Origin of the sequence: Sinosporangium album, from assembly GCF_900100605.1 — a bacterium.
Lineage (GTDB): Bacteria > Actinomycetota > Actinomycetes > Streptosporangiales > Streptosporangiaceae > Sinosporangium > Sinosporangium album.
Window position 1 is genome coordinate 1 of the sequence record NZ_FNCN01000007.1, and the last position, 57,488, is coordinate 57,488.

The window sequence follows — 57,488 nt, forward strand, 5'->3', positions numbered from 1 at the left end:
GGCCGGGTGTGGAAGCATTGTAAGGTGTGGAGCTGACCGGTACTAATAGGCCGAGGACTTGACCGCAAGGTTTTGTGCAGTCTGTGTGCTGTGCGTTTTTGCTCGCGTCCACTGTGTGATTCTGAGGCGGCAATCTTTTGGTTGTTGTCGTTGGGGTTACGGCGGTTTTTGCGGAGGGGAAACACCCGGTTACTTTCCGAACCCGGAAGTTAAGGTCTCCAGCGCCGATGGTACTGCACTCGGGAGGGTGTGGGAGAGTAGGTCGCCGCCGGACAATTTTATATGAGAGGGGCCATCCTGTGTGGGGTGGCCCTTTTCTTGTTTTGGGGGGTTGCCTGGGGTGGGGCGGCCCCTCTTTTTTTGTTGTTTTGGTGTTGTCGGTGGGGTGGTGGGGTTGCCGGCGGGGTGGTGGGGTTTCTGGTTTTGTTTTGTGGGGGCCGGGTGGCCCCCTTTTTTGTTTGTGCGGTGGTTGGTTTCCGGGGTTTCTTGTTGTTGGCTGATAGTGCAGCAGTATTGGTGGCCGCTCCCAAGAGTATGCTCCGAGGAGAATTTCTGATCTCTCGAGGCGCCTGCTGCCGGTGTGCCGGGCCGCTCGGAGGCATCCACGGCGGCTGGGGTTGAGTGAAGGAGTGCCGGTGGAGGAGTGCCGCTTGGGGCTTCGCCGTACCGGGGGCGGCGTGGCGCTGGTGGAACATTGGGATTTGCTGGGCGGGGCCCGGGGAAGTGTGGGGGCTTGCTAGGCTGGGGGGAGCCGGGCCACCCCTCCAGGGTGGCCTTCATCGCGTAGGGCCGGACGCGGTGCAGCGAGACGAACGTGGGCATGGCCCGTGGCCGGACGGCGTCCGACGTGGCGAGTGCCTGATCCGTGGCGGCTGTAGAGCCGAAGGTGTGCTCGCCGAGTGAGGCAACGAAATGGACAGAAGTGAACAGAGATAACGGACGTGACGGCGCGGGCCGACGCGAAGAGGGCGGATACCGCGGTTCTGGCGGAGACCGCCGAGGTGGCTTCCAGGGGGGCAGAGAGAGGCGCAGCCTTCCCGGCGAGGGGCCGCGTTATGGCGAGCGGCGGTCATACGGTTCGCGTGATCAAGGAGAGCGCCCGCCTTTCCGGCGTGATGAGCGCGACGGCAGAGAATGGCGCGACAATCGTGAGGGCGGGTCCGGCGGTGGTGACGCCGGCTCTGGAGACGACCGTCGGCCTCGTGGGGATCGTCCGTTCCGGGATTCGCGCGATCGTGATTCCCGTGATCGTGATTCGCGTGGTGGTTTCCGTGGTGGTGATCGTCCGTTCCGGTCGGGTGATCGGGATCGCGGTGGCCGGTTCGGTGATCGTCAGGGTTATGGCGATTCGCGGGGGGAGGGTCGTCCGTATCGGGATCGGTCTGGTGGGGACCGGCCGTACCGCGACCGCGACTCCTCGGGAGAGCGGCCCTATCGTGATCGGGACTCCGGTGGCGATCGGCCGTACCGCTCGGGTGAGCGTTCGTCGTTCGGTGGTTCCCGCGGAGGCGATCGAGGCTATGGCGGCCCTCCGCGGGGCGGAGACCGGCCTTATCGGTCCGATGATCGCGGAGGTAGGGGCGGCGATCGTCCCTATCGGGATCGTGATTCGTTCGGTGGCGGGCGCTCCTTCCGTTCCGACGACCGAGGCGAGAGGCCCAATCGTTCGGGCGACCGTCCTTCTTACGGCGGTTCACGTGGTGGTGACCGTCCGCGCCGTTTCGAGGACCGAGGATACGAACGCCGTGGCGATCGTCCTTACGGGCGCGGGGGCGATCGCGACGGGCGGGGCTTCGGTGACAGGGGCGATCGTCCGTATCGCTCCGATGATCGTGGGGATCGTCCGTTCCGTGATTCGCGCGATCGTGATTCGCGCGATCGTGATTCGCGCGATCGTGATTCGCGCGATCGTGATTCCCGTGATCGTGATTCCCGTGATCGTGATTCCCGTGATCGTGATTCGCGTGGTGGTTTCCGTGGTGGCGATCGTCCGTTCCGGTCGGGTGATCGGGATCGCGGTGGCCGGTTCGGTGATCGTCAGGGTTATGGCGATTCGCGGGGGGAGGGTCGTCCGTATCGGGATCGGTCTGGTGGGGACCGGCCGTACCGCGACCGCGACTCCTCGGGAGAGCGGCCCTATCGTGATCGGGACTCCGGTGGCGATCGGCCGTACCGCTCGGGTGACCGCGACGGTGGGTCGTTCCGGCAGGAGCAGGGCGGTTCGCGGAGCAGGTATGGCAAGCCGGAGCGTTCGGAGGAACGTACGGATGCCCCTCGCGAGCGGCTGCCCGAGCTTGAGCCCGACATCACCCCGGACGAACTCGACCGCGAGGTGCTCGACGGGCTGCGTTCCCTTCCGCTGGAGCTTGCGGAACTGGTGGCTAAGCACATGGTCGCGGCGGAACGGGCTCTTTCCCGCGACGACATCGAAACCGCGTACGAGCATGCCAAGGTCGCACGTCGTTTCGCGGCCCGCATCGGGGTCGTCCGCGAGGTTTCGGGCGTCACGGCATATCGGGCGGGGCAGTACGCCGAGGCTCTGAGCGACTTGCGTGCGGCGCGGCGCATGACGGGCTCCGATGCGTATCTGCCGATCATGGCGGATTGTGAGCGTGGCCTCGGCCGTCCGGAGCGGGCTCTCGATCTGGTTCGGTCGCGTGAGGCGGAACGGCTCGATCGCGAAGGCCGGATCGAGCTGACGATCGTCGAATCGGGCGCTCGCCGGGATCTGGGGCAGCTCGACGCCGCTGTGATCACGTTGCAGCGTCTTCCCGAACTGCGTGACACACGTCCTCAGCCGTGGTCCGCGCGGTTGGCCTTCGCCTACGCCGACGCTCTCGCTCACGCCGGCCACCAGGCCGCCGCGATCGAGTGGTTTGAGCGGGCCGTCGACTTCGACGAAGAAGGCGAGACCGATGCGGCCGAGCGCTACGCGGAGCTTACCGGCACCGCGGTCGACCACATCGAAGACATCGAAGATGCCGAGGATGCCGAGGAAGAAGTCAGCGCGGAGGGGGACGCGTCGCACTCCGGGCTGGTTGCGAACGGTGAGGACGTCGAGCTCGACGACTTGGCCGATCTGAACGCTCAGCTTGAGGAGGACGACACCCTGGAGGCCGGTCAAGAGCCGGTCGCAGGGGAGAAGACTTCGAGCGAGGAGGCTTCGGATGACGAGGTCCCGGCTGCTGACGCGGTGATCGAAGCGGCGAGCGAATCGACCGATGGCGACGAGGCTCGATCTGCTGAGGTCGGGGAAGCCGCTGAAGGCCAGGCCCCCGGGGCGGAACCGGCACCTGCGGACCAGTCTGCACCGGAGTCGGAGTCTGAGCCGGCATCGGAGACCGATGTGGTGAAGCCTGGCGTCGGTCCGGCGTTCATCGAACCGGATTATGGCGACGTGCTGGATGAGGCGGCCCCGCAAACGAAGCGCGAGGAGTGATCTCGGCTGGTTCCGATGGAGGGCGCCGAACGCGGTGACGTTCGGCGCCCTTCTGGCGTTGCCGGCTTGTACGGCGTATGCCGTACAAGCCGGTGAGTCATGTGGTGCGGACGCCTTGGGTGGCCGTGTGAACGGTCACGGGGCGACGCGGTCGAGCCAGTGCAGGATGCCCGCGACATTGGATGGGGCGCCGCTGAGGAGTTCGAACTGTTCAGCGGTTTCGTCGTCGGCTTGCAGAGCGGTGTAGCGCCCTCGCGTGCGGTCGCGCACCATCGCCACGGCGTGGTCGAGGTCCATGCCCTCGGACTTGGCCTGGCGCGTGAGGTCTACCCAGATTTTTAGTTCTTCCGCAGAACGCTCAAGGATGTCTTCAACCTCTTGAACCGGCCCGTAGTGGCTGAACAACAGCCTTTCCGGTGCAAGGGCCTGGAACAGTGCGATGGAGTTCAACGCGGTGTCGAGGTCGAAGTCCGGGGGTGGAGTGACCGGGCGCAGATCGCCGGTTTGGGGGAGGTATACACCCGCCGCATCTCCGACGTAGAGGTCGCCGGTGCTTGAGTCGATGAGTCCGACGTGATGCTTTGCATGCCCTGGGGAGTAGTGGCTGGCGAGGGTGCGCCCGTTGCCCAGATCGACGGCGCCTGTGTCGCCGAGGGCGCGGATGCGCGATGCCTCGGTGGGCGACAGTTCCCCAAAAAGTGTATCGAGGCGGTCGCCCCACACCATGCGTGCACTGGCCATCAGTCTGGACGGATCGGCGAGGTGCCGCGCGCCCTTCTCATGCACGACGATGTCGGCGGACGGGAAATAGCGTGCGATGTCGCCGACGCCGCCGGCGTGGTCCAGATGGATGTGGGTGACGACGACGGTCGCCAGATCATCGGGGCCTACGCCCAAGTGGTGGAGGGCGTCCCGGACGACGGGGGCAGAGGTTGACGTGCCCGTCTCGACCAGGCACGGTCGGTCACTAAGGATCAAGTAGCCGGCGGTGATGCCGGAGAATCCCGCCATACGGGTGTCGATCTCGTAAACGTCCCCGCCGAGTGCGGTGATGTTTTCCACAGGTCACCTCGGAGCTTGAAGTAATCCACAGAACGGCGCTCGGCCCATTCTGGGGATGCTCACATCGTAGAGAGTGGTCCTCGCCAAGGAGCACCCCCATTGGGAGGATCACGATGGACCGCAACGAAGTCATCCTGGTCGGCCGTCTGTCTGCGCGGCCTGAGCGGAAGTCTCTGCATGCGGAAGACTCGCTCGTGACATGGCGTGTGATCGTCCGGCGGCAGCGGCGCCAGCCGTCCACCAGGGTGGACAGCATCAGGTGCGTGACCTACGACCGGCAGGTGGCCTCAGGTCTGGACGACTGCGGTCCGGGTGACGTGATCGAGGTCATCGGTTCGCTGCGTCGGAGGTTCCTCGCCGATCGGAACACCTACATGGAGGTGGAGGCGACCGCGGTGAGGAATCTTCCGCCGCCTCTGCCTGCAGAGGAGCTCGGCCCCGCAGCCGCGACGCCGCGTTCCGTCGATGCCTTGATGGCGGCGGTGCCGTCGACAGCAGCGGCGTTGTCGACGACGGCAGGGGTGTCGACGACGGCAGGGGGAAACGCGTCCACTGTGGAAGAGGCCTCTGCGGCGGCACCGGCGTCCGCCACGGCATCGGCCTCCACTGCGGCCCGGGTGTTCGCTGCGGAGAAGGGGAAGGGCGGGGTGATGTCGGACGCGTTGATGTTGCCTCCGTCGCTCCTCGGGGATCGGAGTGAGCGTGCGGCCGCGTCGCCGGAACGGGGTGGTGACGGTTCGATGTGGGGGAGTGGGAGGCGGTTGAAGGGACGGAGCCCCGAGGGACGGGTTCTCCTGGGGATGTCCGGCGGCGGTCCTGGACCGCTGAGCAGCGCTGGGAAAGCACGAGGCGGCGGCGGAGGGAGCGCAGGCCCGAGCGGGCGGACCGAGGGGCGCGGAGGCGGGCCCGTCAGACCGGGGGCAGGCCGTGAAGGGGCGCATGCCATTCGGGAGAGGGCAGACGCCGCACGGGGAGGTCCGGATGGGGAGACCGAGCTCATGCACCGCTGCCCGGCGTCGTGTGGATCTGCTCCCAACTCGCTTATGCGCGGGGGTGGCCGAGGTGGCGGGTCCGCGCCTGTCTGTGACCAGGCGGTAGGCGGGCCGTTGCCGGGAGAAAGGAGCAAGGCCGCGGTCTGTGCTGATCGGTGCGATGCGATGTCACTTGGGCCCTGCGGTCGTGATGGATGTGGCTCATGCGGCCGGAGCCGCACGCTCCCTCCTGCTCTCGACGGCGGCGAATCAGATCTTGGTGGGCGGGCGGACGGCGGGCCGGCCACGGGGCATTCCGAGAGCGGTGCCCGGGTCAGCGGACGGCGATCAACGGCGATGCCAGGGGAGGCGGGCGGGAGGCCTGTCGCCGACAGCGGCGTTCTCGCCGTCGGCGGAGCGGCTGCTGCAGACGGCCCCTCTGGAGAAGGGGCGAGCTCGCCTTCCGTGGCCGGTGGGCCGCCGGGCGGCGGCAGGGCACGTGCGGCTCAGGTGCCACGCCCGAAGGCCACGCCTCCTGACGGACGAGTGGGAGAGGACGGCGGAGCCGAGCCGGTGCCGTCCCTCGACCGGGGTCTGCCCCCGCTCTGCCCCTCCGGACGGGAGGACGGGAACGCCGAGAAGGGCACACGAAGTCGCCGCCTTGGCGGGTTGATCAATCTGTGGCGAAGGTGCGCATGACGAGCCCGGTGCGCGGCTTCGGGCCGAAGGATGTGGACTTCCTGGGCACCCGCTCGCCCTCGGCGGCCACGGCCGACACGGCGTCCACGGCCAGTGGCTGCAGCACCACGGCGGTGCCGCCGGCCTGGCGCGCGAGATCCTCGGCCGCGTAAGGGTCGTGGTGGACGATGCGGACGGATTCCTCGTCGTCCCGTATCCCCCACACCTTGGGGAACACGAACTCCGCCAGGATGGACGTGTTGAGAGATCTCCAGCGTTCCGAGCGGTCGTCGGGCATGGCGCGCTCAAGTTGGAGAGCGTCCGGATCGGTGAGCAGGTGGCTGCTGCCGTCCCCGGCGAGCAGGAAGGCGATGCCGTGGCATGACGCGAGTGCGGTCAGCCCTTCGTGAAGCGTGGGATATTCATGCACCTGCCAGGCGCCCTTGGCCTTGGCCACGGCCTCAGCGAGTGGCAGTGCCGGGATGACTCGGTGGATGGGTTTGAGGTCGGGGGCGTAGACGGCGGAGTCGACCAGCAAGGCGAGACCGCTGTCCCAAGGGCCGTTTCCGTGTCCCGACGCGTGGTACTCCTGCTGGAGCGCCCTGTAGGTCGCATATCTGTGATGGCCGTCCGCGATCAATGCCTGCCGGTCGTGGAGGTCGGCGGCGATCAGATCGAGCTTGGGTTGTTCGGTGACGGCCCACAGGCGGTGGCGAATGCCGTCGTCGGTGACGGCCTCGATCAAAGGAGGTCGAGTGGTCGCGATCTCATCGACGAGGTGGCTGGCAGGGCCGCCTCCGTCGTAGAGGAGGAAGATGGGTTCGAGGTTGGCCTCCGCGGCGCGCATCAAGGCCAATCGGTCGGCGACCGGCCCCGGCATCACGTTCTCGTGAGGCAGCACGATGCCCTGTCGAGGGTCCGTCAGGGCGACCGCGCCGATGAGACCGCGCTGAAGAACTCGCCGTTCCGATGCGGCCTCCGATGCTGCCTCGGACGTGGACGGCGCGCCGGGTCGGCCCTCGGTCTGAAAAGCGTGTCCAGAGCGGAGTGGACGACTGCCTTCCGGAGAAGCGGGAGGTGCGGCGTGGTGCTCCGGCAGAGTTCCGTGACCGTCCATGGGGCGGTGGCGGTGCGTCTTATGGAGGGAAAGGTCGGCCAGGGGGATGTCGCTCGTGGAGGCGTGCTGTGCCGTTGGGCGGACAGCGCTGTGCGTGTCGGTTGCGGTGCACTGCTCATAAACGTAGATCGCCGGTTGATCGTCCGCTGCCAGGAGGCCGGATGCCAGCCAAGACCTCAGTGTGTCCCGGGCCTCGGCATACCTGTGGTGATCCGGACCGGGAAGGATGAGCCGAACGACATTGGCGGGGTGGAGGGCGAGAAGGTCGAGGATGTCGCTGTCCGACACCAGGTCATATGGTGGTGAGGTCACCTGAGCCAGGTTGTCAAGGACGTAGCGCACGCCGCGAAACGGCTGTAGCACCAGCCCGTCTTGTACCGGTAGTTCAGAGCTCGCCATACCGGGAATGCTCCCATAAAGGCTTGAATCGCCCGAGAAGTGCTCTGCCGGTGTCCCTGAACACGGCTCCGGCGGCGGTTGGTCAGATCCCATGTCGGCCCACGTCCCAGAAGGAGGTCTCCCACCTGACATCCTCCCCCGTCTGAAGCAGCCCTCGAACCAACGAAACCCTGCGGTTATCCCAGGGGGATCCCCGCCTCCCTGTCCGACCGTCCGATCGAGAGGAGGACGCCCACTGAGCTCGTGCATCCGCTGCCCCCGCGTTCCGCCTCTCATTCCGCCAAGCGGCGAGGGCACCGCAAAGCTCGCATGTGACGGCCTGATCTACACCGCCACACGTCGGTTCGGCGAATCACGCGGTGGTGCCGCGTTCCCTCCCCAGGCTGACGCCCGGGTCTGCACGCTCTAGGAGTTGCGATGATTCAAGGACGGGACGGCTCGTCTGACTTCTCAGCGAATGAATCCGGCAAGCCTGACGGAGATGTCTACGACTGGTTTCAACGCGGATCCCGCCTGCTGAAGGAGGGGAGCCCGGCTGCCGCAGCGGCTCTGCTGGAGCGTGCCGCCGAGGCGGAGCCGGAGTCTCGGAGCATTCGCGAAGCACTCGCACGGGCCCAGTTCAACTCACGTCAATATGCACAAGCCGTTGACAGCTTCCGGCAGATCGTGGCCGCCAATCCGGCGGAGGACTACGCCTACTACGGTCTCGGCCTCGCCCTGTGGCGCACCGGCGACATGGAGGCGGCCCAGGAACCGCTGGCCATCGCCGTCGCCATGCGGCCCGATCAACGCCACTACGTGACCGCCCTGAACAGCGTGCGGGCCACCCTGCGCGCTAGACGGGCGGCATCGTGAGACAGCGCCTGGAACCGGGTCCGCATGTCTAATCAGCGGACTCCGGCTCCCGTGGCGTCCGGCCTCTGGGCATCCGCCGACCGACGAGGCCGGTTTCGCAACTTCGCTGATCTTGTAGCCGGGGATGGACGGCCGGCGCACTGTCAAGACGACGGACTCTTCTTCGGCATACTCAGGAGTGATCGACGCCCTTGCCCCACACGACGTAGTCACCCTGCCTGGTCAGGACCACATCGTGCCCGGGAAGGTCAACGCGGAAGCGGCCGCTGATGAGCACCAGGAGGGCGGTGCGCTCCCCTCCTGCCGCTGTGAACGGTGGACCTGCCCGGTGATCGGTCGGCACGGCGCCGTCGGCGCGTTGCGCCGACGGCGGGGTCGGGGCCGGCTGTGAGGTCAGGGGGAGAGCAGTTCCAGAGCCGAGGTGACGGCTGCTGGGGCGGCGGAGTGGTGTCCTACTGAGGCCCAGGTGGCGGCAGAGGCGGCCCGGAGGGCGTTGACCGGGTCTCCGTGGCCTTCGAGCGAAAGGGAGTTGTCCTTCCACGTGGCGGTCCACGCGGCGCAGGTCCATTGGCCCGCTTCGACGGTGATGTCGGGATAGGGCTGGTGGAGCTCCGAGAGGTCGGCGGCGATGTAGGTCGGCCTGTGGCGCGGTCCCGCGGTGAGGATGTCGAGGGGGGTGGCGACGCCGGTGAGGACGAGGAGGCTGTCCACCGAGGCGGCGGTGGCGCCTTCGATGTCGGTATCGAGCCGGTCGCCGACGACCAAGGGGCGTTGGGAGCCGGTCCGGAGGATCGACTCGCGATGCATCGGGCGTTCGGGCTTGCCGGCGACGATGGGGGTGGCTCCGGTGGCGTGGGCGATGACCTGGGTGAGGGAGCCGTTGCCGGGCACCTCGCCCCGGCTGGTGGGCATGGTGCTGTCGGCGTTGGCGGCGACGAACAGGGCGCCTTGCCGCACGGCCAGCGCGCCCTCTCTCAGCAGGCTGTAGGAGAGGTCGGGGGTGAATCCTTCGACGACGGCGACAGGGTGGTCGAGGGCCGTGGTGACGGGCCGCAGGCCCTGCTGGCGGACGGCCGTACGCAGGCCCATGCCGCCGACGACGAGGACGGGGGAACCGGCCGGCACGCGTTCGGCGATGAGCCGGGCGGCGGCTTGAGCGGAGGTGACGACATCTTCGACGGAGGCGGGGGCGCCTAGGGCGGTGAGGTGTTCGGCGATAGCGCGGGGGGTGCGTGATGCGTTGTTGGTGCAGTAGGCGAGGCGTATGCCTGAGCGCGCCGCCTCCTTCAGCGACTCGGTGGCGGCGGGTATCGGATGCGGGCCCAAATAGACCACCCCATCCAAGTCAAGCAGGAGGGTGTCATATCCATCGATCAGCATCTTGGCGCCCAAGGCACACCTCACTCCGTTCAGTGCTGTTCCCGAATCCTCAATTTTCCCTCCAGGCGGAGAAGAGCTTTAAAGGAGCTTGCGAAGGCGCATGAGGTCGCCGAAGCTGGCCTCCAGCTTGACCCTGCCACTGAACAGCGCGCGGGCGGTGTCGAGTGTCCCGTCGACCAGTGCGATCAGGTCGTCACTGGTGATGATGAGGCGCACATCGGCGGGGGGCGCATCGGCGCTCGGAGACTCGGTGAACGGCCCGAGACCGCCGTGATGAAGGCGGCCGTGGAACGTGACGGCCAGGTCTGAGACGGTGCAGTTGATGGTCCGTTCGACGACATGCTTCGCACGCGTCTCGTGGTCGAGCCCGTCGAACTGCTCGCCAAGTTTCAGCAGTGCCACGCGGCACTCCTCGACGGTCGCCATGGGTCAGAATCCCTTTCCTTCCGGACCGGTCCGTACCTCTCTACATACGGAAGGTAGCGTTCCGCATAGGCACAACGTGAAATCCGGCACGCGGGGGCGTGCCGGAAAAGGAGGCGTCTGCCATGGTGTTCGAAGCTTTGCGTGGATACACGCAAGAGCCAGATCGCACCAATGGGACAACGAACAGAGCCCACGCTGTAGTTCGCGATCTCTTGTCCTCTGGTGAAAACGGGGTGAGCCAGATGTCCAATCAAGTCGATTCGTTCACTGATGAGCTTGTTAGTGCCGGGAGGTCTATCAGGCATAAGTTCGATGAGATCGTACGGGGGGAGGTCGATCGCTTGATGCGTGCTCTCGACCTGCCACGTGGCGAGGATATCGACCGTCTGCACGAGCGTGTCACCGAGCTGGAGTCCCGCATCGAGGGGGGCCCTACGCGCGCTGCCACGACGGCCAGGCGCACCACCACCGCGCGGGGCACGACCCGTCGCGCGGCCGGTGGCGCCGCGGCGACCAAACGGGCGACGGTTACGGCGGGAGCCAAGCGCGCCACGACCCGGACCACCGCGGCCGCGAAGAGGACCGCGGGAACGGCGACGACGGCGGCCAAGCGTGCCACGGGGGCGGGCACGGCGGCCACGAAGCGCGCTGCGACCACGAGAAGGGGCACCACGACCCGGCGCACCGCCGGCGCGGCCACGACCGGGCGCACTACGGCTGGACGCGCCACGACTGGGCGGGCCGCGGGTGCGGCCGGACGCACGACGACCGGGCGTACCACGACTCGGCGGGCCACTGCTGCGGCCGGGCGTGCGACGACTCGCGGAACCCGTACCGCGGGCGCGGCCGGCGGCCGTACGGCCGGAGCCGGGAGACGCGCGGCCGGGACCGGCAGCCGGGCTGCGGGGACGACGGCCAGGCGTGCGGCCGGGACGACCGGACGCGTTGTCGGGGCCGCCGCCGGTCGGGCCACCGGGACGGCGGCTCAGGCTGCGGGCGCGACTCGGCGCGCGGTGGGTACGGCGGCGAATCGCCTGGCCGGAACGGCCGGCCGCGCCACCGGGACGACCAGGCGTGCGGTCGGCGCGACGGCCTCGGCGACCCGGCGTGCCGCGGGCACCGCTCAAACGGCCGCCCGGCGCGCGACCGGCGGCGGGACGACGGGTGCGGCAGGCCGTACAACCGCTGGCACGTCGCGGCGCGCCACGGGCACCGCCGCCGCGAGCCGTCGGACTCGGAGCACCGCGGGCACCACGGCCGCGAGCCGCCGGGGCCGTGGCACAGCGGATACGGCGGGCACAGCGGCCAGGGGTCGGCAGAGCCGGAGCGCTGCCGGGGCCGCGGGCGCCTCGCGTTCGACCCGTGGTGCGGCGGGAGCGACGAGGCGGGCGCGGGGCGTCTTAAAGAGCACCGGCGCCGCGAGCGCTTCGCAGAGCACGTCGTCCAGGTCCGCACCGGCCGGGAAGTCCTCACCAGGGTGGTCCGCCGCGGCGCGGCGTTCCACTTCGGTGGCGGCCACCCGGCACGCCGTCTCCGGCACGGCGCGGAGTTCTCGTGCGGCGGCCGGGAGCGCACGGCCGAGAGGAACCGCGGCGGCGCGATGCCGCGGTCCGCGGTGAGAGCCATGGCGAGGACCATGCCGAGGATCGTGTCGCGGACCGTGTAGAGAGCCCTGCCCGCGATGAGCGCGGGCACGGCGATGACGGCAACGGTTCGGACGGGTTCCGGTACCGTCAGGTCAGCCGCCGGCAGGGCGAGCGCCTCCCGGATCGGCCGGAGCGCGGCCTCCCGCTCGGCGGGTGTGCCGAGAGGCGCAAGAGGCACTGGGGCGAGTACGAGAGGCACGGGGACCGTCAGGTCCGCGCCGCAGGCGTCGCGATCGGCGTCGGCGCGGTCGGGTTCCGCGATGAGCCGCACTGGAGGGGGCGCATGACAGAGCCGCTGGACGCGACCGGCAACGCACGGGTCGACGACGCCCTCGGGGCGTTGACCCGGCTGCCGGACCTCCCCGTGTCGGGGCACGTGGCGGTGTTCGAGGAGGTGTTCACGGAGCTGGAGGGCGCTCTGGCCTCCGCAGACGACTCCGTCGCGCGACCCGCGGGCCACGAAGGGTGAGTCCGCTGCCGGAAGGGTTCAGATGTCCCGTAGCGACTCCGGGACGGAGGGCCGGGCGAGTCGAGGCATCAGGCTTCTTGTCGGGCCTGTAGGTCGGCGGCTCGCCCGGTCCCCCACATGGGCCGAGAGACGAGAGGGCGTCCAGCGGAGGTTTTGAGGCATGGGCGCCTTCTGCCGCTGGGTCGTCTGAAGCTGCGTTGGGGACAGTCGAAAGGGGACGCCGTGATCCACCAGGTCGAGGTTGTGCCATAGCCCACTCGATCGGCCTGCGCGCGGTGGGTGTTCTTGCCGCCCTATGAGGGTGACGGGGCAGCGTGGGGAGAGGTGGGATGCCGTGATCTGCCAAGTTGAGGTCGTGGTTGTCTCCTACCGGATCGGCGGGGCTGAAGGGGTGTGGTCTGAGGACTTCGTTGCCCTATGAAGGTGTTGACACACCATAGGACTTCTCTGTCGGCTGGGATGTCGTGAGCTGTATTGGGGTTGCCGGATCGGCGGGGCTCGCGATGGGGTGGGCGGTGAGGGCTCTCGTTGTCCTAGGAGGGCGATGGGGTGGGGCAGCATGGTGCCTTCGGATCGGGAACCGGGTGATCGGGCTGCGAGAGGCGTCGGTGAGCTTGTGCAGGGTTGTCCTCCGCGGCGGCGCAAGCCGGACAGAGTGAGCGAAATGGGGCTGGTTTGGGCGTGAGTCCGTGGTTGGGGCTTGTCGAAGGGCCGCAGGGCCGACGGCAGGCTCGATTGGGCGTCTGCTCCGTGGCGGCCGGGGGGCCGGTGGCCCGCGGCCGTATCGGTCGGGTGGGCGTATGAGCCGGCGGGTGAGGCTTGACAGTGAGCTGGTGCGCCGAGGGCTGGCGCGGTCGAGAGAGCAGGCGGGGCAGCTCATCGACGCGGGGCGGGTGTCCGTCGGCGGGAGGGTCGCGGGAAAGGCGGCCACGCAGGTGGACACGGCGTCGGCCATCGTGGTGGCCGACGTCGAGAACGGACCGGATTATGTGTCCCGTGGGGCTCACAAGCTGCTCGGGGCCCTTGAGGCGTTCGGGCCGCACGGGCTTGTGGTGAAGGGGCGGCGCTGCCTCGACGCGGGGGCGTCGACGGGCGGCTTCACGGACGTGCTGCTGCGCAGCGGCGCGGCGCACGTGTTGGCCGTCGACGTGGGATACGGCCAGCTCGCGTGGTCGATCCGCACGGACGAACGGGTTACGGTGATGGAACGGGTCAATGTCAGAGACCTGACCTCCGAGATGGTCGGAGAGCCTCCATCGCTGATGGTGGGGGATCTGTCGTTCATCTCGCTGCGTCTGGTTCTGCCGGCGCTGGCTGGATGCGCGGCGGATCAGGCGGATTTCGTGATGCTGGTGAAGCCGCAGTTCGAGGTGGGCAAGGACCGCGTGGGGGCCGGCGGCGTCGTGCGGGATCCCGGGCTTCGGGTCGGTGCCGTACGCGAGGTGGCGGAGGCCGCCACGAAGCTCGGGCTGACGGTAAGGGGCGTAACGGCCAGTCCGCTGCCAGGACCATCGGGCAACGTGGAATATCTTTTGTGGCTGGGAAAGGGAGAGGGCGCGCCGCCCGTCGCGGATCTCTCCTCGGAGATAGAACGGGCGGTGGCGGAGGGGCCCCGGTGACAAGCGGGCAGCGTGCCTTCCTGGTGACCGCCCATGTCGGGCGGGACGCGGCCGTGGACAGCGCCAGGAGGGTCATTCATCAGTTGCTGGCGGCGGGCATCAGCGTGCGCGTGCTCAAGAGCGAGGCGGACGCGGTGGCGTGCCGGGGCGTCGAGGTGGTCGCCGAGGGCGACGCGGCCGTCGAGGGCACCGAGATGATGATCGTGCTGGGCGGAGACGGCACGCTGCTGCGCGCCGCCGAGATCGCCAGGCCGGCGGGCACGCCGCTGCTCGGGGTGAACCTCGGCCATGTCGGGTTCCTCGCCGAGGCCGAGGTGGCGGACCTCACGGAGGCCGTCGACCAGGTCGTACGGCGGCGCTACGACGTCGAGGAGCGCATGACCGTCGAGGTGACGGCGCGGCTCAACGGCGAGGTCATCGCCGACACATGGGCGCTGAACGAGGCTACGGTCGAAAAGAGCGACCGCATGCTGGAGGTCGTCACGGAGATCGACGGTCGCCCGCTGTCGCGGTGGGGCTGCGACGGGGTGATCTGCGCGACGCCGACGGGTTCGACGGCGTACGCGTTCTCCGCCGGCGGCCCGGTCGTGTGGCCGGAGGTGGAGGCACTGCTGATGGTGCCGATCAGCGCGCACGCATTGTTCGCCCGACCGATGGTGGTGTCGCCGCGCTCGGTGCTCGCCGTGGAGATTGTGCCTGACACGCCCAACGGCGTGCTCTGGTGTGACGGCAGGCGCAGGTTCGACCTCCCGTCCGGATCCCGCGTCGAGGTCCGCCGCGCCCGGATCCCGGTACGGCTGGCGCGACTCCACGGCGTGGAGGACACCGGGGCACCGTTCACCGACCGGCTGGTGGCGAAGTTCGAGCTGCCCGTGCAGGGCTGGCGGGGCAGGGTCCGCCACTGAAGGCGCAGGCGGGCGCCACCCGCGTGGCTTCTGTGGCCATCCGAGTTGATGAAAGCTGAAGCGCGTAGGATCGTGGCGCGCACCGTACTGGTGTTCGATGGCTTATTCGATGGCTTGGACGGAGGGACCAGTGCGACCAAGGGTCGATGAGGTCCGCATCCAGGGGCTCGGCGTGATCGACGAGGCCGTTCTGGAGCTCTCGCCGGGGTTCACCGTCGTGACAGGCGAGACCGGCGCCGGCAAGACCATGGTGGTCACCGGACTCGGGCTGCTCTTCGGCGGCCGGGCCGACCCCTCTCGCGTCCGGCCGGGCTCGGGCCGCGCCGTCATCGAGGGCACCCTTGTCGTCGATCCCCGGGGCCGCGTCGCGCAACAGGTCGAGGACGCCGGAGGCGGCGTCGAGGACGGCGAGCTGATCATCTCGCGCACCGTGTCGGCGGAGGGCCGCTCCCGGGCCTGGCTCGGAGGCCGCACGGTGCCGGTGGGCACGCTCACCTATCTGGCCGACGAGCTGGTCGCCGTACACGGGCAGATGGACCAGCAGCGGCTGCTCCAGTCGGCCCGCCAGCGCGGGGCCCTCGACAGATATGCCGGGGAAGATCTGGTCAAGCCGCTGCGCGACTACGAACAGACCTACCGCCGCCACCGCGAAGCCGCCGCCCTGCTGGACGAGCTGACCACCCGCGCCAGGGAGCGCGCGCAGGAGGCCGACATGCTCAGGTTCGGGCTCGGTGAGATCGAGGCCGCCGAGCCGCGCCCGGGCGAGGACGTCGAATTGCGGGAGGAGGAGGAACGGCTGGCGCACGCCGACGCCCTGCGCCTCGCCGCCACCGCCGCGCACACGGCGCTCCTCGGCGATCCCATGTCGGTCGCCGATACGCAGACCGACGCGGTGTCCCTGGTCGGCCAGGCCCGTTCCGCCGTGGACTCGGCCCGGGAGTTCGACCCCGTGCTCGGGGGGCTCGCCGACCGGCTGGCGGAGGCGGGTTACCTGCTCTCCGACATCGCCATGGACCTCGCGTCCTACGCCGAGTCCGTCGAGGCCGACCCGGTGCGGCTCGCCAACGTCCAGGAACGCCGATCGGTGCTCGCCGGACTGGTCAGGAAATACGGGGTCGACGTCGACACGGTCCTCGAATGGGGGCGGGCCGCGGCGGCCCGGCTCACCGAGCTCGACGGCGACGACGACCGCGTCGGCGAGCTCCACCAGGAGCTCGCCGACCTCCACGCCCTGCTGGGCGAGCGGGCCGCCCGCCTCACCGAGATCCGTACGGCTGCCGCCGAGCGCTTCGGCCGCGCCGTCACCGAGGAGCTGGCCGCGCTGGCCATGCCCCACGCCCGGGTGGTGGTGCAGTTGAACGCCGCCCCCGACTTCGGCCCCCACGGCGCGGACGAGACGGAGATCCGCCTGGCCGCCCACCCCTCGGCACCCGCTCTACCCCTCGGCAAGGGCGCGTCCGGCGGTGAACTGAGCCGGGTGATGCTGGCCATCGAGGTCGTGTTCGCCGGAGCCGACCCCGTCCCGACCTTCGTCTTCGACGAGGTCGACGCGGGGGTCGGAGGAAAGGCGGCCGTCGAGATCGGGCGCCGTCTGGCGAAGTTGGCCCGCACCTCCCAGGTGATCGTGGTGACCCATCTTCCGCAGGTCGCGGCCTTCGCCGACCAGCACCTGGTGGTGGAGAAGGCGAGTGACGGCAGCGTGGTGCGCAGCGGCGTCGTCACGCTGGACCGCGAAGGCCGGGTGCGCGAGCTCTCCCGCATGCTCGCCGGCTTGGAGGATTCGGAGCTCGGCAGAGCCCACGCGGAGGAGCTTCTGGAGCTGGGACGGGCGACGGGGCCGTGACCGTGCGGTGACCGTGCGGTGACCGTGCCGGGTGCGTTCGGTCGGGCACGGGATCGGGCACGGGATCGGGCACAGGGTCGGGCACGGGATCGGGGACGGGGCGGGGCGGTCGGAGCAGTGGCTCGGGGAAGTGGCTCGGAGCAGTGGCCGGGCGGGCGGCGGGTGCCCGGTGGGCAGGCATTTGGCCTCTCCGGCGTGGTGTGTGGGCGGTTGATGGGGTTGATGTGATGAGCTGCGGAAAACGGTTCGCCGACCTTGATTGGCAGGGGTATAGGCGCTCTACCTGCGGAAACCTCGTAGATCTTTCTGTGACAAAGGCGACACGCTGGGTGAGCATGGGTCTGTGAGGTCTGGGGCTCTGGCAGGATGGTCGTGATGAAGGTGCCGACCTTGAGGGTTCCGGGCCTCCGCCGCAGGAAGGCAGATGACCTTCCCGGGGTGACGGCAGTGGCGAGGATCGATCGGCGGACCAAGAGGCTGACCAAGCGCCTCAAGGCCGGGGAAATAGCGATCATCGACCATGTCGACGTCGACCGGGTGAGCGCGGAGGCTCTTGTCGCGTGCGGAGCCGCCGCAGTGGTCAACGTGGCGGCGGGCATCAGCGGCCGATATCCCAACCTGGGCCCGCAGATCCTGATCGAGGCCGGGGTGGTGTTCGTCGACGGCGCCACGCCCGAGCTGTTCGAGCGTGTGAAGGACGGCGACGAGGTCCGTCTCTGCGACGGCGTGGTCTACATCGGCGACGAGCCGGTCGGCAAGGGCGACGTGCAGTCGGCGGAGAGTGTCGCCGCCGCCATGTCGGAGGCCCGGGCCGGGCTCTCGGTGCAGATCGAGGCGTTCGCCGCCAACACCATGGAATATGTCCGCCGTGAGCGCGACCTGCTCATCGACGGGGTCGGGGTGCCCGACATCCGCACCTCGCTCGAAGGGCGGCACGTGCTGATCGTGGTGCGCGGCTACCACTACAAGGAAGACCTCGCCACGCTCCGGCCGTACATCAGGGAATACCGTCCGGTGATGATCGGGGTGGACGGCGGGGCGGACGCGCTGCTGGAGGCGGGCTACCTGCCCGACCTCATCGTGGGCGACTTCGACTCGGTGTCGACCAAGGCGCTGACCTGCGGTGCGGAGCTGGTCGTCCACGGCTACCGCGACGGCCGGGCGCCGGGGCTCGAACGGGTGCGTCAGCTCGGCCGCAGCGCGGTGGTGTTTCCCGCGACCGGCACGAGCGAGGACATCGCGATGCTGCTGGCCGACGACAAGGGCGCCGAGCTGATCGTGGCGGTCGGCACACACGCGACGCTGGTCGAGTTCCTCGACAAGGGGCGGGCCGGGATGGCGAGCACCTTCCTCACCCGCCTGCGCGTCGGGGGCAAGCTCATCGACGCGAAGGGCGTCAGCAGGCTCTACCGCAGCCGCATCTCCACGCCGTCGCTGATGCTGCTGGTGGCGGTCGCGATGGTGACGATGGGCGCGGCGCTGCTGGTCTCCCCGGTGGGCCAGATCTGGATCGCCGGACTGCGCGATCTGTGGAACGGTTTCATTTTCTGGATGGTCGGACTCTTCTCGTGATCGATTTCCGGTATCACCTCGTGTCGATCGTGGCCATCTTCCTGGCGCTGACGGTCGGGATCTTCCTCGGCAGCACGGTCCTGACCGACGAGCTGAAGCAGACCACCGAAGAGGTGAGCAGTCTGCTCGGCCAGAACAACCAGGAGCTCCGGGGCGAGCGTGACACGCTGCAGCGGCGCGAGGAGGGCAACAACTCCTTCGTGACCGCCTCGACCGGCCAGCTGGTCCGCGACGAGCTCGCGGGCGAGTCGGTGGTGGTGTTCGAGGCTCCCGGCGCGACCGCCTCCATGCGCGAAGCCGTACAGAAGGTGCTGGTCCAGGCGGGGGCGGCGGTGAGTGGGCGCGTCGCGCTGACCGAGCGCTTCGTCGACCCCAAGGAGGTCGGCTTCGTCGAGCGGACCGCCGACACCGCCAAGCCGGTCGGGATGACGTTCGCCGACGAGGCGACGCCGCACGCCAAGGCGGGCGCGGTGCTCGCCTCCGCGGTGGTGACGCCGGACCGGGCGCAGGCGGGCAAGAGCGCCTCGGACGCCTCCCAGGTGCTGGACACCTTCGAGAAGGGCGGTCTGATCTCGGTGACCGGCGAGCCTTCGAAGCGGGCGACGCTGGCCGTGGTCATCAGCGGCGATCCGTTCGAAGGGGAGAGCGCCGAGGCCCAGAACATGGCGATCGTCTCGACGGTGGGCGCGCTCGACGCGGGCGGCCAGGGCACGGTCGTGATCGGTACGGCTGACGCCGCCGCCTCAGGCGGGATGATCACCGCGCTGCGCGACACCAGCGAGGTCGCGCAGCGGGTGTCGAGCGTGGACACCGCCGATCTGCCTGCGGGGCGCGTCGTCGTGGTCTACGCTCTTCGGGAGCAATTGTCAGGTGCGGCCGGGCAGTACGGGCTGGGCAGCGATTCTTCGGGATTCCAGCCCGTCAGGGAGCCGGAGCCCACACCGACGCCCTCCTCGACGTCGACCTCTGAGGGAAGCTGATGATGTCCCGTGCTCTGATCGGTGCCCTGGCGGGCGCGGCGCTCGGTGCCGTGGCCGCCCGCGCCGCCTACTCCGCCTTCCGCCGCCGCCCGCCCGTCGGCGACGCGGAGACCTGGGCGCGCACCAACCACCGCGGCGAGCCGATCACCCTGCTCGAAGGGCCCGCGTTCGTCGCGGGCGCAGGGGCCGCGGCGGCGCTGGTGCCGGGCCTGTCCTTGCGGCAGCGCGCGGCGGCGCTTCTGGCGGGTGCCGGAAGCGGCGCGCTCGGAGCCTACGACGACCTGTACGGCACGACCTCCTCCAAGGGCTTCAAAGGACACCTGTCCGCGCTGCGCAAGGGCGAGGTGACGAGCGGAGCGGTCAAGATCCTCGGCATCGGGGCCGCCGGGCTAGCGTCGGCCGCCCTGGTCTCGCGCGGCCCGGTCGACACCCTGATCAACGGCGCGACCGTCGCGGGCAGCGCCAACCTCGCCAACCTGTTCGACCTGCGGCCGGGCCGGGCCGTCAAGGTGGGCCTGCTCACCGGCGGCCCGCTGCTCGCCGCGGCCCTCGCCAAGCGCGCCCCCGCGGCGGCGGCGCTGGCCGCCGTGCCGGTGGGGGCGGCTGCCGTACTGCTCCCCGAGGACCTGGGGGAGCGCGCGATGCTGGGCGACGCCGGGGCCAACGCGCTCGGCGCGCTCGTCGGGCTCGCCGCGGCCACGACCCTTGGCCGCCCCGGCCGCCTCGCGGTGCTCGGCACGGTCGTGGCGCTCACGGCGGCCTCCGAGAAGGTCAGCTTCACCAAGGTCATCGCCGGCAACGCCGTGCTCAACCGGCTCGACATGCTGGGCCGCCGGCCCGCGCCCGCGCCGACGGAGTGATGGCCGCCCCGCCGGTGAGACGGCTGGGCCAGGGCATCGCGGGCGCCGCCGTCCTGGTCGGGGTGCTGACCGTTCTCGCACGGATCACGGGGTTCGGCAAACAACTGGCCTTCGCCCAGACGGTCGGCACCGACTGCCTGTCGACGGCCTACTTCACCGCCAACGCGATCCCCAACCTGGTCTTCGAGATCGTGGTGGGCGGAGCGCTCGCCGGCATGGTGGTGCCGCTGCTGGCCGGGCCGGCGTCCCGCCCCGGGGATCCGGAGGCGAAGGCGGAGATCGGTGAGACGACGTCGGCGCTGCTGACGTGGGTTCTGGTCCTCCTGGTGCCGCTCGCCGTGCTCACCGCGCTGGTCGCCGGGCCGATCGCCGGACTGTTCCTCGGAGGGGACGCCTCCACCTGCGACCCGGAGGCGCTGGCGCAGGTCACGGCCCGGATGCTGGTGGTGTTCGCGCCGCAGATCCCGCTGTACGGCCTGGCCGTCGTCCTCTACGGGGTCCTCCAGGCCCACCACCGGTTCACCTTTCCGGCGCTCGCCCCACTTGTGTCGAGCCTCGTGGTGATCGTGGGATATCTGGCCTTCGTCCCGCTGAGCGGAGGCGACACCGGGCTGCGGCGCGAGGTGGGGCCCGGCGAGCTCGCCCTGTCGGTCGGCACGTCCCTCGGGGTGCTGGCGCTGGTGGTCACCGTGGTCGGGCCCGCGTCCCGGCTCCGGCTGCGGCTGCGTCCGCGGCTGCGCTTCCCCGCGAGCGTCGCCGGGCGGGTGCGCACGCTGGCCTTCGCGGGGCTCGCGGCGCTGCTCGCCCAGCAGGCCGCGACCGCGTTGGTCGTGTGGCTCGCCAACACGCAGGTCGGCGCGGGGGGCCTCGCCGCCTACAACTTCGCCTGGGCGATCTACCAGGTCCCCTACGCGGTGCTGGCCGTCCCCATCGCCACCGGCGCGTTCCCGGCGCTGGTCGCGCGGGCCGACGGCGGCGACGAGGCCGGGTTCGCCGCCGTCGCGGCGGGGACGACGCGCGCGGTGGTGCTGGTGAGCGGCCTGGCCGCCGGAGCCCTGGCCGCCGTGGCGGCCCCGGCCGCGCAGGTCTTCATCAAAGACCCGTCGGCGGTGGTCGGCGTGGACGAGTTCGCCCGAGCGGTCGCCCTGTTCGCCCCGGGGCTTGTGGGGTACGGCCTGATGGCCCACCTCAGCCGGGTCCTCTACGCCAGGGGTCTGGGCCGCGCCGCCGCGGGCGGCACCGTGGCCGGATGGGTGGTCGCGATGGCGGCCCAGGCCCTGTTCGCGGTGATCCTGCCCGGTGACTGGAAACTCGCCGGTCTCGGCCTGGGCGGCTCGGTGGGCATGACGGTCGGAGCGGCGGTCCTGCTGGTGTCCGTGGTGAGGACGGCGGGCGGGCCGGCCGCCGAGGGGCTCGGACGGGCCTTCCTCGCGGCGCTGGCCGGCGGGGCCGCCGGGTTCGCCGCGGGCGGTCTGGTCGCCGCCTGGTCCGCGCCCGTCGGGGGGTGGAGCGGCGGTGTCGTCACCGCGCTCGCCGGGGCGGTGGCTCTGGCGGCGGGCGGGGCGGCGGCCCTGGTGGTGGACCGGCGCGACGCGGCGGCGATGGTGTCGCGCTTCGCGCGGAGGAATGCGTGAGGAATGCGTGAGGAGGACGGGATATGGGTGACCGCAGGCGGATCGCCTTCGTACTCGGCACCAGCGCGGGCGGCGTGGGGCGGCATGTGCGCATGCTGGCCGCCGGGCTGGTGCGCGAGGGGCACGCGGTCCTGGTGGCGGGGCCGCGGGCGACCGAGGACACGTTCGGCTTCACCGGGGTGGGCGCCCGCTTCACACCGGTGCCGATCTCCGGCCGGCCGCACCCGCTGAACGACCTGAAGGCGGTGGCCCGGCTGCGCCGCGCCACCGCGGGGGCCGGCGTGGTCCACGCCCACGGTCTGCGCGCCGGGGCGCTCGCCGCGCTGGGCCTCGCGGGCACCCGGACGCCGCTCGCGGTGACCCTGCACAACGCGGCCACGGCGGGAGGCGCGGTGGGGGCCGTCTTCGCGGCGCTGGAGCGGGTGGTGGCCCGCAGAGCCGACACCGTGCTCACGGTCTCGCCCGATCTCGCGGAGCGCATGAGGGCGCTCGGCGCGCGGGACGTCAGGCCCGCCGTGGTGCCGGCGCCCGCGCTGCCCGAGCCGCGCCGTACGGTGGCCGAGACGCGCGGCGATCTCGGGGTGGGGGAGCGGCCCGTGCTGCTGACGGTGGCGCGACTCGCCCAGCAGAAGGGACTGTCGGAGCTTCTCAGCGTGGCCGCGGGACCCTTCGATCAGGAGCCGGTGTTCCTCGTCGCGGGCGGAGGGCCCCTTGCCGGGGAGTTGCAGGCGCGGATCGACCGGGAGGGGCTGCCGGTGAGGCTGCTCGGCGACCGGGACGACGTCGCCGACCTGCTCCGGGTGGCGACGGCCGTGGTCGTGCCGAGCCGGTGGGAGGGGCAGCCCCTGAGCGTCCAGGAGGCGCTGCGCGCCGGATGCCCGCTGGTGGCGACGGCGGTGGGCGGTGTGCCGGAGATGGTGGGGGAGGCCGGTGTGCTGGTGCCGTACGGGGATGTGGCCGCGATGCGCGGTGCCGTCCGGGATCTGCTGGGGGATCCCGCCCTTCGGGCCAGGCTGGCCCGGGCGGCGCTGGCGCGGGGGGCGGCGCTGCCGGGAGAGGCCGAGGCCCTGACCTCGGTGCATACGGTGTACGTCGAAATTGCGCGAGGATGAATAGTGGGCGGGGGAGCGTTCACCTATACTGCGTCTAGTTAGGGAGGGGAGTATCCCTTCGCGGCAGTCTCGTCATCACGGTGTCGCCTCATCCCACGAGGCCCCCGGGGCTGTCGGTCCGCCAAACGTCACACGGTGGTGACGCATGCCCTGGGCGGGAGAGACCTCCGGCATTGAGTCATGGGCGCCGGAGGGTTTAGCGAAACATGGACATATCGATATGGGTTTGGGCTGCCACGATTGGCGGCCTGCTGCTTGTTCTCGCCTTTGACCTGTGGATTGTGGACCGCGGGGAGCCCCGCGAGTTCACGATGCGGCAGGCGGGGTTCTGGGTCGGCTTCTATGTGGCCCTTGCGGTGATCTTCGGTATCGGAATCGGGTTGTTCGGCGGCGGCACTGCGATGGGGCAGTTCTTCGCCGGTTATCTGACGGAGTACAGCCTCAGCGTCGACAACCTCTTCATCTTCTATTTGATCATGAGCCGCTTCGCGGTGCCGAAGATGTACCAGCACAAGGTGCTGCTCATCGGCATCCTCATGGCCCTGGTCATGCGCGGCGTCTTCATCGCGCTCGGGTCCGCCGCGCTGACCCGCTTCAGTTGGTTGTTCTACGTCTTCGGCGCCTTCCTCATCTACACCGCCATCGGCATCATCCGCTCCCACAACAAGCCGGACGACGACCTCAACGAGAACGCGGTCCTGCGCTGGGTGCGGCGCACGCTGCCGACGACCCCGGACTACGTCGGCTCCAAGATCACGACCAGGATCGACGGCAAGCGCTACGTGACCCCCATGCTGATCGTGATGATCGCGATCGGCACCACCGACCTCCTGTTCGCCCTCGACTCGATCCCCGCGATCTTCGGCCTCACGACCGACGCCTTCATCGTCTTCACCGCCAACGCGTTCGCCCTGATGGGACTGCGTCAGCTCTACTTCCTCCTGGGCGGACTACTCCAGCGCCTGGTCTACATCAGCTACGGTCTCGCGTTCATCCTCGGGTTCATCGGGGTTAAGCTGATCCTCGAAGCGCTCAGCAGCAGCGGCGTGTCCTGGGCCCCGCACGTGCCGATCTGGGTCTCCCTCTCGGTCATCGGTGGCACCATGGTGATCACCACCGTGGCAAGCCTGATCAAGGCTCGCCGGGACGCACGCAAGGACAAGGAGGTTGCCGCACCTGCCAGTGCGCAGCAGGGCTAGCGGAAACCGTGGCTGAGGCGCTTTGCTTGTCTAGTTGTGCGACGCCTTGGTGGAGGATGGGTACCATCCTCCACCAAGGCGGCAAACCGTATAGCTCTAGCCCATAGTCACCACCAAAGGTTGTCCGTGTCCCACGATTCAGCAAGCACCCCGCCAGGCCGCATGGGTCTGGCGCGCGGCGTCTCCCCGTGGCTGTTCCCCACCGTCGCGGCGACGGCGATCACCTCCTCCCTCGCGGTGCGCGACCGGCGCTGGGCGTTCGCGGCGGCTCCACTGGCCGCGCTCACCGGGGCCATGCTCTGGTTCTTCCGCGACCCGGAGCGCGAGCCCGGGGAGGGGCGCGTCCTTTCGCCCGCCGACGGCACGGTGCAGAGCATCGACCCGTGGCCCGACGGCCGCACCCGGGTAGCGATCTTCATGAGTCCGCTCAACGTGCACGTCAACCGGGCTCCCATGGCGGGGACCGTCACCTCGGTGGAGCATGTGCCCGGAGGGTTCGTGCCGGCGTTCAACAAGGACAGCGACAAGAACGAGCGCGTAGTCTGGCATTTCAACACCGCAGTGGGCGATCTGGAAGTGGTGCAGATCGCGGGTGCGGTCGCACGCAGGATCGTCCCCTACCTGGCCGCTGGAGCCAAGGTCACCCGTGCCGAGCGCTTCGGGCTGATCCGTTTCGGTTCCCGGGTCGACATCTACCTCCCCGAGGGCATCGCCCCGGCGGTGTCGGTCGGGGACAGGACAGTGGCGGGGGTGACGCGACTTGACCGCGGCTGACGCGACGAGCTGGCCCGTGGACGAAGTCGAGGAGGAGCCGAGGGGACCTGTCGGCAAGGCGTTCCGCCTGTCCGCCGCCGACTCGCTCTCGCTGGGCAACGCGCTGTGCGGTTTCCTGGCCGTCTGCGTGCTGGCCTGGTCGGCGATCCACCAGCTTCAGACGGCGCACAAGTTCGTCATCGAGCCTCGCTACTTCGCCACCGCGGCGGTGCTGCTGCTGATCGGTGCGACGTGCGACCTGTTCGACGGCCTGGTGGCGCGGAGGTTCCGGGCCTCGGCGATGGGAGCCGAGCTCGACAACCTGGCCGACGTCATCAGCTTCGGCTTCGCCCCGTCCATCATGGTGTTCTTCTGGGCGGGGTTCTCCGGCAGGCTCCCGCTGTGGCTGGCCTTCGTCGCCGCCGGCTGCGTGCTGCTCGCCGGTGTCGTACGGCTGGCGCGCTTCGCCTGCGTCAAGACCAAGAGCGGCGACTTCATGGGCCTGCCCATCCCCATGGGCGCCATGACCGTCGTGTCGATCGTGCTGCTGTTCCAGCCGTCCTATGTGACGATCGGGGCGGTCTTCGCGGTGGCGTGGCTCATGGTGAGCCGGATCGAGTACCCCAAGCCGAAGGGGCAGCTCGCCGCCGTGGTGCTGGCCTGGATCATGATCAACGTGGCCTGTCTGACGGTGTGGGCGGCCTGGCCCGAAGGCGGGGACACGCTCATCAAGGTCGGGGCCAGCATGCAGATCGCGCTGGTGACCGCGATTCCCCTGCGGGTGCTCATGTTCAAGCGCGAGCAGCGCAAGGGGCGCAGAGAGAGCCAAGAGGTCCTCTAGCAGCCCCGCGGAGCCTCGTCGCGCTGTGCGCGTCGGCCTGTGCTTGTCAGCCTGTGCGCGTCGGCCCGGTCCACGGTGTGGGCCGGGCCGCTGCCGTTCCCGACGGGCGCGCGCGGCGGCCTGCCCGCGCCCCCGCCCGCGGTCCGCCGTCAGGCGTTGGCGGCCTCGGTGGTGCCGGCGCCGCGCCTGCGGACCCGCACCAGGTCGGGCCGGCCGTCGTGCTGCGAGGTCTCCGCCTCGCCGCCTTCCACGACGAACCCCGCGTCGCGGATCATCTGGAGGTCGTCCCGGCCGGCCTGCCCCTCGCTGGTGAGGTAGTCGCCGAGGAAGATCGAGTTGGCCAGGTGGAGGGCGAGAGCCTGCATGCTGCGCAGATGGATCTCCCGGCCTCCGCCGATGCGCAGCTCAGCGCTCGGGCAGACGAAGCGGACCATGGCGAGGATGCGCAGGCATCGCTGCGGCGTGAGGTTCCACTCCTTGGCGAGGGGCGTGCCCTGGAACGGGATGAGGAAGTTGACCGGAATCGAGTCGGGGGAGAGCTCCCGCAGCGCGAACGCGACGTCGACGAGGTCCTCGTCGCTCTCGCCCATGCCGGCGATGAGGCCGGAGCAGGGGGACAGGCCCGCGTGTTTGGCGCGTTCCACGGTCTGCACGCGGTCGTTGTAGGTGTGGGTGCTACAGATGGAGGCGTATGTCGCGTCGGAGGTGTTGAGGTTGTGGTTGTAGGCGTCGGCCCCGGCCTGACAGAGTTTGTCGGCCTGACCGTCGGTCAGCAGCCCGAGGCACGCGCACACCTCGACGTCGGGGTGGCTGTCCTTGATCTTGGAGATGGTCGTGGAGACCCGGTCCACGTCACGATCCGTCGGCCCTCGGCCGCTCGCGACCAGGCAGACCCGCCGGGCTCCTGCGGCGACACCCACGCCGGCCGTGGAGACCGCCTCCTCCGGGCTCAGCCAGGTGTACTTCAGCACCTCGGCCTTGGAGCCCACCCGCTGCGAGCAGTAGCCGCAGTCCTCGGGGCACAGACCGCTTTTGATGTTGACCAGGAAGTTGAGCTTGACCCGGCGTCCGAAGAAGTGCCTGCGGACGCGGAACCCGGCGGCGACCAGATCGAGCAGGTCGTCGTCGGAGGTGGCCAGTACGGCGAGGGCCTCGTCGCGCGTGGGCGGTTCCTCGGCCATCGCCTTGTCGGCCAGTGCATCGAACAGGTCCATTGCCACCCTCTCGTCTGCGCGGGATGTGCGCTGCGTTTGGCATCGTAACCGAGGGCCTCAGAGGAGCCTTTGATCGCCATGTCGCTGATCGGAGAGCGGAATCTATGGGACAGGCCCCTTGCGCGACGAGGGGCCGTCCGCTCACAGCCGAGGTTGATTTAAGCTTAAAATAGTTGATGTCAAGCTAGTTCTTGGGGGGCTCATGCCATTCGTTTCCCTGCGCGACGCCGAAATCCACTACGAGGTCGAAGGCTCCGGTCCCGGTCTGGTGCTCGTCCACGGCACGGGCGGAAACGCCGAATCCGTCTACGGCGCCTCTCTGCCCCACTTCAACGGCGACCGCACCGTGATCCGCCCCAACTTCAGCGGCAGCGGCCAGACGACCGACGGCGGCGGCACGCTGACCGTGGAACAGGTCGCCGACCAGATCGCCGCCGTCACCCGGAAGGAATCCGACGGTCCGGCGGACCTGGTCGGATTCTCCCTCGGCGCCGTCGCCGTGGCCGCCGTCGCGGCCCGCTACCCCGAACTCGTGCGCAGGCTCGTCCTCGTGGCCGGCTGGGCGCACTCCACCGGGCCCCGGGACCACCTCTACTTCCACACCTGGCGCGGACTCTTCGACGCCGACCGGGAACTGTTCAAGAGGTTCACCACGCTGACGGGCTTCAGCGCGCACGCCGTCGACGGGTTCGGCCACGAGGGGCTCGCCGCGTCCTTCGCGGCGGAATGGCCCCCCGCGTCCATGGCCCGCCAGATCGACCTGTGCGCCGCCGTGGACATCCGCGACCTGCTGCCGAAGATCCAGGCGCCCACGCTGGTCCTCGCGCTCGGCGAGGACACCATGGTGCCGCCGGACGGCTCCCGCCAGCTGCAGGCCGGCATTCCGGGCAGCCGTCTCGTCCAGCTCGACGGCGTGGGGCACCTCGACTGGCTCGGTCGGCCTGACCAGGTGGTCGGCGTGGTCAAGGAGTTCCTGGCCGACTGACGACACTGACGACACTGACAGCGCTGTCAGCGCTGACGGCACTCTCGCGGGCCGGGGCGCATCCCGGCCCGCCGTGTCGTGTGCGGTGCCGTACGCGGTGTCGTGTGCGGAGCCGTACGGCCACCGGCCCCGGACCCCGCCGCTGCGCGGCGCCGCCTCCCCGTTCGGCGCGAGCCCGGTCGAACGCGGTCGCGGGGCGCCCGGCGGGGGTTCGGGGCGGTGCCGTACGGCACCGCCGGCCCTGCGGGCGCCGGGGTCACCAGCCCCGGGCGCGCCACTCGGGGAGCGCGGGGCGCTCGGCGCCGAGCGTGGTGTCCTTGCCGTGGCCGGGATAGACCCAGGTGTCGTCGGGGAGGCGGTCGAAGATCCGCTCGGAGACGTCGGCGAAGAGGCTGGTGAACCGCTTCGGGTCGCCCTCGGTGTTGCCGACGCCGCCGGGGAACAGCGAGTCCCCGGTGAACAGGTGGCGGCCCTCCTCGCCGGCGTCGTAGAGCAGGGCGATGGAGCCGGGGGTGTGGCCGCGCAGGTGGATCACCTCCAGGCCGGCCCGGCCGACCTTGACGCGGCCGCCGTGCTCGACGAGCAGGTCGGGGGAGACCGGCAGCTCGGGGGCGTCCAGGGGGTGGGCGATCACGGCGGCGCCGGTCGCGGTCGCGACCTCGGCGAGGGCGCCCCAGTGGTCGCGGTGGCGGTGGGTGGTGACGACCGCGCCGATGGAGTCGTCGCCGATCAGCGCGAGGAGCCGGTCGGCCTCGGCAGCCGCATCGATCAGCAGGCCGTCGCCCGTGGCGCGGCAGCGCAGCAGGTAGGCGTTGTTGTCGAAGGGGCCGACGGCCAGCTTGGAGATGGTCAGCCCGGAAAGCTCGCGGACGTCGGCGGGGCCACCCACCGAGACGTCACCCGTATATGTCAAGGGACGCTCCTCATGGCGATCGATAGCGGTGATGATCTGCGCGGTCGCTGCGCACCACCCTAGGGCTTGGCCGGGACGGGCTCGCCGCGCCTCGGCGGTCGCCGTACCGGAGGTTCGGACGCGGCGGTCCGGTGGTCGGTGGCGTCACCGGGCACGGCTGCGGAATTGCATGGGTCCGGGGGTGTTGTCCGGGGACGTAACCTGAGGAGTGCGAGGGGGATCCGGCCGAGGCCCCCGAAAATGTCAGACCCCCCGGCTAGTCTGCCCGTGCAGCAGCTTTGACCATTTGACCTATCGGATCTGGGATATCGGGACCGCCGTGGCTGACCGCCTCATCGTGCGCGGGGCGCGCGAACACAATCTCAAAGACGTCTCGCTGGACCTCCCGCGAGACTCCATGATCGTTTTTACTGGGCTGTCGGGGTCGGGGAAGTCCAGCCTGGCCTTCGACACGATCTTCGCCGAGGGGCAGCGGCGCTACGTCGAGTCGCTGTCGGCATACGCCCGCCAGTTCCTCGGCCAGATGGACAAGCCCGACGTGGACTTCATCGAAGGGCTCTCCCCCGCGGTCTCCATCGACCAGAAGTCGACGAGCCGCAACCCCCGTTCGACCGTCGGCACGATCACCGAGGTCTACGACTACCTGCGCCTTCTGTGGGCGCGCATCGGCAAGCCGCACTGCCCCCAGTGCCGGCGCCCCATCGCGAGGCAGACACCGCAGCAGATCGTCGACCGGGTGATGGAGCTTCCCGAGGGCACCCGGTTCCAGGTGCTGGCCCCGGTGGTGCGCGGGCGCAAGGGCGAATACTCCGAGCTGTTCCGCGAGCTCCAGAGCAAGGGCTACGCGCGGGCGAGGGTCGACGGCACGGTGGTGCGGCTGGAGGAGCCGCCGACGCTGAAGAAATACGAGAAGCACGACATCGAGGTGATCGTCGACCGGCTCTCGGTGAAGGAGAGCGCACAGCGGCGGCTCACCGACTCGGTGGAGACGGCGCTGCGGCTGTCCGGCGGCACGATCACCCTGGACTTCATCGACCTTCCCGACGACGACCCGGGCCGGGAGCGCTTCTACTCCGAGCACCTCTACTGCCCCTACGACGATCTGTCGTTCGAGGAGCTCGAACCCCGCTCGTTCTCGTTCAACTCGCCGTTCGGAGCCTGCCCCGACTGCACCGGGCTCGGCACCCGCATGGAGGTCGACCCCGACCTCATCGTGCCCGACCCGGAGCGCCCGCTGGGCGAGGGCGCGATCGCGCCGTGGGCCAACGGGCACACGAGCGACTACTTCCTCAAGCTGACCGAGGCGCTCGGCCACGCCCTCGGGTTCACGCCCGACACCCCGTGGGAGCGGCTGTCGAAGAAGGCGCAGAAGGCGCTGCTCCACGGCTACGGCGAGCAGGTCCACGTGCGCTACAGCAACCGCTACGGCAGGGAGCGGGCCTACTACACCTCGTTCGACGGTGTGATCCCGTGGGTGCAGCGCCGCCACGGGGAGGCCGAGAGCGACTCGATGCGCGAGCGGTTCGAGGGGTTCATGCGGGAGATCCCGTGCGGCTCCTGCAAGGGCGCGCGGCTCAAGCCCGTCTCGCTGGCGGTCACGGTCGACGGCCTGTCGATCGCCGAGGTGTCGGCCATGTCCATTGGCCAGTGCGCCGCGTTCCTCGGGGGGCTGGCCCTGTCGGACCGGGACATGCAGATCGCCGAGCGCGTGGTCAAGGAGATCAACGCCCGCCTGGGCTTCCTGCTCGACGTCGGCCTCGACTACCTCACGATGAACCGCGCGGCGGGCACCCTCGCCGGCGGCGAGGCCCAGCGCATCAGGCTGGCGACGCAGATCGGCTCCGGCCTGGTCGGCGTGCTCTACGTGCTGGACGAGCCGTCCATCGGGCTGCACCAGCGCGACAACCACCGCCTGCTGGAGACTCTCATCCGGCTGCGCGACATGGGCAACACGCTGATCGTGGTCGAGCACGACGAGGACACCATCGCCGCGGCCGACTGGGTGGTCGACATCGGTCCGGGCGCCGGTGAGCACGGCGGCCAGGTGGTCGTGTCGGGGCCGGTGCCGGAGCTGCTCGCGTGCGAGGAGTCGCTGACGGGGGCCTACCTGTCGGGGCGCAAGTCGATCGAGGTGCCGCCGATCAGGCGTCCTCGCGACAAGGCGCGCCGGCTCGTCGTCAAGGGCGCCCGCGAGCACAACCTCAAGGGCGTGGACGTGGAGTTCCCGCTCGGGGTGTTCACCGCCGTCACGGGGGTCTCGGGATCGGGCAAGTCCACGCTGGTCAACGACATCCTCTACGCCGCGCTTGCCAAGGAGCTGCACGGCGCGCGCACGGTGCCGGGCCGCCATTCCCGCATCAACGGCATGGACCTGGTCGACAAGGTCGTGCACGTCGACCAGTCGCCCATCGGCCGCACGCCGAGGTCCAACCCGGCGACCTACACCGGCGTGTTCGACCACGTGCGCAAGCTGTTCGCGCAGACCACCGAGGCCAAGGTCAGGGGCTATCAGCCGGGGCGGTTCAGCTTCAACGTCAAGGGCGGGCGCTGCGAGGCGTGCGCGGGCGACGGCACGATCAAGATCGAGATGAACTTCCTTCCGGACGTCTACGTCCCGTGCGAGGTGTGCCACGGCGCGCGCTACAACCGCGAGACGCTGGAGGTCCACTACAAGGGCAAGACGATCTCCGAGGTCCTCGACATGCCGATCGAGGAGGCGCTGGACTTCTTCGACGCGATCCCGGCGATCCGGCGGCATCTGAAGACGCTCTACGACGTGGGTCTGGGCTACGTCCGTCTCGGCCAGCCCGCGACGACGCTGTCCGGCGGTGAGGCGCAGCGCGTCAAGCTGGCCTCGGAGCTGCAGCGCCGCTCGACGGGGCGCACGGTCTATGTGCTCGACGAGCCGACCACCGGTCTGCACTTCGAGGACATCCGCCGGCTGCTCGGCGTGCTCGGGCAGCTGGTCGACGGGGGCAACACCGTGATCGTCATCGAGCACAACCTGGATGTGATCAAGACTGCAGACTGGATCGTCGATATGGGTCCGGAGGGCGGTTCGGGCGGCGGCACCGTGGTCGCGACCGGGTCGCCCGAGGAGATAGCCAAGGTCGAGGAGAGCCACACGGGCCGCTTCCTGGCCAAGATCCTCGATGTCTAGGGCGGATCGCGGTCTTCTCACGCGTGCCCCAGGCGATCTGGGGCACGCTTGAACGCCGTGTGCTCGGCGTACGTACGCCCTGACATGACGAACGTGGAAGGTGGCCATGACTGAGACGACGCGACGCGCGGTGATGACGGGCGCGGGAGGCGCCGGACTCGCAGCGGTCCTCGCAGCCTGCGGGGGCGCGCAGGAGACCGCCGCGCAGAACCCCGCGGGGGACGCGCCCGCGGCCGGCGCGGGCGTCGGCGCGGGCGCGGGCGCCGGAAAGGCGGTCCTGGCCAAGACCGGCGACATCCCCGTGGGCGGTGGCAAGATCTTCGCTGAGGAGAAGGTGGTGATCACTCAGCCCGCGGCCGGGGAGTTCAGGGCGTTCAGCGCCTCGTGCACCCACCAGGGCTGCACGGTCGCCGCGGTGTCCACGACCATCAACTGCCCGTGCCACGGTGCGAAGTTCAACATCGCCGACGGGTCGGTCGTGAACCAGCCGAGCAGCGGGACGGGCGGCCGTCCGATCGATCCGCTGCCCAAGAAGAACATCCGGCTCGACGGCGAGTCGATCATGCTGCCGTAGCCGTCCACCACGAACACCCCAGAGAGATATGGGTCTCTCTGGGGTGTTCGTATACTTTGGGCTTTTTGGTGGTGTTCTCCTGGTCGGGGTACGGCAAGGCCGTTATGCTGCTCATCGCGCTGGCCGCCAACCCCGCCTCGGACGCGGCCCGGATGCTGCGGAACGCGGGAGTCTCCGCCAACGAGATCCAGGAGGCCGTGATCGCCTCCGCGCCGCGGCCCTGCTCGGCGGCCAGGCCCGGCTCCGGCACCCCGACGCTCGACTGGTACGGCCGCGACCTCACCGAGGTGGCCCGCGAAGGCCGGCTGGACCCCGTCGTCGGAAGGGAGGACGAGATCGAGCAGTCCCTTCGCCGGGCCGCGGAAGCGGCTTAGCGAGAAGCCGCCTCCTTCAGGAGGCGGAGGAGTCACCGGCGCCTTCATGTTCCTCGGCCCGGCCGGCGTCGGGAGGACGGAGCCGGCCAGATCGCTGGCCGAGGCGCTCTTCGGCGGCGAGGACCACCTGGTCCGGCTGGACATGAGCGAATTCCAGGACAAGCACGCGGTCAGGCGGTTGATCGGCGCTCCGCCCGGCCCCACCGGCCCCGGGGAGGCCGGTCGGCTCACCGAGGCCGTACGGCGCCGCCCCCACACGGTCGTTCTCCTCGACGGGATCGGCAAGGCCCACCCCGACGTCGTGGACGCCCTGCCGCACGTGCTCGTCGACGGGCGTCTGACCGACGGGCGGGGCCGTACGGTCGACTTCACGAACACGCTCGTGATCATGACCAGCGATCTCGGCTCCTCGCTGATCCTCGACTACGAGGGCGACACCGGCGATCTGAAGGAGGACCTCATGTCCCTCCTGGAGTCCCGGATGCGGCCGGAACTGGTCAACCCGCGCACGGGGTGCGGACGGGGCCCGGGGGCGGGCGGCCGGCGCCGTACGCGGGCGGCCCGGAGCGGCGGTGAGACCCGTCGGAACGTCGGTGGGGGCCGATAGGCTCTGGAGTGTGGCGAGATCGTCGAGCAGTCCGCTCAGTTACCGTCCCCCGCAGGGCACGATTCCCGAGTCCCCGGGCGTCTACCGGTTCAGGGACTCCTCGGGCCGCGTCATCTACGTGGGCAAGGCCAAGAGCCTTCGCCAGCGGCTGAACTCCTACTTCGCGGACTTCGCCGGGCTGCATCCGCGCACGCAGACCATGCTCACGACGGCGTCGGCCGTCGACTGGACCGTCGTCGGCACCGAGGTCGAGGCCCTCCAGCTCGAATACTCCTGGATCAAGGAATTCGACCCCCGCTTCAACGTCAAATACCGCGACGACAAGTCCTACCCCTACCTCGCGGTCACCATGGGCGAGCCCTTCCCCCGGGTCCAGGTGCTGCGCGGGGCCAAGCGCAAGGGCACCCGCTACTTCGGGCCGTACTCCCACGCATGGGCGATCCGCGAGACCGTCGACCTGCTGCTGCGGGTCTTCCCCGTGCGCACCTGCTCGGCGGGGGTGTTCAAGCGGGCCGGGCAGATCGGGCGGCCCTGCCTGCTCGGCTACATCGACAAGTGCTCGGCCCCCTGCGTCGGCAGGGTGAGCGAGGCCGGGCACCGCGCCCTCGCCGAGGACTTCTGCGACTTCATGGCGGGCAACACCGGCCGGTTCATCAAACGGCTCGAACGCGAGATGGGCGAGGCCGCCGCGGTCGAGGAATACGAGCGGGCCGCGCGGCTGCGCGACGACGTGCAGGCGCTGCGCCGCGCCCTGGAGAAGCAGGCCGTGGTGCTCGGCGAGAGCACCGACGCCGACGTGGTCGCCCTGGTCGAGGACCAGCTCGAAGCCGCGGTGCAGGTGTTCTACGTGCGCGGCGGGCGCGTGCGCGGCCAGCGCGGCTGGGTGGTCGACAAGGTCGAGGAGATCACCACGGGGGAGCTCGTCGAGCATTTCCTCCTGCAGATGTACGGCGAGGGCGCGCCCGAGGCGATCCCCCGGGAGGTGCTGGTCCCCGAGGCCCCGCCCGAGGTCGAGGCCGTGGCCGAGCTGCTGTCGGAGAGGCGCGGGGCGCGGGTCGAGGTGAGGGTGCCGCGGCGCGGCGACAAGAAGGCGCTGATGGAGACCGTCGAGCGCAACGCCAAGGAGGCCATGGCCCGCCACAAGCTGCGCAGGGCCGGAGACCTCACCGCGCGGAGCAAGGCCCTCCAGGAGATCGCCGACGCCCTGGAGCTCGACCAGGCCCCGCTGCGCATCGAGTGCTTCGACGTCTCCCACCTGCAAGGGGAGGACGTCGTGGCGTCGATGGTGGTGTTCGAGGACGGGCTGGAGCGCAAGAGCGAATACCGCAGGTTCGCGATCAGGGGCCTGTCGGGCAGGGGAGACGTCGCCTCGATCCACGAGGTGGTCTCCCGGCGCTTCAAGCGCTACATCGAGGAGCGCGCCGCCACCGGCGAGCTGGCGGCCGAGCCGGGGGTCGAGCCCGGCCTCGACCCCGACACGGGCAAACCGCGGAAGTTCGCCTATCCGCCCAACCTCGTCGTCGTCGACGGCGGCCCCGCCCAGGCGGCGGCGGCCCAGCGCGCCCTCGACGAGCTGGGTGTCGACGACGTCGCCGTCTGCGGTCTGGCCAAGCGGCTGGAGGAGGTCTGGCCGGCGGGGCAGGACCATCCGGTGATCCTGCCGCGCGCCGGCGAGGGCCTCTACCTTCTCCAGCGTGTCAGAGACGAGGCCCACCGCTTCGCCATCGCCTACCATCGGGGCAAGCGTGGAAAAGCCGTCAAGGAAAGCGCGCTCGACGGGGTCCAGGGCCTCGGTCCCGCCCGCAGGCAGGCACTGCTCAAGCACTTCGGGTCGCTCAAGCGGCTCCGTGAGGCTACGGCGGCCGAGATCTGCGAGGTCCCCGGCATCGGCCCCGCGACGGCCGAGACGATCATGACGGCGTTGAAGGGGGAGCGGCGATGAGGGTGGAGGAGGAAGCTCCATGAGCACGACAGACGCAGCGGCGACACACGAGGACAAGGAGCCGGCGTTCGTCATCGTCACCGGCATGTCCGGGGCGGGGCGCAGCACGGCCGCCAAGGCACTGGAGGACCTCGGCTGGTTCGTGATCGACAACCTGCCGCCGGGGCTGCTGTTCGCGATGGCGGAGGAGGCGGGCCGGGTCAAGCTGGCCGCCGACAAGGTGGCGGCGGTGGTCGACGTCCGCAGCCTGGCGTTCACCACCGACCTCAACGCCGCCATCGGGGAGTTGGAGACGCGCGGCGTCGCCGTACGCGTGGCCTTCCTGGAGGCGAGCGACGAGGAGCTGGTGCGCAGGTTCGAGAACGTGCGCAGGCCGCACCCCCTCCAGGGGGACGGGCGGCTGGTCGACGGCATCGCGCGCGAACGCGGCATCCTGCGCGAGGTGCGGGCCAACGCCGACCTGGTGATCGACACCTCCTCCCTCAACGTGCACGAGCTCCGCGGCAAGATCGTCGCGTTCTTCGGCGGCGAGGACCGGCCGGGGCTGCGCGTCAACGTGGTGTCCTTCGGCTACAAGTACGGCCTGCCCGTCGACGCCGACCTCGTCGTCGACTGCAGGTTCCTGCCCAACCCGCACTGGGTGCCCGAGCTGCGCCCGATGAACGGCCTCGACCGGCCCGTGCGCGACTACGTGCTCAGCCAGCCCGGCGCCAAGGAGTTCCTCGACGCCTACGAGGAGGTCCTCGCCGTCGTGGCGGCGGGATACGCGCGGGAGGGCAAGACCTATGTGACGCTCGCCGTCGGATGCACCGGCGGCAAGCACCGCAGTGTGGCGATGTCCGAGCAGATCGGCGGCCGATTGCGCGACCGGGCGATGGAAGTGCAGGTGAGCCACAGAGATGTGGGCCGCGAGTGAGTGAGGTGAGCGAGGGGCGAGGCGAGGCCGGCGACGCCCCCGGGCCGAGAGAGGCGGGCCCCGACGGGGAGGGCGGAGGGCCGAAGGTCGTGGCCCTCGGAGGAGGGCACGGGCTCCACGCCTCACTGTCGGCGCTGCGCCGGGTGACCTCCCATCTGACCGCGGTCGTCACGGTCGCCGACGACGGCGGCTCCAGCGGCCGGCTGCGCGGCGAGTTCGGCGTGGTCCCGCCCGGCGACCTGCGGATGGCGCTCGCGGCGCTCTGCGGCGACGACGAGTGGGGCCGCACGTGGAGCGAGGTCGTGCAGCACCGCTTCCGCAGCGACGGCGACCTGTCCGGCCACGCGGTGGGCAACCTGCTCATCGTGGCGCTGTGGGAGCTGCTCGGCGACACCGTGGCGGGGCTCGACTGGGTGGGCCGCCTCCTCGGGGCGCACGGCCGCGTGCTCCCCATGGCCTCGGTGCCGCTCGACCTGGTCGCCGAGGTCGAGCTCGACGGGTCCTTCACGACCGTGCGCGGGCAGGTGGCGTGCGCGCTCACCCCCGGCAGGGTCACGGCCGTCTCCCTGGTGCCCCCCGACCCGCCCGCCTGCCCGGAGACCGTCCACGCCGTCCGCGAGGCCGACTGGGTCGTCTTCGGCCCCGGATCGTGGTTCACCAGCGTGCTGCCGCACCTCAAGGTGCCGCAGCTCGCCGAGGCGCTCCACACGTCCCGCGCCCGCCGCGCCGTCATCCTCAACCTCGCCCCGCAACCGGGCGAGACCGACGGCTTCTCCCCGCAGAAGCACCTGGAGGTCCTGCGCGCCCACGCCCCCGAACTCACCGTCGACGTCGTGCTCGCCGACACCGGGGTCGACGGCGAGCGGGAGGAGTTGGAGAAGGCGGCGATCGCCATGGGCGCGCGGCTTGTCACCGCCTCCGTGGCCGCTTCGGACGGCTCCCCCCGGCATGACCCACGACGTCTTGCCTCCGTCCTTTCCGAGATTTTCCGTGAGAAGCGTTGAAGCTGGTCGGAGCCGCTCGAAGGTGCGAGAGACTTCGTAAGAGCCGGTCTTTATGGGGGAAGGACTAACGCACATGGCGATGACGGGTGTGGTGAAGGACGAGCTGAGCCGTCTACCTGTCCTGAAGCCTTGCTGCCGCAAGGCTGAGGTGTCGACGCTGCTGCGCTTCGCGAGCGGCCTGCATCTCGTGGGCGGGCGCATTGTGATCGAGGCGGAGCTCGACACCAACGCCACCGCGCGGCGTCTGATCAAAGACGTCGGCGAGGTGTTCGGGCACAAGGCCGAGGTCCTGGTGCTCGCGCCCGCCGGACTGCGCAAGGGGTCGCGCTACGTGGTCCGGGTTTACCGCGACGGCGAGGCCCTGGCCCGCCAGACAGGTCTGATCGACAACCACGGGCGCCCGGTCCGCGGGCTGCCCCGCCAGGTGGTCTCCGGGGCCACCTGCGACGCGGAGGCGGCATGGAGGGGGGCTTTCCTGGCCCACGGCTCACTGACAGAGCCGGGCCGTTCGATGTCCTTGGAGGTCACGTGTCCGGGGCCTGAGGCGGCGCTGGCCCTCGTGGGCTCCGCGCGGCGCCTCAAGATCCATGCCAAGGCCCGTGAGGTGCGCGGCGTCGACCGGGTCGTCGTCCGCGACGGCGACGCGATCAGCGCCCTGCTCACGCGTCTCGGAGCGCACGACAGCGTGCTCGCCTGGGAGGAGCGCCGGATGCGGCGCGAGGTGCGGGCCACGGCCAACAGGCTCGCCAACTTCGACGACGCCAACCTGCGCCGCTCCGCCCGGGCCGCGGTGGCGGCCGGGGCGCGGGTGCAGCGGGCTCTGGAGATCCTCGGCGACGACGCCCCCGAGCATCTCGTGATCGCGGGCCGCCTGCGCGTGGAGCACAAGCAGGCGTCGCTGGAGGAGCTCGGCCAGATCGCCGACCCGCCCCTCACCAAGGACGCCATCGCCGGCCGCATCCGCAGGCTCCTCGCGATGGCCGACAAGCGAGCGGTCGAGATCGGCATCCCCAACACCGAGGCCAACCTCACGGTGGACATGCTCGTGCCCTGAGCCCGGCCCCGGCCCGGCCCCCGCGCGGGGGCCGGGCCCGGTCCGGGAGGCCCCGGTCCGGGAGGCCCCGGTCCGGGAGGCCCCGGTCCGGGAGGCCCCGGCTCGGGACGGCCTGGACTTCCGGGGCTCCAGGAACGACCTCCAGACGTCCGCGGTCCACGGGGCCGGCTCCGCCACGGCGGACGCCGTGCGCTCCTCCCCGTGGGGGCCACCGGCCTTCGCCAGGCGCCTTCGCGAGGTCCTTCCGGGGGTGGGAGGGGCGGTGGCCGGGTTCGCGGGGGTGGGACGGGATGGTGGTCGGCGGGTCAGGCGCGGCACGCGGCCCGCGCGGTGGAGAGGGGCGGGCCTGGCGGGCTGTGCCGTACGGGCAGTGCCGTACGGGCTGTGCCGTACGGGCTTCGCGGCGGGCCGGAGAGGGCGTGGGCGCTGGTGGTTCGGGGATCCGTGGTGAAGTTTTTGCATGTGGGATCAGTCACATGCGCCGTGGGTTCGCCGGGGGCGGTGGTGCTCGTGGCGGGATCGGGGAGCCTGCCGTGGGGCGGGTGCGAGTGACGCTCGACGCCGGTGTTCCGTAGGCCGCAGGGCGCGCCTGCCGGGCGCGGCGGGCCGGGGCCGGACGGCATGTCCGGGCGGTTGACGAGGGCGGATGCGCCGGCGGGGCCGGCGTGACGTGCGGGGAGCGGTGCCGGTGGCATGGCGGGTGCCGTGAGGCGGGATGGCCGCCGGGGCGGGGAGCGGGGCCGCCCGGGGGAGTGGGGGACCGGTGTCCCGGGGCGTGGGGAGGCCGGAGCACGCCGATGTCGAAGATCGCCGCGCGGCGGCGGGCCGGGTGGGGCGAAGGGGCGCGGAGGGGGGTGGTTACGGTGATGGTGCCGACGTGGTGAATCGGGCGAAAGATGCTCCCGGATCGGGGGATTCGCATGCGAGCCACCGCGTGGTCTAAACCAATTTGGGTCCGATAAGGTTCATCATTGAGGTTTCAACCCGCCACGTCGCCGACCTGGGTCGGCACTTTCGACGAGGAGATCTTGCAGTGAGCATCCGCGTAGGCGTCAACGGCTTCGGCCGCATCGGCCGCAACTTCTGGCGTGCGGTGGCAGCCAGCGGCAAGGACATCGAGATCGTTGCCGTCAACGACCTGACCGACAATGCCACGCTCGCCCACCTGCTCAAATACGACAGCATCCTCGGCCGCCTGCCCTACGAGGTGAAGGCCACCGAGGACGAGATCATCGTGGACGGCAAGGCCATCAAGGCGTTCGCCGAGCGCGACCCCGCCAAGCTGCCGTGGGGCGACCTCGGCGTGGACGTGGTGATCGAGTCCACCGGTCTGTTCACCGACGCCGCCAAGGCGCGGGTGCACGCCGACAACGGCGCCAAGAAGGTGATCATCTCCGCGCCTGCCAAGGGCGAGGACATCACCATCGTGATGGGGGTCAACCACGAGCTCTACGACCCGGCGAACCACACGATCATCTCCAACGCGTCCTGCACGACCAACTGCCTGGCCCCGATGGCGAAGGTGCTCCACGACACCTTCGGCATCCAGAAGGGCCTGATGACGACGGTCCACGCCTACACGCAGGACCAGAACCTCCAGGACGCCCCGCACAAGGACCTGCGCCGCGCCCGCGCCGCCGCGCTCAACATCGTGCCGACCTCGACCGGCGCCGCCAAGGCGATCGGCCTGGTCCTGCCCGACCTGAAGGGCAAGCTCGACGGGTTCGCGCTGCGCGTGCCGATCCCGACGGGTTCGGCGACCGACCTGACCGTCGAGGTCGGCCGTGAGACCACGGTCGAGGAGGTCAACGCCGCGCTGAAGTCGGCGGCGAACGGCCCGCTCAAGGGCGTGCTGACCTACACCGAGGACGAGATCGTCTCCGCCGACATCGTCACCGACCCGGCCTCCTGCATCTTCGACGCCGGGCTCACCAAGGTGATCGGCAACCAGGTGAAGGTCATCGGCTGGTACGACAACGAGTGGGGCTACTCCAACCGTCTCGTGGACATCAGCGTGATGGTGGGTTCCCAGCTCTGATGAAGACCATCGACTCGTTCGACGTGAAGGGTCGGCGCGTGCTCGTGCGCGCCGACCTCAACGTGCCCCTCGACGGGGGGACGATCACCGACGACGGCCGCATCCGGGCATCCCTTCCGACGATCAAGACGCTCGCCGGGCGCGGCGCGCGGGTGGTGGTCTGCGCTCACCTGGGCCGCCCCAAGGGCAAGGTGGCGGCGGAGTTCTCGCTGGCCCCGGTGGCCGAGCGGCTCTCCGAGCTGCTGGGCGAGCAGGTGGCGTTCGCCTCCGACGTCGTGGGCGAGTCGGCCCGGAGCGTGGTCGAGGGCCTGGCCGACGGGCAGGTGGCCCTGCTGGAGAACCTCCGCTTCGAGCCGGGTGAGGACTCCAAGGACGACGCCGTGCGCGGCGGCTTCGCCGAGCGCCTCGCGGCGCTGGCCGAGCTCTACGTGGGCGACGGGTTCGGCGCGGTGCACCGCAGGCACGCCAGTGTCTACGACGTGCCGAGGCTCCTCCCGAGCGCGGCCGGCGGCCTGGTGCTGGCCGAGGTCGAGGTGCTCAAGCGCCTCACCGACGAGCTTGAGCGGCCCTACGCCGTGGTGCTGGGCGGGGCGAAGGTGTCCGACAAGCTCGGCGTCATCGCCAACCTGCTGGGCAAGGTCGACCGGCTGCTCGTCGGCGGCGGGATGGCCTACACCTTCCTCGCCGCCCAGGGGCACGAGGTGGGCGGTTCACTGCTGCAGGCCGACCAGCTCGACACGGTGCGCGGGTTCCTCGCCGAGGCCGAGAAGCGCGGTGTGGAGCTGGTGCTGCCGGTCGACGTGCTCGCCGCCGAGGGCTTCGCCTCCGATGCCGCGTTCGACGTGGTCGACGCGACCTCGATTCCGGCCGACCGCCAGGGGCTCGACATCGGGCCGCGGACGCGGGAGCTGTTCGCGGAGAAGATCGCGGACGCGCGCACGGTGTTCTGGAACGGCCCGATGGGCGTGTTCGAGTTCGAGGCCTTCGCCGGGGGAACCCGCGCGGTGGCCGAGGCGTTGGTCAAGAGCGGGGCGTTCACGGTGGTCGGCGGCGGCGATTCGGCCGCGGCCGTGCGCAGGCTCGGGCTCCCCGAGGACGGCTTCTCCCACATTTCCACCGGTGGAGGGGCCAGTTTGGAATACCTTGAGGGCAAGACCCTGCCCGGACTCGCAGCGTTGGAGGGCTGAGCACCATGAGCCGCAAGCCGCTCATCGCCGGCAACTGGAAGATGAACCTCAACCACCTTGAGGCCATCGCGACCGTTCAGAAGCTGGCCTTCGCGCTCAACGACAAGGACTTCGACAAGGTCGAGGTCGCGGTGCTTCCGCCGTACACCGACCTGCGCAGTGTGCAGACGCTGATCGACGGCGACAAGCTCCGGATCGTCTACGGAGCGCAGGACCTGTCGCAGCATGACGGCGGTGCCTACACGGGGGAGATCTCCGGGGCGATGCTGGCCAAGCTGGGCTGCACCTACGTGGCGGTCGGGCACTCGGAGCGCCGGGAGTACCACGACGAGGACGACCAGGTCGTCAACGCCAAGGTGCTGGCGGCCTACCGCCACTCGCTCACGCCGATCCTGTGCGTGGGTGAGGGGCTCGCGGTGCGCCAGGCGGGCGGCCAGGTCGCCTACACGGTGTCGCAGCTCGACGGCGCCTTGAACAAGGTGACCGCCGAGCAGGCGGCCTCCATCGTGCTCGCCTACGAGCCGGTGTGGGCGATCGGCACCGGTGAGGTGGCGACGCCGGCCGACGCGCAGGAGGTCTGCGCGGCGCTGCGTACGCGACTCGCCGAGCTCTATGACGCCGAAGTGGCCGCCGCCGTCCGTATCCTTTACGGTGGCTCGGTCAAGTCTGACAACATCTCCGGCATCATGGCCCAACCCGATGTCGACGGCGCTCTCGTCGGCGGCGCCAGCCTCGACCCGGGGGAGTTCGTGAAGATCTGCCGTTTTAGTGAAAAGTCTGGCTGACTGAGTAGATTGGAGGGTGCGGCTTGACATCAGGCCGTACCCTCTTAGAGCAGGTTTGAATCGTCTCGCCGACGACGTCGTGCAGGTGTCGCTCCCGGACGCGGGTCAGCGCGAACTAGGAATCAGGTCTACGGTGATTATCGGAATCTCCATCGCCCTCATGCTGTCGAGCCTCCTCATGGTGCTGCTCGTGCTTCTCCACAAGGGCAAGGGCGGCGGCCTGTCGGATCTGTTCGGTGGTGGCTTCACCTCGTCCTTCGGCGGGTCCTCGGTGGTCGAGCGCAACCTTGACCGGCTCACCGTGATCACGGGCGTGGTCTGGTTCGTCTGCATCATCGCACTGGGCCTGCTGCTGAAGCCCTGAGGGGCGTCGAGGCGTGACAGTGATTCTCCCCCCGTGTCATGCGGGGCGAACGAGCGAGGAGTTAATCCGTGGGTAGTGGCAACGCGATCCGTGGCAGCCGTGTGGGTGCCGGCCCGATGGGCGAGGCCGAGCGTGGCGAGGCAGCTCCGAGGGTCCGGGTCCCGTTCTGGTGCGCCAACCTGCACGAGACCCACCCGAGTTTCGCCAGCGACGCGGCCATCCCCGAGCTGTGGGACTGCCCCCGCTGCGGGCTTCCGGCCGGCCAGGACCAGCACAACCCGCCCGCGCCTCCGCGCAACGAGCCCTACAAGACGCACCTCGCCTATGTGAAGGAGCGTCGCAGCGACAAGGACGGCCAGGCGATCCTCGCCGAGGCGCTGGAGCGCCTGCGCGCCAACCGTTCGCCCTGGTAGGCGACGCGTCTTTCACGACCTGGAGCGACCCGCGCTGACAGGTCGAAGCCCCCGGTGCCGGTTCTCCGCCACTCGGGGGCTTTGTCGTGCGTGAAGGTCGTGCGTGAAGCACGACGAACAAGATCTTGTACGGCACGGGCCCGCGACGCCGGGGCCCGTGCGGCGCGGCCGGCACCCGGCCGGGGCGGCATCGGACCGCCGGCTCCTGGCGCGGGGCCCGCGGGGCGCGCTCACGCCGAATACACGCACTGCCCGTCGAGGAAGGTCATGGCCACGCGGGTGGTCCAGATCTCCTCGGGCGGCAGCGTGAACGGGTCGCGGTCGAGGACGACCAGGTCAGCGGGGCGGCCGGCCTCGATGGCGCCCGCGGGCGACCGGTTGATCCAGGCCGACCCCGCCGTGTAGGCGGTGAGCGCGGTGGCGAGGTCCACCCGCTGCCCGGGCAGGAACGGTGTCCGGGCCGTCGGATAGCCGGCGTGGTGGGAGTCGCCCGGTTCGGTGCGGTTGACCGCGACGTGCATGCCCGCGAGCGGGTCGGCGTTGGACACCGGCCAGTCGCTGCCCGCGCACAGCCGTGTGCCGAGGCGGACGAGCTCGGCGAAGGGGTACTGCCAGCCGGAGCGCTCCTCGCCCAGGAACGGGATGGTCAGCTCGTCCATCTGGGCGTGGTGGGTGGCCCACAGCGGCTGGAGGTTGGCGGTCACGCCGAGCGCGGCGAAACGCGGCAGGTCCGACGGTTCGATGATCTGCAGGTGGGCGATGTGGTGCCGGTTCGCCGGGGCGGTCCCTTCGAAGCTGTCGAGAGCCTCGCGGACCGCGCGTTCCCCGATGGCGTGGAAGTGCACCTGGAAGCCGTGCCGGTCGAGTTCGGCGACGTAGCCCTTGAGCGCCTCGGGGTCGACGTAGGACAGCCCGTGGCCGCCGCAGCGGCAGTAGGGCTCGATGACGGCGGCGGTGAAGTTCTCGGCGATGCCGTCCTGCATGATCTTGACGGAGGTCGCGGAGAAGCGCTCCAGGCCCTCGGCGGAGGTGCGGCGCTCCAGCAGTTCGCCGATCTGCTCGGAGCCTCTGGCGCGGTCCCACCACAGGGCGCCCACCACGCGGGCCTGGAGCCGCCCGCTCGCGGCCACCGACAGGTAGGTGGGCAGTTGGTCGTCCGAGCCCGCGTACGATCCCACGATGGCGTCCTGCCAGCCGGTGATGCCGCGGGAGAACAGATAGGTCTGGGCGTCCATCAGCGCGGTGTCGAGGTCGGCCGCGGTGGGGCGGGGGGTGAGCAGGCCGACGAGGTCCATCGCGCCTTCGTGCAGGACGCCGCTCGGGGTGCCGTCGGGGTCGCGTTCGATGCGCCCGTCCGGCGGGTCGGGGGTGGCGGCGGTGATGCCGGCCCGTTCCAGCGCGCGGGTGTTGACCCAGGCCGCGTGGTGGTCACGCTGGATCAGGTAGGCGGGCCGGTCCAGGAAGTCCAGCCGGCTGCGGTGGGGCAGTCCTCCGGGGAACGCGGTCATGTCCCATCCGCCCCCGTCGATCCACTCCTTGCCGGGGTTCGCGGCGGCGTAGGCGGCGATGGCGTCGAGGTAGGCGGGCAGGCCGTATATCTCGGACAGCTCGCATTTGGCGCGTTCGAGCCCGGCCTGGACGGGGTGCATGTGCGAGTCGGTGAAGCCGGGGGTGAGCAGGGCTCCGCCGAGGTCGACGACGTCGTGGCCGGGCGCCGCGAGGCGGGTGACGTCGTCGGCCGCGCCCACGGCGGCGATCACGCCGTCGCGCACCAGCACCGCCTCGGCGAGCGCTGTGTCCGGCGTCCCCGTGGCCGTGAACACGGTTCCGCCGCGGAAGAGAAGATCGGTCATGGATCCTTACCTACCAGTGATCGTGTCGGCGACGCGGGCCAGGGCGGACGTACGGCGCAGCCCCGCGTTCTCGCGGGCGTCGGCCAGGCGGTACAGGCGGTACATGGCGTGCACCCCGAGGAAGCGCAGCGGCTCGGGCTCCCAGTTGCGCATGCGGCGCCCGACCCACGGGAGCGCCGTCAGCTCGGTGTCCTCCCCGAGGATCAGGTCCCGCAGCGTACGGCCCGCCAGGTTGGCCGTCGCGACCCCGTGCCCGGTGTACCCTCCGGCCCAGCCGATGCCGGAGGCGTGGTCCACGTGCACGGTGGAGCACCAGTCGCGCGGCACGCCCAGCACGCCCGACCAGGCGTGGTCCACCTTGTGCTCGGCCACGGCGGGGAACATCCCGGTCAGCAGCTCCCACAGGGCGCTGACTGTCCACGTGTGCGTGTGCCCCCGGTCGTCGACGCGCGAGCCGTACAGGTAGGGTTTGCCGCGCCCGCCGAAGGCGATGCGGCCGTCGGCGGTGCGCTGCGCGTACATGTAGTAGTGCGCGAGGTCGCCGAGCAGTTCCGCGCCGTCCCAGCCGATCGTTTCCCAGACCGCGCCGCTCAGCGGCTCGGTCACGATCATGGAGCTGTTCATCGGCAGCCACGACCGGTGGTATTGCTTGAGGTCGGCGGTGAAGCCCTCGGTGGCGCGGATGACGTAGCGGGCGGTGACGGTCCCGCGCGCGGTGACGGCCCTGCGCGGGGCGATCTCGGTGACGGGGGTGCGTTCGAAGACGTCGACCCCGAGGCCGCGTACGGCGCGCAGCAGTCCGCGCACCAGCTTGACCGGCTGGATGCGCGCGCAGTGCGGGCTGTAGAGCGCGCCGACCGCCCCGGCGACGCGGATCCGCTCCTCGCGTTCGGAGGGTGACAGCAGGCGCACGTCGTCGCTGGTCCACCCCCATGCGCGTTCGTGGGCGAGCAGGGCGCGCAGCCGGGTCTCCTGGGCGGCGTTGGTGGCGACCTGGATCATGCCGCTCTTGACGATGTCGGCGTCGATGCCCTCGGCCCGGGCGACCTCGATCACCTCGTCGACGGCGGCGAACACGGTGCGCTGGAGTGTGCGGGCGGCGAGTGGTCCGTGGGTCCTGGCGAAGCGCTCGGGGGTGCCGGCGAGTTCGCCGGTGAGCCAGCCGCCGTTGCGGCCGGAGGCGCCGTATCCCGCGAACTCCCGCTCCAGCACGGTGATCCGCAGGTCGGGGCGGGCTTTGGCGAGGTAGTACGCGGTCCACAGGCCGGTATAGCCGGCTCCGATGATCGCGACGTCGGCCTCTCGGTCGCCGTCGAGGGGAGCGCCGGGGCGGGGCACGCCCTCGCTGCGGTACCAAAAGGAGACATCACCGTTCACGAATCCATCGGACAGCGGAACACGCACACTCATGGCCCTACATCCTGCTATATCCGTCCATTGGACCGTACCTCGCCACGGAATTCGCACAATCCTTCACGTTTCCGCGCGACCCCTCAGGTGCTGGTGTCCGGGTTCTCCTGGAACCCCTGGTATTCACAAGATTTACTGATTTATCGTATTTGTGAACGTAGCTACAGGGCGTGTGCCTCCACCTTCGGCTTGAGAAGCGGTGAGCTCCCATGAGCGACTTCGTGCTCGACCTCGGCGATCCACGCGCCGAGGTGGCGGTCGCCGGGGGGAAGGGCGCCTCCCTCGCCCGGCTCGCCGCCGCGGAGCTGCCCGTGCCGAACGGTTTCCACATCACGACCTCCGCCTACCGCGCGTTCGTCGACCACCACGGCCTGGGGGAGGAGATCGCCGCCGCCGCGGCGGGGGCCGCCGGTCCGCAGGAGTGCGAGCGGGCCGAACGCGCGATCAGGGCGCTGTTCGCGGACCGCGAGCCGCCCGGCGAGGTCGCCGAGGCGGTGCTCGCCGCGTATGCGGAGCTGGGCCGCCCGGCCGTCGCCGTACGCTCCTCGGCGACCACCGAGGACCTCCCGGGCATGTCGTCGGCGGGTCAGCAGGACAGCTACCTCGGCGTCCGGGGCGACGAGGCGCTGCTCGACGCGGTGAGGCGCTGCTGGGCGTCGCTGTGGAACGCGCGGGCGATCGGCTACCGGGCCGGGCGCGGCGCCGGCCGGGAGGAGCCCGCGCTGGCGGTCGTCGTGCAGGAGCTGGTCGACGCCGAGGCCGCCGGGGTGCTGTTCACCGCCGACCCGCTGACGGGGGAGCGCGGCCGGGTCGTGGTCAACGCCGCGTGGGGGCTCGGGGAGGCTCTGGTGGGCGGGCACGTCACCCCGGACACCGCCGTCGTCGACGCGGCGGCGGGCAGGGTCGTGTCGCAGTCGGTCGCCGTCAAGGAGGTCATGACCGTCGCGGGCCCCGAGGGCACCCGTGAGGTGCCCGTTCCCGACGGGCTCCGCTCCCGCCCCGTCCTCACCGCCGGCCAGGCGGTCGCCCTCGCCGCCCTCGGCACGCGGATCGACGAGCTGTACGGCACGGCCGTGGACGTCGAGTGGGTCAGGTCGGGCGGCGAACTCTCCGTCGTCCAGGCGCGTCCCGTCACCGGGACGCGGTACGCCCGGGTGGCGAAGGAGGCCGCCGAGTGGAACGACAGCCTGCGCGGCTTCTACCTGTGGACGAGCACGAACCTGGGTGAGGCGCTCCCGGAGGTGATGACCCCCTGCACGTGGTCCCTGGTCCGGTCGTTCATCGGGGACACCATGGCGACGTCGCAGCTCCGGGGGCATCCGCTCTGCGGCGTCATCGGCGGACGCTTCTACCTGAACCTGAGCTTCTCCAGTTCGGCGGCCGAAGCCCTCGGCTCGGCGGGGATGCCCGCCCGGGCCGACCTGGTCTTCGGCACGCTGCCCGCGGGGCTCTCCGTCCCTCTGCTGCCGGTCTCCCGGTGGCAGGTCATCCGGGATCTCGTGCCGACGGCGGTCCGCATGATCAGGCGGATCCGGACGAATCTGGCGCGAATGCCCGGCTACCTCGCCGCGCATCCCGCCCTGTGCCGCTCCCTGCGTGAGCGCATCGCGGCGATCGAGGATCCGGCGGAGCTGGCCGCCCTCTGGCGGCGCGAGCTCGCCGGGCGTTTCAGGATGAGTTGCCAGATGCTGGAGGCCGGTGCCCGCAGCGGCGGGCAGACGTTGATGAGCGTCCCGCACACAGTGCGCGAGCTGGTGGGCGAGGCGGACGCCGCCCTGCTGCTCAGCGGCTACCAGGGGGACGCCGCAGGGCTCGCCAGCCTCGGTCCGGTGGTCGGCCTCACGGAGGTGGCCAAGGGACGGCTCGGCCGCGACGACTATGTGGGTCTGTACGGCCACCGCGCACCCAACGAGTTCGAGGTGTCGCAGCCGCGTCCCGCCGAGGACCCCGACTGGATCGACAGGCAGCTCGCCGTCCTCGACGGCGGCGCGGCGGCCGACGACCTGCTGGGCGAGCGCCGGCGGGAGCGGGCGGCGGCGTGGCGGAGGCTGGTGTCGGCCGACCCGCGCCTGGCCGTACGCGTGCGGCGCAAGGTGGAGCGCTGGGCGCGGGTGGCCCGCGCCAGGGAGGCGACGCGCTCGGAGCTCGTCCGCATGTTCTGGGTGCTGCGGGCCTTCGTCGTGCGCGCGGGCGAGCTGACCGGTCTCGGCACCGGCCCCTGGGAGCGGCCGGGCGACGTGTTCTTCCTGAACCTGGACGAGATCCTCGCCAGACTCGACGGACTCGACGGACTCGACGGGGACAGAACGGCGGAGGAGCGGATCGCGGTACGCCGGGAGGTCTTCGAGCGCTTCCGCGCCCTTCCCGTCTATCCCGTCCTGATCCGCGGTCATTTCGACCCCTTCCGCTGGGCCGCTGACCCGGCCCGCCGTACGGACGTGTGGGACGAGGACGCCCGGGTCCCGCCCAAGGACGAGATCTCCGGCTTCCCCGGAGCCGCGGGTGTCGTGGAGGGCCTCGCCAGAGTCGTCGCGTCCCCCGAGGAGGGGCGGGCCCTCCAGGCGGGGGAGGTCCTGGTCACGGTCGTGACCAACATCGGCTGGACCCCGCTCTTCCCGCGTGCCGCCGCGGTGGTGACCGATATCGGCGCCCCGCTGTCGCACGCAGCGATCGTCGCCCGCGAACTCGGCATCCCGGCCGTTGTGGGATGCGGGAACGCCACCGCGCGGCTGCGCACCGGCGACCGGGTGCGCGTGGACGGTGAACGCGGCCTCGTGGAGGTCCTCACCGGCCTCACCGCGGAGTCCCAGAAAGTTGACAGCCTTATGTGAGGTTCGCCGTCTGGACATACGGAGTCCTGATAAATCGCCCTAAGGTCGGCGCATGACGACGATCGACGCCTTCATCGCGGCACTCCCGAAGGCCGAACTCCACCTGCACCTCGTCGGCTCCGCCTCCGTGCCGACGGTGCTGGAGCTCTCCCGGCGGCACCCCGGCAGCCGTGTCCCCAGCCACGAGGAGGAGCTCCGCTCCTTCTACACCTTCCGCGACTTCCCTCACTTTGCCGAGGTCTACGAGGCCGTCAACAGCCTCGTGCGGGAACCCGAGGACGTGGCGACGCTGGTCGACGGCGCGGCGGCGGACCTGGCCGTCCAGAACGCCCGCTATGTCGAGATCACCGTGACCGCCGCCTCCCACCAGCGCGTGGGCATGCCGATGCGGGAGATCACCGAGGCGCTCGACATCGCCGCCGCCCGCGCCGAACACGAGCACGGGCTGCGGGTGAACTACATCTTCGACATCGCCCCCGACTTCGGGATCGAGGCGGTGCGCGGCACCCTGGACCACGCGCTCCAGGAGCCGCCCGCGAACCTCGTGGGCTTCGGCCTCGCGGGCACCGAGCAGAAAAGGGCGCCGCTGCGCGACGAGATCCGCGACGCGTTCCGCGCGGCCCGCGCGGCGGGACTGCGCAGCCTGCCCCACGCAGGGGAGATGAGCGGCCCCGAGACGATCTGGGAGGTCGTGGAGCACCTGGGCGCCGAACGCGTCGGGCACGGCATCCGCTGCCTCGGCGATCCCCGCCTGGTGGCGCACCTCCGTGAGACGCAGATCCCGTTGGAGGTGTGCCCCACCTCCAACGTGTGCACCCAGCAGGTGCCGGACATCGCCGCGCACCCGCTGCCCAGGCTGCTGGAGGAGGGCCTGTTCGTCACCATCAACACCGACGACCCACCGATGTTCGCCACGAACCTGACCAAGGAGTACAAGGTCGTGGCCGACACCTTCGGCCTCGGCCGCGAGCAGCTCGCCGAACTCGCCCGCAACGCCGTGCGCGCCTCCTCCCTCGACGAGCAGGAGCGCAAGGCCCTGATCGCCGAGATCGACCAGGTCGCCGCAGAGGGCTAGGCGCTCCGGGGCGCACGCGGGCGGCCCCGGAGCGGTGGGACCCCGCTCAGGGGGAGGCGACGCGCTCCAGACCGGGCGGGAGGTTCGCCGCGGCCGCGCGGTCCAGCAGGAACAGCGTGCGCCGGCGTCCCCGCGCCCCCGCCGCCGGCACCTGCACCGGTCCGGCCTCCGACAGCGCCAGCCGTACGGCGCCGGCCTTCTCCCCGCCGGCCGCGACCACCCACACCTCGGCTGCGGACCGGATCGACTGCAGCGTCATCGAGATCCGGGTCGGCGGCGGCTTCGGCGAGCCGTGCACCGCGACGGCCGTGCGCTCGTCGTAGAGCGCGGGCCGGCCCGGGAAGAGCGAGGCCACATGGGAGTCCGGTCCCATGCCGAGCAGCATGACGTCGAAGGACGGCACCGGGCCGTGGTCCTCGGGCCGGGCCGCGGCGCGCAGCTCCTGCGCGTAGGAGTCGGCCGACTCCTCGGCGGTCAGGCCCGAGTCGGGCCCCATCATGACGTGCACGCGGGTCGGGTCGAGCTCGACGTGGTCGAGCAGGGCCTTGCGCGCGCCCGTCTCGTTGCGCTCCGGGTCGCCGGTCGGCAGGAAGCGCTCGTCGCCCCACCAGATGTCGAGATGCCGCCAGTCGATCGCGTCGCGGGCCGCGGTGGCGGCCACGGCCGCGAGTACGGCGATGCCGACCGTTCCGCCGGTCAGCACCACCGAGGCGTGCCCCTTGGCCGACTGCGCGTCGACCAGGCGGGTAATCAGCCGCGCGGCGACCGCGTCGGCCAGCACCGAGGGGTCCCGGTGGACAAGGACATGAGGGGTACTCATACGGAACTCCCATCGCGGGCCAGCCGGCGGATCGTCGCCGCGTAGATCTCGTCGGGGTCGAGCCGCCGCAGTTCCTCGGAGAGGAGCTCGGCGGTCGACCGCCGGGCCAGGGCCACCCGGCGGTCGGGCTGGCCCGGCTTCGACAGGGTCGCCAGGCGCGCGTCGGTGCGGGTGATGGTCAGCTCGCCGCCGGGCACCGCCAGCCGTACGCAGGTGAGCCCGGGCCCCTGCGAATCACCCACGGTGATCGGGGCGTCGAGCCGGTCCGAGAGCCAGGCGGCCAGCAGCGGGGCGCTCGGGTTGCCCGACTTGGCCTCCACCGAGCCCGCCGACACCGGGCCCACCGGCTGGTCGAAGGCGGCGGCCAGCAGGCTGCGCCACGGCGTGAGCCTGGTCCAGGTGAGGTCGGTGTCACCGGCGAGGTAGCCGTCCGCCCGCGAGGCGATGGCGGCGATCGGGTCGGGAGCGGCCCTGGCGTCGGTGATGCGGCGCTGGGCGAGCAGGCCGAGCGCGTTCTCGGCGGGAACGCCGGGGCACCCTCCGGGCCACCACGCCACGACGGGCGTGTCGGGCAGGAGCAGCGGGCTCACCACGGACTCGGCGTGCCGGATGAGATCGCCGTACAGCCTTAAGATCACCAGCTCGCCCGGCGTGGCCTCGCCCACGCGCAGCTCGGCGTCGAGCCGGGCCGGCTCTCCGGCCTCCCGCTCGATCACGACCAGGATGCGCGAGGGGTGCTCGCGCGCCGCGTCGGTCGCCGAGCGGACCGCGTCGTACTGCGTGCGCTCGTCGCACGGCACCACCAGGGTGAGCACCATGCCGACCGCGGGCGCGCCCATCTGGTGCCGCAGCCGCGTCAGCATGGCGGAGATCTTGGAGGCGTTGGTGCCGCTCATCGTGAAACTCGTCATGTCAGAGCCTCCTCCAGACCCGGCCGTCGCGGGCCATCATCTCGTCGGAGGACGCCGGGCCCCAGCTCCCGGAGGGGTACTCCTCCGGTTGGCCCTGCGCCGACCAGTGGTCCTCGATCGGGTCGAGGATCTTCCACGACAGTTCGACCTCGCGCTGGTGGGGGAAGAGCGGCGGGTCGCCGATCAGCACGTCGAGCAGGAGCCGCTCGTAGGCCTCGGGGGAGGACTCCATGAACGACTCGCCGTAGGCGAAGTCCATCGAGACGTCACGCACCTCCATCGCCGTGCCGGGCACCTTCGACCCGAAGCGCACGGTGATGCCCTCGTCCGGCTGCACCCGGACCACCAGGGCGTTCTGCCCAAGGATCTCGGTGTCGTCCTCGCTGAACGGCAGGTGCGGCGCCCGCTGGAACACCACGGCGACCTCGGTGACCCGCCGGCCGAGCCGCTTGCCGGTGCGCAGGTAGAACGGCACGCCCGCCCAGCGCCGGTTGGCGATCTCCAGCTTGACGGCCGCGTAGGTCTCGGTCGTCGAGTCCAGGGGGATGCCGTCCTCGTCCAGATAGCCCACCACGGGCTCGCCGCCCTGCCACCCCGCCGCGTACTGCCCGCGCGCGGTGGACAGGGCCAGGTCGTGCGGGAGCCGTACGGCCTTGAGGACCTTCTCCTTCTCCCTGCGCAGCGCGTCGGCGTCGAAGGAGGTGGGGTCCTCCATGGCGACCAGCGCCAGCAACTGGAGCAGGTGGTTCTGGATCACGTCCCTGGCCGCGCCGATGCCGTCGTAGTAGCCGGCTCGGCCCCCGATGCCGATGTCCTCGGCCATCGTGATCTGCACGTGGTCGACGTAGCCGCGGTTCCAGATCGGCTCGAACAGGTTGTTGGCGAACCGCAGCGCCATGATGTTCTGCACGGTCTCTTTGCCGAGGTAGTGGTCGATGCGGAACACCGACTCCTCGGGGAACACCGCGCTGGTGATCTCGTTCAGCTCCTTGGCGGACGCCAGGTCGTGCCCGAACGGCTTCTCGATCACGACGCGCCGCCAGGCGCCCTCGGGCGGGTTGGCGAGGCCGGTGCGCTTGAGCTGCTTCACCACCACCGGGAAGAACTTCGGCGGGACCGACAGGTAGAAGGCGTAGTTGCCGCCGGTGCCGCGCTTCTCGTCGATCTCGGCGAGCGTCGTGGCCAGCGTGTCGAACGCGCCGTCGTCGGAGAACTCGCCCGGAACGAAGTGGATGCCCTCGGCGAGCTGCTTCCAGACCTCCTCCCGGAACGGCGTGCGCGCGTTCTCCTTGATCGCGTCATGGGTGACCTGCGCGAAGTCCTGGTTGGCCCAGTCGCGCCGGGCGAATCCCACCAGCGAGAAGCCCGGGGGCAGCAGCCCCCGGTTGCCGAGGTCGTAGATCGCCGGCAGCAGCTTGCGCCGCGCCAGGTCGCCCGTGACCCCGAACAGCACCAGCACGCACGGCCCCGCGACACGGGGGAGGCGCTTGTCCCTCGGGTCCCGCAGCGGGTTGGCGAGCAGCGCCTCGATCGTGGTCGAGGCGTCCGCGGCGGCGGTGGCCACCGTGATCGCCTCCTCCGCCGGTGCGGCGACGCGCGGCCGGTCGGGGGCGATCGCGCCCCCGTCGGCCGGCTCCGCCTGCTCGGGCACATGTCTGTCGTGGTTCATGGGGCTCACAGCTCTCGCGCGGCGTGCAGCAGGTGGGCGACACCCGCCACGCGGTCGGTCAGGTGCAGGCGCACCGCGGGCCGCGCGCGGCCGGTCAGCGCGCCGAGATCGCCGAGAGCCTGGGCGAGCTGGAGCCTGCCCAGGGTGTACGGCTTGCCGGGCACCGGCACGTCCTCGGTGACGGCCCCGGTGATCTGGAGGAACACGCCGTTCTGGGGGCCGCCCTTGTGGTACTGCCCGGTGGAGTGCAGGAACCGGGGGCCCCAGCCGAAGGTCACCGGCCGGTCGGTGCGCAGCGCCAGCAGCGCCCGCAGCGTCGCCGGGTCGGCCGCGGCCCACGTGTCGGCCATCTCCTCGAAGGAGTCCTCCTCGCTCACCGGCGCGTCGAAGGCCGCCAGGCGGTCCAGGTAGGCCATGACGGCCAGGTAGCCGTCGCCCGGGATCTGCCTGAGCAGCGCGGTCAGCACGGCCGCCACGTTCTTCGGCTGGCCGGGCACCTCGCCGTACACCTCGACCGGGCCGTCCACCAGCAGCGGTTCCCCGACCGGCAGCGGGCCCTCGCCGGCGCTCTCCAGCAGGCGCGTGGTGTTGGCCTTGGACTCGGCCACGTTGGGCTGGTCGAAGGGGTCGATGCCGAGGATCCGCCCGGCGACGGCCGTGGCGTATTCCCAGATGAGGAACTGCGCCCCGAGCGGCCCCTCGACGCGCACGCCGCCCTCGCCGGGCCCGATGACGGCGGTGAGCTCGTCGCGCGCCTCGCCCGGATCGGCCCCGACCACCGGGAGCACGCCCCGGCCCTGCTTGCCCGTGGACTCGGCGATGAGCTGCTCGATCCAGTCCGGCAGGCCGTTGATCTCCGACAGCGAGTCCTCAAGGACCAGCTTGTCGCGCCCGGCCAGGGCCGCCGCGCCGAGAGCCGTGCCCAGTTCGAGGCCGGGGTTGCCCTCGTCCTCGGCGAGCAGCGGGTGTACGGCGCCGGCCTCGTCGAGCAGGGACGCGACGTCGGCCCCCGCCAGCGCGCTCGGTACCAGCCCGAACGCCGACAGGGCGCTGTAGCGCCCGCCGACGTTGGGGTCGGCGAGGATGATGTTGTAGCCCGCCTCGATCGCGAGCTGCTCCAGCGGCGAATCCGGGTCGGTCACCACGACGATGCGGTCGGCCGGGTCGATCCCGGCGTCGCGGAACGCCTGCTCGTAGACGCGCCGGTGGCTGTCGGTCTCCACCGTGCCGCCGCTCTTGCTGGCGACGACCAGGATCGTGCGGTCGAGGCGGTCGCGCAGTGCCCGCAGGACCTGCCCCGGGTCGGTGGTGTCGAGCACCGTCAGCGGCGCGTCGGCCGTCGCGCAGATGACCTCGGGGGCGAGAGAGGAGCCCCCCATTCCCGCGAGGACGACGTGGTCCAGGTGCTCGGCCTGCGCCTTCTCCACCAGGTTGGTGATCTCGGGGATCAGCTCCCGGCTGGTGAGGGGAAGGCTGAGCCAGCCGAGCCGGATGGCCGCCTCGGCTTCGGCCGGGGGACCCCACAGGGTGGGGTCCCCCGACGCGAGGGCTTGCGGCACCCCCTCGGCGGCGAGCTCGCGAGCGGCTTCGGCGGCCTTCTCAGCCACCGCGTCGTCGCCGAAAGTTACCGACATGTCCGTCAAACCCCCATGTTGTCAGGCTTTCTTGAGTTCCGCCTCGACGGTATCGAGCAGTTCCACCCAGGACTCCTCGAACTTCTCGACCCCCTCGTCCTCCAGCACCGTCACGACGTCGTCGTAGTCGATGCCGACCTCCTTCAGGGCGGCCATGTTGTTCCACGCCTTCTCGTAGAAGGGGCGGACCGTGTCGCCGTCCACGCGGGCGTGGTCGGCGGCGGCCTCCAGGGTCTTCTCCGGAAGCGTGTTGACGGTGCCCGGGGTGACGAGCTCGTCCACGTAGAGGGTGTCGGGGTAGTCCTTGTTCTTGGTGCCCGTCGAGGCCCACAGCGGTCGCTGCGGACGGGCGCCCCGCGCCGCCAGCGCCTGCCAGCGCGGCGAGGCCATGACATCCTCGAAGGCGGCGAAGGCCAGACGGGCGTTGGCGATCGCCGCCTTGCCGCGCAGCGCCAGCGCCTCGTCGGTGCCGACGGCGTCGAGCCGCTTGTCGATCTCGGTGTCGACCCTGCTCACGAAGAACGAGGCCACCGAGGAGATGGCGGCCAGGTCGTGACCGGCCGCGGCGGCCTGCTCCAGGCCCGTCAGCCAGGCGTCCATGACCTGACGGTATCGCTCCAGCGAGAAGATCAAGGTCACATTCACGCTGATGCCATCGGCCAGCGCCCGGGTGATCGCGGGAAGGCCCTCGACCGTCGCCGGGATCTTGATGTAGAGGTTCGGCCGGTCGACCATCCACCACAGGGCGCGGGCCTCGGCGATCGTCTTGTCGGTCTCGCGGGCCAGCCGCGGGTCGACCTCGATCGACACGCGGCCGTCCACGCCGGCCGTGGCGTCGTAGACCGGGCGCAGCACGTCGCAGGCCCAGCGGATGTCGAACGTCGTGATCAGGCGGACCGCCTCGCCCACGTCGACCCCGCGGACCGACAGGTCGTGGAGCTGGGCTGCGTAGGCGTCGCCCTTCCGCAGCGCGTTGGCGAAGATCGTCGGGTTCGAGGTCACCCCGACCACGCTCTTGTCGCGGACCAGCTCGGCCAGGTTGCCCGTGCGCAGCCGCTCGCGGCTGATGTCGTCCAGCCACAGGGACACGCCGTGGCCGGAAAGCCTTCTCAGGATCTCACTCATGATCAGTTCCCCGTCGTCTCGCCTTTGTCCGCCCCGGTCCGGGCAAGGCTCGCCTTGGCGGCGGCGGCCACCCGCTCGGCGGTGAGCCCGAACTGCTCGAACAGCGTCCTGTAGGGCGCAGAGGCACCGAAGTGCTCCAGGCTCACCACTTCCCCGTGTTCTCCAACGAACTCCCGCCATCCCAGGGCGATTCCCGCCTCCACCGCGACACGCGCGTGCACGGACGGCGGCAGGACGGTCTGCCGGTAGGCGGCGTCCTGCGTGCGGAACCACTCGACGCACGGCATCGACACCACCCGGGTCGGGATGCCCTCGGCCTCCAGCAGGGCACGGGCGCCCACCGCGAGCTGGACCTCCGACCCGGTCGCGATGATCACGACCCGCGGCTGGCCGGTGGAGGCGTCCTCCAGCACGTAGCCGCCCCGGGCCACCCGGCCCGCGTCGGCGGTGCCCTCGTAGGTGGGGACGTTCTGCCGGGTCAGCGCCAGCGCCGCCGGCCTGTCGTTGTGCTCCAGCACCACGCGCCAGGCCGCCGCCGTCTCGTTGGCGTCGGCCGGGCGCACCACGTCCAGGCCGGGGATGGCGCGCAGAGACCACAGGTGCTCCACGGGCTGGTGCGTCGGGCCGTCCTCGCCGAGGCCGATCGAGTCGTGCGTCCACACGTAGGTCACCGGCAGCTTCATCAGCGCCGCGAGCCGTACGGAGGGACGCATGTAGTCGGAGAACACCAGGAAGGTGCCGCCGTAGGGCCGGGTGCCGCCGTGGAGCGCGATGCCGTTGAGGATCGCCCCCATGCCGTGCTCGCGGACGCCGAAGTGCAGCGTGCGCCCGTAGGGGTTGCCGGGGAACTCCTTGGTCTGGAACTCCTCG

At 70.7% G+C, this 57,488-nt stretch carries 48 protein-coding genes, 1 rRNA gene and 2 pseudogenes (1 of these 51 running past the window's edge); 33 read left to right on the forward strand and 18 right to left on the reverse strand.

Annotation, left to right across the window (positions count from 1 at the left end):
* Positions 1–157 precede the first annotated feature (157 nt).
* The 3 genes from rrf (at position 158) to BLQ73_RS09030 (ending at position 3,439) form a co-directional block, all read left to right on the forward strand.
* Positions 158–274: ribosomal RNA gene (gene rrf / locus BLQ73_RS09025) — 5S ribosomal RNA — on the forward strand.
* Between the two features lie 667 nt (positions 275–941).
* Positions 942–2,543 (forward strand): hypothetical protein, encoded by a 1,602-nt coding sequence (locus BLQ73_RS33900; RefSeq protein ID WP_245690927.1) that lies wholly within the window; start codon positions 942–944, stop codon positions 2,541–2,543.
* Positions 2,544–2,566: 23 nt separating this feature from the next.
* Positions 2,567–3,439 carry a prolipoprotein diacylglyceryl transferase gene (locus BLQ73_RS09030; RefSeq protein WP_245690928.1) on the forward strand — a complete coding sequence of 291 codons (873 nt, stop codon included), beginning with the start codon at positions 2,567–2,569 and terminating at the stop codon, positions 3,437–3,439.
* A gap of 135 nt (positions 3,440–3,574) precedes the next feature.
* Here the strand turns inward: BLQ73_RS09030 and BLQ73_RS09035 are convergent, their stop codons facing one another.
* Positions 3,575–4,501 (reverse strand): MBL fold metallo-hydrolase, encoded by a 927-nt coding sequence (locus tag BLQ73_RS09035; RefSeq protein ID WP_245690929.1) that lies wholly within the window; start codon positions 4,499–4,501, stop codon positions 3,575–3,577.
* A gap of 113 nt (positions 4,502–4,614) precedes the next feature.
* Here BLQ73_RS09035 and BLQ73_RS34960 point away from each other — a divergent pair.
* A pseudogene (locus tag BLQ73_RS34960) lies at positions 4,615–4,860 on the forward strand (single-stranded DNA-binding protein); the annotation flags it as partial.
* Between the two features lie 11 nt (positions 4,861–4,871).
* Here the strand turns inward: BLQ73_RS34960 and BLQ73_RS33905 are convergent.
* Both BLQ73_RS33905 and BLQ73_RS09045 read right to left on the reverse strand, forming a co-directional pair.
* A complete protein-coding gene (locus BLQ73_RS33905) occupies positions 4,872–5,093 on the reverse strand; it encodes a hypothetical protein (RefSeq protein ID WP_245690930.1) in 222 nt (73 codons plus the stop codon).
* 1,052 nt (positions 5,094–6,145) lie between these two features.
* Complete coding sequence (locus tag BLQ73_RS09045; protein WP_420820001.1) at positions 6,146–7,942, reverse strand: DUF1015 family protein; 1,797 nt, start codon at positions 7,940–7,942, stop codon at positions 6,146–6,148.
* Positions 7,943–8,083: 141 nt separating this feature from the next.
* Here BLQ73_RS09045 and BLQ73_RS09055 point away from each other — a divergent pair, with 141 nt between their 5' ends.
* Positions 8,084–8,521 (forward strand): tetratricopeptide repeat protein, encoded by a 438-nt coding sequence (locus BLQ73_RS09055; RefSeq protein ID WP_093169939.1) that lies wholly within the window; start codon positions 8,084–8,086, stop codon positions 8,519–8,521.
* A 172-nt stretch (positions 8,522–8,693) separates the two neighbouring features.
* On the opposite strand, the gene BLQ73_RS09060 is transcribed toward BLQ73_RS09055, so the two are convergent.
* From BLQ73_RS09060 to BLQ73_RS09075, 5 genes are all read right to left on the reverse strand, one after another.
* Positions 8,694–8,864 (reverse strand): cupin domain-containing protein, encoded by a 171-nt coding sequence (locus tag BLQ73_RS09060; protein WP_245690932.1) that lies wholly within the window; start codon positions 8,862–8,864, stop codon positions 8,694–8,696.
* A 50-nt stretch (positions 8,865–8,914) separates the two neighbouring features.
* Complete coding sequence (locus BLQ73_RS09065; RefSeq protein WP_093170097.1) at positions 8,915–9,901, reverse strand: HAD-IIA family hydrolase; 987 nt, start codon at positions 9,899–9,901, stop codon at positions 8,915–8,917.
* Between the two features lie 78 nt (positions 9,902–9,979).
* On the reverse strand, positions 9,980–10,303 hold the full coding sequence (locus BLQ73_RS09070) for an SCP2 sterol-binding domain-containing protein (RefSeq protein WP_245690934.1): 324 nt from the start codon (positions 10,301–10,303) through the stop codon (positions 9,980–9,982).
* Positions 10,304–11,312: 1,009 nt separating this feature from the next.
* On the reverse strand, positions 11,313–11,447 hold the full coding sequence (locus BLQ73_RS34530) for a hypothetical protein (RefSeq protein ID WP_275936279.1): 135 nt from the start codon (positions 11,445–11,447) through the stop codon (positions 11,313–11,315).
* Positions 11,448–11,450: 3 nt separating this feature from the next.
* The gene (locus BLQ73_RS09075; protein WP_093169941.1) at positions 11,451–11,867 is read right to left on the reverse strand and encodes a hypothetical protein; all 417 of its coding nucleotides are present in this window, start codon (positions 11,865–11,867) and stop codon (positions 11,451–11,453) included.
* A gap of 389 nt (positions 11,868–12,256) precedes the next feature.
* Here BLQ73_RS09075 and BLQ73_RS31080 point away from each other — a divergent pair, with 389 nt between their 5' ends.
* From BLQ73_RS31080 to BLQ73_RS09135, 12 genes are all read left to right on the forward strand, one after another.
* Positions 12,257–12,442, forward strand: coding sequence for a hypothetical protein (locus tag BLQ73_RS31080; protein ID WP_143020187.1), 186 nt, complete (start codon positions 12,257–12,259; stop codon positions 12,440–12,442).
* A gap of 800 nt (positions 12,443–13,242) precedes the next feature.
* A complete protein-coding gene (locus BLQ73_RS09085; protein WP_093169943.1) occupies positions 13,243–14,061 on the forward strand; it encodes a TlyA family RNA methyltransferase in 819 nt (272 codons plus the stop codon).
* Positions 14,058–14,966: an NAD kinase gene (locus tag BLQ73_RS09090; RefSeq protein ID WP_093169944.1), complete on the forward strand. Its 909-nt coding sequence runs from the start codon at positions 14,058–14,060 to the stop codon at positions 14,964–14,966. The genes BLQ73_RS09085 and BLQ73_RS09090 overlap by 4 nt, the downstream gene beginning before the upstream one ends.
* A 130-nt stretch (positions 14,967–15,096) precedes the next feature.
* A complete protein-coding gene (gene recN, locus BLQ73_RS09095) occupies positions 15,097–16,809 on the forward strand; it encodes a DNA repair protein RecN (RefSeq protein ID WP_245690935.1) in 1,713 nt (570 codons plus the stop codon).
* A gap of 375 nt (positions 16,810–17,184) precedes the next feature.
* The gene (steA, locus tag BLQ73_RS09100; protein WP_093169945.1) at positions 17,185–18,381 is read left to right on the forward strand and encodes a putative cytokinetic ring protein SteA; all 1,197 of its coding nucleotides are present in this window, start codon (positions 17,185–17,187) and stop codon (positions 18,379–18,381) included.
* Positions 18,378–19,361: a copper transporter gene (locus BLQ73_RS09105; protein ID WP_093169946.1), complete on the forward strand. Its 984-nt coding sequence runs from the start codon at positions 18,378–18,380 to the stop codon at positions 19,359–19,361. The genes steA and BLQ73_RS09105 overlap by 4 nt, the downstream gene beginning before the upstream one ends.
* Positions 19,361–20,221 (forward strand): hypothetical protein, encoded by an 861-nt coding sequence (locus tag BLQ73_RS09110; protein WP_093169947.1) that lies wholly within the window; start codon positions 19,361–19,363, stop codon positions 20,219–20,221. Before BLQ73_RS09105 ends, BLQ73_RS09110 begins: the two co-directional genes overlap by 1 nt.
* Positions 20,221–21,855 carry a murein biosynthesis integral membrane protein MurJ gene (murJ, locus tag BLQ73_RS09115; RefSeq protein WP_093169948.1) on the forward strand — a complete coding sequence of 545 codons (1,635 nt, stop codon included), beginning with the start codon at positions 20,221–20,223 and terminating at the stop codon, positions 21,853–21,855. Before BLQ73_RS09110 ends, murJ begins: the two co-directional genes overlap by 1 nt.
* A 23-nt stretch (positions 21,856–21,878) precedes the next feature.
* Positions 21,879–22,967, forward strand: a complete 1,089-nt coding sequence (locus BLQ73_RS09120) for a glycosyltransferase family 4 protein (RefSeq protein ID WP_093169949.1) — start codon at positions 21,879–21,881, stop codon at positions 22,965–22,967.
* Positions 22,968–23,173: 206 nt separating this feature from the next.
* Positions 23,174–24,166, forward strand: a complete 993-nt coding sequence (locus tag BLQ73_RS09125; protein WP_093169950.1) for a TerC family protein — start codon at positions 23,174–23,176, stop codon at positions 24,164–24,166.
* Between the two features lie 162 nt (positions 24,167–24,328).
* A complete protein-coding gene (locus BLQ73_RS09130; protein ID WP_093169951.1) occupies positions 24,329–24,940 on the forward strand; it encodes a phosphatidylserine decarboxylase in 612 nt (203 codons plus the stop codon).
* A complete protein-coding gene (locus BLQ73_RS09135; protein WP_093169952.1) occupies positions 24,927–25,760 on the forward strand; it encodes a CDP-alcohol phosphatidyltransferase family protein in 834 nt (277 codons plus the stop codon). Before BLQ73_RS09130 ends, BLQ73_RS09135 begins: the two co-directional genes overlap by 14 nt.
* Positions 25,761–25,909: 149 nt before the next feature.
* On the opposite strand, the gene bioB is transcribed toward BLQ73_RS09135, so the two are convergent.
* A complete protein-coding gene (gene bioB / locus BLQ73_RS09140) occupies positions 25,910–26,974 on the reverse strand; it encodes a biotin synthase BioB (protein ID WP_093169953.1) in 1,065 nt (354 codons plus the stop codon).
* A 202-nt stretch (positions 26,975–27,176) separates the two neighbouring features.
* Here bioB and BLQ73_RS09145 point away from each other — a divergent pair, with 202 nt between their 5' ends.
* Positions 27,177–27,959, forward strand: a complete 783-nt coding sequence (locus tag BLQ73_RS09145) for an alpha/beta fold hydrolase (protein WP_093169954.1) — start codon at positions 27,177–27,179, stop codon at positions 27,957–27,959.
* Positions 27,960–28,215: 256 nt separating this feature from the next.
* On the opposite strand, the gene BLQ73_RS09150 is transcribed toward BLQ73_RS09145, so the two are convergent.
* Positions 28,216–28,872 (reverse strand): MBL fold metallo-hydrolase, encoded by a 657-nt coding sequence (locus BLQ73_RS09150; protein ID WP_093169955.1) that lies wholly within the window; start codon positions 28,870–28,872, stop codon positions 28,216–28,218.
* 319 nt (positions 28,873–29,191) lie between these two features.
* Here BLQ73_RS09150 and uvrA point away from each other — a divergent pair, with 319 nt between their 5' ends.
* The 13 genes and pseudogenes from uvrA (at position 29,192) to BLQ73_RS09215 (ending at position 43,290) form a co-directional block, all read left to right on the forward strand.
* Positions 29,192–32,032, forward strand: coding sequence for an excinuclease ABC subunit UvrA (uvrA, locus tag BLQ73_RS09155; RefSeq protein WP_093169956.1), 2,841 nt, complete (start codon positions 29,192–29,194; stop codon positions 32,030–32,032).
* Between the two features lie 106 nt (positions 32,033–32,138).
* The gene (locus tag BLQ73_RS09160) at positions 32,139–32,606 is read left to right on the forward strand and encodes a Rieske (2Fe-2S) protein (RefSeq protein ID WP_093169957.1); all 468 of its coding nucleotides are present in this window, start codon (positions 32,139–32,141) and stop codon (positions 32,604–32,606) included.
* Between the two features lie 65 nt (positions 32,607–32,671).
* Entirely contained in the window at positions 32,672–32,980 is a 309-nt protein-coding gene (locus BLQ73_RS09165) for a Clp protease N-terminal domain-containing protein (protein WP_143020188.1), read from the forward strand.
* 37 nt (positions 32,981–33,017) lie between these two features.
* Positions 33,018–33,482: pseudogene (locus BLQ73_RS09170) on the forward strand (AAA family ATPase); the annotation flags it as partial.
* A gap of 115 nt (positions 33,483–33,597) precedes the next feature.
* Entirely contained in the window at positions 33,598–35,529 is a 1,932-nt protein-coding gene (gene uvrC, locus BLQ73_RS09175; RefSeq protein ID WP_245690936.1) for an excinuclease ABC subunit UvrC, read from the forward strand.
* A gap of 19 nt (positions 35,530–35,548) precedes the next feature.
* A complete protein-coding gene (rapZ, locus tag BLQ73_RS09180) occupies positions 35,549–36,445 on the forward strand; it encodes an RNase adapter RapZ (protein WP_093169961.1) in 897 nt (298 codons plus the stop codon).
* Complete coding sequence (locus tag BLQ73_RS09185) at positions 36,442–37,449, forward strand: gluconeogenesis factor YvcK family protein (RefSeq protein WP_420820002.1); 1,008 nt, start codon at positions 36,442–36,444, stop codon at positions 37,447–37,449. The genes rapZ and BLQ73_RS09185 overlap by 4 nt, the downstream gene beginning before the upstream one ends.
* 73 nt (positions 37,450–37,522) lie before the next feature.
* Entirely contained in the window at positions 37,523–38,503 is a 981-nt protein-coding gene (whiA, locus tag BLQ73_RS09190; protein ID WP_093169962.1) for a DNA-binding protein WhiA, read from the forward strand.
* Between the two features lie 1,033 nt (positions 38,504–39,536).
* A complete protein-coding gene (gap, locus tag BLQ73_RS09195) occupies positions 39,537–40,541 on the forward strand; it encodes a type I glyceraldehyde-3-phosphate dehydrogenase (protein WP_093169963.1) in 1,005 nt (334 codons plus the stop codon).
* On the forward strand, positions 40,541–41,728 hold the full coding sequence (locus BLQ73_RS09200) for a phosphoglycerate kinase (RefSeq protein ID WP_093169964.1): 1,188 nt from the start codon (positions 40,541–40,543) through the stop codon (positions 41,726–41,728). Before gap ends, BLQ73_RS09200 begins: the two co-directional genes overlap by 1 nt.
* Before the next feature lie 5 nt (positions 41,729–41,733).
* Positions 41,734–42,513 carry a triose-phosphate isomerase gene (gene tpiA, locus BLQ73_RS09205; protein ID WP_093169965.1) on the forward strand — a complete coding sequence of 260 codons (780 nt, stop codon included), beginning with the start codon at positions 41,734–41,736 and terminating at the stop codon, positions 42,511–42,513.
* A 133-nt stretch (positions 42,514–42,646) separates the two neighbouring features.
* On the forward strand, positions 42,647–42,877 hold the full coding sequence (gene secG / locus BLQ73_RS09210; RefSeq protein WP_093169966.1) for a preprotein translocase subunit SecG: 231 nt from the start codon (positions 42,647–42,649) through the stop codon (positions 42,875–42,877).
* 68 nt (positions 42,878–42,945) lie between these two features.
* The gene (locus BLQ73_RS09215; RefSeq protein WP_093169967.1) at positions 42,946–43,290 is read left to right on the forward strand and encodes an RNA polymerase-binding protein RbpA; all 345 of its coding nucleotides are present in this window, start codon (positions 42,946–42,948) and stop codon (positions 43,288–43,290) included.
* Between the two features lie 230 nt (positions 43,291–43,520).
* Here BLQ73_RS09215 and BLQ73_RS09220 read toward each other — a convergent pair whose 3' ends face one another.
* Entirely contained in the window at positions 43,521–45,143 is a 1,623-nt protein-coding gene (locus BLQ73_RS09220) for an amidohydrolase (RefSeq protein WP_093169968.1), read from the reverse strand.
* Between the two features lie 6 nt (positions 45,144–45,149).
* A complete protein-coding gene (locus BLQ73_RS09225) occupies positions 45,150–46,553 on the reverse strand; it encodes an NAD(P)/FAD-dependent oxidoreductase (protein ID WP_093169969.1) in 1,404 nt (467 codons plus the stop codon).
* Between the two features lie 209 nt (positions 46,554–46,762).
* Here BLQ73_RS09225 and BLQ73_RS09230 point away from each other — a divergent pair, with 209 nt between their 5' ends.
* The gene (locus BLQ73_RS09230; RefSeq protein WP_093169970.1) at positions 46,763–49,384 is read left to right on the forward strand and encodes a PEP/pyruvate-binding domain-containing protein; all 2,622 of its coding nucleotides are present in this window, start codon (positions 46,763–46,765) and stop codon (positions 49,382–49,384) included.
* A gap of 52 nt (positions 49,385–49,436) precedes the next feature.
* The gene (add, locus tag BLQ73_RS09235) at positions 49,437–50,459 is read left to right on the forward strand and encodes an adenosine deaminase (RefSeq protein ID WP_093169971.1); all 1,023 of its coding nucleotides are present in this window, start codon (positions 49,437–49,439) and stop codon (positions 50,457–50,459) included.
* Between the two features lie 46 nt (positions 50,460–50,505).
* Here add and pgl read toward each other — a convergent pair whose 3' ends face one another.
* The 6 genes in view from pgl to tkt are tightly spaced (at most 21 nt apart) and all read right to left on the reverse strand, a layout consistent with a single transcriptional unit that may run on beyond the window.
* The gene (pgl, locus tag BLQ73_RS09240) at positions 50,506–51,279 is read right to left on the reverse strand and encodes a 6-phosphogluconolactonase (protein ID WP_093169972.1); all 774 of its coding nucleotides are present in this window, start codon (positions 51,277–51,279) and stop codon (positions 50,506–50,508) included.
* Positions 51,276–52,190 (reverse strand): glucose-6-phosphate dehydrogenase assembly protein OpcA, encoded by a 915-nt coding sequence (locus tag BLQ73_RS09245; protein ID WP_093169973.1) that lies wholly within the window; start codon positions 52,188–52,190, stop codon positions 51,276–51,278. Before BLQ73_RS09245 ends, pgl begins: the two co-directional genes overlap by 4 nt.
* 1 nt (position 52,191) lies before the next feature.
* Positions 52,192–53,859: a glucose-6-phosphate dehydrogenase gene (gene zwf, locus BLQ73_RS09250; protein WP_093169974.1), complete on the reverse strand. Its 1,668-nt coding sequence runs from the start codon at positions 53,857–53,859 to the stop codon at positions 52,192–52,194.
* A 5-nt stretch (positions 53,860–53,864) separates the two neighbouring features.
* Positions 53,865–55,493, reverse strand: a complete 1,629-nt coding sequence (locus BLQ73_RS09255; protein ID WP_093169975.1) for a glucose-6-phosphate isomerase — start codon at positions 55,491–55,493, stop codon at positions 53,865–53,867.
* A gap of 21 nt (positions 55,494–55,514) precedes the next feature.
* Positions 55,515–56,618 carry a transaldolase gene (gene tal, locus BLQ73_RS09260; RefSeq protein WP_093169976.1) on the reverse strand — a complete coding sequence of 368 codons (1,104 nt, stop codon included), beginning with the start codon at positions 56,616–56,618 and terminating at the stop codon, positions 55,515–55,517.
* Between the two features lie 2 nt (positions 56,619–56,620).
* Positions 56,621–57,488: the final stretch of a transketolase gene (gene tkt / locus BLQ73_RS09265; RefSeq protein ID WP_245690956.1), read on the reverse strand. The gene runs 1,166 nt beyond the window's last position; only the last 868 of its 2,034 coding nucleotides appear in the window; its start codon lies off the right edge, out of view — the gene reads right to left on this strand; its stop codon occupies positions 56,621–56,623.

What these genes read in the sequence shown, in the direction of transcription:
- BLQ73_RS09200 (WP_093169964.1), top strand. Translation starts at nt 40,541, where the DNA reads ATGAAGACCATCGACTCGTTCGACGTGAAGGGTCGGCGCGTGCTCGTG.
- BLQ73_RS09145 (WP_093169954.1), top strand. Translation starts at nt 27,177, where the DNA reads ATGCCATTCGTTTCCCTGCGCGACGCCGAAATCCACTACGAGGTCGAA.
- add (WP_093169971.1), top strand. Translation starts at nt 49,437, where the DNA reads ATGACGACGATCGACGCCTTCATCGCGGCACTCCCGAAGGCCGAACTC.
- BLQ73_RS09085 (WP_093169943.1), top strand. Translation starts at nt 13,243, where the DNA reads ATGAGCCGGCGGGTGAGGCTTGACAGTGAGCTGGTGCGCCGAGGGCTG.
- BLQ73_RS09110 (WP_093169947.1), top strand. Translation starts at nt 19,361, where the DNA reads ATGATGTCCCGTGCTCTGATCGGTGCCCTGGCGGGCGCGGCGCTCGGT.
- pgl (WP_093169972.1), bottom strand. Translation starts at nt 51,279, where the DNA reads ATGAGTACCCCTCATGTCCTTGTCCACCGGGACCCCTCGGTGCTGGCC.
- BLQ73_RS31080 (WP_143020187.1), top strand. Translation starts at nt 12,257, where the DNA reads ATGACAGAGCCGCTGGACGCGACCGGCAACGCACGGGTCGACGACGCC.
- BLQ73_RS09220 (WP_093169968.1), bottom strand. Translation starts at nt 45,143, where the DNA reads ATGACCGATCTTCTCTTCCGCGGCGGAACCGTGTTCACGGCCACGGGG.
- BLQ73_RS09245 (WP_093169973.1), bottom strand. Translation starts at nt 52,190, where the DNA reads ATGACGAGTTTCACGATGAGCGGCACCAACGCCTCCAAGATCTCCGCC.
- BLQ73_RS09045 (WP_420820001.1), bottom strand. Translation starts at nt 7,942, where the DNA reads ATGAGAGGCGGAACGCGGGGGCAGCGGATGCACGAGCTCAGTGGGCGT.
- tpiA (WP_093169965.1), top strand. Translation starts at nt 41,734, where the DNA reads ATGAGCCGCAAGCCGCTCATCGCCGGCAACTGGAAGATGAACCTCAAC.
- tal (WP_093169976.1), bottom strand. Translation starts at nt 56,618, where the DNA reads ATGAGTGAGATCCTGAGAAGGCTTTCCGGCCACGGCGTGTCCCTGTGG.
- BLQ73_RS09225 (WP_093169969.1), bottom strand. Translation starts at nt 46,553, where the DNA reads ATGAGTGTGCGTGTTCCGCTGTCCGATGGATTCGTGAACGGTGATGTC.
- murJ (WP_093169948.1), top strand. Translation starts at nt 20,221, where the DNA reads ATGGCCGCCCCGCCGGTGAGACGGCTGGGCCAGGGCATCGCGGGCGCC.
- BLQ73_RS09160 (WP_093169957.1), top strand. Translation starts at nt 32,139, where the DNA reads ATGACTGAGACGACGCGACGCGCGGTGATGACGGGCGCGGGAGGCGCC.
- BLQ73_RS09130 (WP_093169951.1), top strand. Translation starts at nt 24,329, where the DNA reads ATGGGTCTGGCGCGCGGCGTCTCCCCGTGGCTGTTCCCCACCGTCGCG.
- BLQ73_RS09230 (WP_093169970.1), top strand. Translation starts at nt 46,763, where the DNA reads ATGAGCGACTTCGTGCTCGACCTCGGCGATCCACGCGCCGAGGTGGCG.
- rapZ (WP_093169961.1), top strand. Translation starts at nt 35,549, where the DNA reads ATGAGCACGACAGACGCAGCGGCGACACACGAGGACAAGGAGCCGGCG.
- BLQ73_RS09255 (WP_093169975.1), bottom strand. Translation starts at nt 55,493, where the DNA reads ATGTCGGTAACTTTCGGCGACGACGCGGTGGCTGAGAAGGCCGCCGAA.
- BLQ73_RS09055 (WP_093169939.1), top strand. Translation starts at nt 8,084, where the DNA reads ATGATTCAAGGACGGGACGGCTCGTCTGACTTCTCAGCGAATGAATCC.
- BLQ73_RS09065 (WP_093170097.1), bottom strand. Translation starts at nt 9,901, where the DNA reads ATGCTGATCGATGGATATGACACCCTCCTGCTTGACTTGGATGGGGTG.
- zwf (WP_093169974.1), bottom strand. Translation starts at nt 53,859, where the DNA reads ATGAACCACGACAGACATGTGCCCGAGCAGGCGGAGCCGGCCGACGGG.
- bioB (WP_093169953.1), bottom strand. Translation starts at nt 26,974, where the DNA reads ATGGACCTGTTCGATGCACTGGCCGACAAGGCGATGGCCGAGGAACCG.
- BLQ73_RS09030 (WP_245690928.1), top strand. Translation starts at nt 2,567, where the DNA reads ATGACGGGCTCCGATGCGTATCTGCCGATCATGGCGGATTGTGAGCGT.
- steA (WP_093169945.1), top strand. Translation starts at nt 17,185, where the DNA reads ATGAAGGTGCCGACCTTGAGGGTTCCGGGCCTCCGCCGCAGGAAGGCA.
- BLQ73_RS09125 (WP_093169950.1), top strand. Translation starts at nt 23,174, where the DNA reads ATGGACATATCGATATGGGTTTGGGCTGCCACGATTGGCGGCCTGCTG.
- BLQ73_RS09120 (WP_093169949.1), top strand. Translation starts at nt 21,879, where the DNA reads ATGGGTGACCGCAGGCGGATCGCCTTCGTACTCGGCACCAGCGCGGGC.
- whiA (WP_093169962.1), top strand. Translation starts at nt 37,523, where the DNA reads ATGGCGATGACGGGTGTGGTGAAGGACGAGCTGAGCCGTCTACCTGTC.